Source organism: Heyndrickxia camelliae (assembly GCF_002844575.1).
Classification (GTDB): Bacteria; Bacillota; Bacilli; order Bacillales; family Bacillaceae_C; genus Margalitia; species Margalitia camelliae.
The window spans coordinates 115,344-169,839 of sequence record NZ_PIQO01000010.1; the positions used below are offsets into that span (position 1 = coordinate 115,344).

General features: G+C 38.1%; 51 protein-coding genes and 3 other annotated features (1 of these 54 running past the window's edge). Of the genes, 31 read left to right on the forward strand and 20 right to left on the reverse strand.

Annotation, left to right across the window (positions count from 1 at the left end; all coding sequences use genetic code 11):
- The 5 genes from leuB to CWO92_RS13990 all read left to right on the forward strand — a co-directional run.
- Positions 1-845, forward strand: the 3' portion of a protein-coding gene (leuB, locus tag CWO92_RS13970; protein WP_101354826.1) for a 3-isopropylmalate dehydrogenase. It extends 265 nt beyond the left edge of the window; 845 of the gene's 1,110 nt are visible here — the last part of the coding sequence; its start codon lies off the left edge, out of view; it ends in the stop codon at positions 843-845.
- A 61-nt stretch (positions 846-906) separates the two neighbouring features.
- Positions 907-2,316, forward strand: a complete 1,410-nt coding sequence (leuC, locus tag CWO92_RS13975) for a 3-isopropylmalate dehydratase large subunit (RefSeq protein WP_101354827.1) — start codon at positions 907-909, stop codon at positions 2,314-2,316.
- Between the two features lie 26 nt (positions 2,317-2,342).
- Positions 2,343-2,933 (forward strand): 3-isopropylmalate dehydratase small subunit, encoded by a 591-nt coding sequence (leuD, locus tag CWO92_RS13980; RefSeq protein ID WP_101354828.1) that lies wholly within the window; start codon positions 2,343-2,345, stop codon positions 2,931-2,933.
- Positions 2,934-2,984: 51 nt separating this feature from the next.
- A complete protein-coding gene (gene ilvA, locus CWO92_RS13985; protein ID WP_101354879.1) occupies positions 2,985-3,929 on the forward strand; it encodes a threonine ammonia-lyase in 945 nt (314 codons plus the stop codon).
- 160 nt (positions 3,930-4,089) lie between these two features.
- A complete protein-coding gene (locus tag CWO92_RS13990) occupies positions 4,090-5,217 on the forward strand; it encodes an HAD family hydrolase (RefSeq protein ID WP_101354829.1) in 1,128 nt (375 codons plus the stop codon).
- A gap of 40 nt (positions 5,218-5,257) precedes the next feature.
- Here CWO92_RS13990 and serA read toward each other — a convergent pair whose 3' ends face one another.
- Complete coding sequence (gene serA / locus CWO92_RS13995) at positions 5,258-6,877, reverse strand: phosphoglycerate dehydrogenase (RefSeq protein WP_101354830.1); 1,620 nt, start codon at positions 6,875-6,877, stop codon at positions 5,258-5,260.
- Complete coding sequence (locus CWO92_RS14000) at positions 6,870-8,027, reverse strand: pyridoxal-phosphate-dependent aminotransferase family protein (protein ID WP_101354831.1); 1,158 nt, start codon at positions 8,025-8,027, stop codon at positions 6,870-6,872. The genes serA and CWO92_RS14000 overlap by 8 nt, the downstream gene beginning before the upstream one ends.
- 62 nt (positions 8,028-8,089) lie before the next feature.
- Positions 8,090-8,302 (reverse strand) — a binding site (T-box leader).
- Between the two features lie 221 nt (positions 8,303-8,523).
- Between CWO92_RS14000 and CWO92_RS14005 the strand changes: the two genes are divergently transcribed.
- Both CWO92_RS14005 and CWO92_RS14010 read left to right on the forward strand, forming a co-directional pair.
- Complete coding sequence (locus CWO92_RS14005; protein WP_101354832.1) at positions 8,524-8,883, forward strand: PadR family transcriptional regulator; 360 nt, start codon at positions 8,524-8,526, stop codon at positions 8,881-8,883.
- On the forward strand, positions 8,864-9,385 hold the full coding sequence (locus CWO92_RS14010) for a DUF2812 domain-containing protein (RefSeq protein ID WP_101354833.1): 522 nt from the start codon (positions 8,864-8,866) through the stop codon (positions 9,383-9,385). Before CWO92_RS14005 ends, CWO92_RS14010 begins: the two co-directional genes overlap by 20 nt.
- A 30-nt stretch (positions 9,386-9,415) precedes the next feature.
- On the opposite strand, the gene CWO92_RS14015 is transcribed toward CWO92_RS14010, so the two are convergent.
- Positions 9,416-10,573 carry an MFS transporter gene (locus tag CWO92_RS14015; RefSeq protein WP_101354834.1) on the reverse strand — a complete coding sequence of 386 codons (1,158 nt, stop codon included), beginning with the start codon at positions 10,571-10,573 and terminating at the stop codon, positions 9,416-9,418.
- Positions 10,574-10,774: 201 nt separating this feature from the next.
- On the opposite strand from CWO92_RS14015, the gene CWO92_RS14020 reads away from it, so the two are divergent.
- The 3 genes from CWO92_RS14020 to CWO92_RS14030 are packed head-to-tail and all read left to right on the forward strand — an operon-like array spanning position 10,775 to position 14,294.
- Positions 10,775-12,106: a spore germination protein gene (locus tag CWO92_RS14020; protein ID WP_101354835.1), complete on the forward strand. Its 1,332-nt coding sequence runs from the start codon at positions 10,775-10,777 to the stop codon at positions 12,104-12,106.
- Between the two features lie 15 nt (positions 12,107-12,121).
- Positions 12,122-13,210, forward strand: coding sequence for a GerAB/ArcD/ProY family transporter (locus CWO92_RS14025; RefSeq protein ID WP_101354836.1), 1,089 nt, complete (start codon positions 12,122-12,124; stop codon positions 13,208-13,210).
- A complete protein-coding gene (locus CWO92_RS14030) occupies positions 13,203-14,294 on the forward strand; it encodes a Ger(x)C family spore germination protein (RefSeq protein ID WP_101354837.1) in 1,092 nt (363 codons plus the stop codon). The genes CWO92_RS14025 and CWO92_RS14030 overlap by 8 nt, the downstream gene beginning before the upstream one ends.
- An 18-nt stretch (positions 14,295-14,312) precedes the next feature.
- On the opposite strand, the gene CWO92_RS14035 is transcribed toward CWO92_RS14030, so the two are convergent.
- The 4 genes from CWO92_RS14035 to murB form a co-directional block, all read right to left on the reverse strand.
- Positions 14,313-14,975: a DNA alkylation repair protein gene (locus CWO92_RS14035; protein WP_101354838.1), complete on the reverse strand. Its 663-nt coding sequence runs from the start codon at positions 14,973-14,975 to the stop codon at positions 14,313-14,315.
- Positions 14,976-15,043: 68 nt separating this feature from the next.
- Positions 15,044-16,357 (reverse strand): PQQ-dependent sugar dehydrogenase, encoded by a 1,314-nt coding sequence (locus CWO92_RS14040; protein WP_101354839.1) that lies wholly within the window; start codon positions 16,355-16,357, stop codon positions 15,044-15,046.
- A gap of 1,708 nt (positions 16,358-18,065) precedes the next feature.
- Positions 18,066-19,661, reverse strand: a complete 1,596-nt coding sequence (locus tag CWO92_RS14045; RefSeq protein ID WP_101354840.1) for an acetolactate synthase large subunit — start codon at positions 19,659-19,661, stop codon at positions 18,066-18,068.
- A gap of 118 nt (positions 19,662-19,779) precedes the next feature.
- Positions 19,780-20,694, reverse strand: coding sequence for a UDP-N-acetylmuramate dehydrogenase (murB, locus tag CWO92_RS14050; protein ID WP_101354841.1), 915 nt, complete (start codon positions 20,692-20,694; stop codon positions 19,780-19,782).
- Between the two features lie 296 nt (positions 20,695-20,990).
- Positions 20,991-21,249, forward strand: a binding site (T-box leader).
- 39 nt (positions 21,250-21,288) lie between these two features.
- Positions 21,289-21,736 (forward strand) — a binding site (T-box leader).
- A 94-nt stretch (positions 21,737-21,830) separates the two neighbouring features.
- Here murB and trpE point away from each other — a divergent pair.
- The 7 genes from trpE to trpA are packed head-to-tail and all read left to right on the forward strand — an operon-like array spanning position 21,831 to position 28,185.
- Positions 21,831-23,207, forward strand: a complete 1,377-nt coding sequence (gene trpE, locus CWO92_RS14060; protein WP_101354880.1) for an anthranilate synthase component I — start codon at positions 21,831-21,833, stop codon at positions 23,205-23,207.
- The gene (locus CWO92_RS14065) at positions 23,188-23,784 is read left to right on the forward strand and encodes an anthranilate synthase component II (RefSeq protein WP_101354842.1); all 597 of its coding nucleotides are present in this window, start codon (positions 23,188-23,190) and stop codon (positions 23,782-23,784) included. Before trpE ends, CWO92_RS14065 begins: the two co-directional genes overlap by 20 nt.
- Positions 23,768-24,793: an anthranilate phosphoribosyltransferase gene (gene trpD, locus CWO92_RS14070; RefSeq protein WP_101354843.1), complete on the forward strand. Its 1,026-nt coding sequence runs from the start codon at positions 23,768-23,770 to the stop codon at positions 24,791-24,793. Before CWO92_RS14065 ends, trpD begins: the two co-directional genes overlap by 17 nt.
- Before the next feature lies 1 nt (position 24,794).
- On the forward strand, positions 24,795-25,571 hold the full coding sequence (gene trpC / locus CWO92_RS14075) for an indole-3-glycerol phosphate synthase TrpC (protein WP_101354844.1): 777 nt from the start codon (positions 24,795-24,797) through the stop codon (positions 25,569-25,571).
- 13 nt (positions 25,572-25,584) lie between these two features.
- Entirely contained in the window at positions 25,585-26,193 is a 609-nt protein-coding gene (locus tag CWO92_RS14080; protein ID WP_101354845.1) for a phosphoribosylanthranilate isomerase, read from the forward strand.
- Positions 26,193-27,392 carry a tryptophan synthase subunit beta gene (gene trpB / locus CWO92_RS14085; protein WP_101354846.1) on the forward strand — a complete coding sequence of 400 codons (1,200 nt, stop codon included), beginning with the start codon at positions 26,193-26,195 and terminating at the stop codon, positions 27,390-27,392. Before CWO92_RS14080 ends, trpB begins: the two co-directional genes overlap by 1 nt.
- 1 nt (position 27,393) lies before the next feature.
- Entirely contained in the window at positions 27,394-28,185 is a 792-nt protein-coding gene (gene trpA, locus CWO92_RS14090) for a tryptophan synthase subunit alpha (protein ID WP_101354847.1), read from the forward strand.
- A 44-nt stretch (positions 28,186-28,229) separates the two neighbouring features.
- Here trpA and CWO92_RS14095 read toward each other — a convergent pair whose 3' ends face one another.
- From CWO92_RS14095 to CWO92_RS14115, 5 genes are all read right to left on the reverse strand, one after another.
- The gene (locus CWO92_RS14095; protein WP_101354848.1) at positions 28,230-28,442 is read right to left on the reverse strand and encodes a hypothetical protein; all 213 of its coding nucleotides are present in this window, start codon (positions 28,440-28,442) and stop codon (positions 28,230-28,232) included.
- A complete protein-coding gene (locus CWO92_RS14100; protein ID WP_101354849.1) occupies positions 28,439-29,731 on the reverse strand; it encodes a helix-turn-helix transcriptional regulator in 1,293 nt (430 codons plus the stop codon). The genes CWO92_RS14095 and CWO92_RS14100 overlap by 4 nt, the downstream gene beginning before the upstream one ends.
- Positions 29,732-30,270: 539 nt before the next feature.
- Positions 30,271-30,612, reverse strand: a complete 342-nt coding sequence (locus CWO92_RS14105; protein WP_101354850.1) for a hypothetical protein — start codon at positions 30,610-30,612, stop codon at positions 30,271-30,273.
- A gap of 185 nt (positions 30,613-30,797) precedes the next feature.
- A complete protein-coding gene (locus CWO92_RS14110) occupies positions 30,798-30,995 on the reverse strand; it encodes a YfhD family protein (protein ID WP_101354851.1) in 198 nt (65 codons plus the stop codon).
- Between the two features lie 87 nt (positions 30,996-31,082).
- The gene (locus CWO92_RS14115) at positions 31,083-31,202 is read right to left on the reverse strand and encodes a YfhE family protein (RefSeq protein ID WP_101354852.1); all 120 of its coding nucleotides are present in this window, start codon (positions 31,200-31,202) and stop codon (positions 31,083-31,085) included.
- Between the two features lie 137 nt (positions 31,203-31,339).
- On the opposite strand from CWO92_RS14115, the gene recX reads away from it, so the two are divergent.
- Positions 31,340-32,134 (forward strand): recombination regulator RecX, encoded by a 795-nt coding sequence (gene recX / locus CWO92_RS14120; protein ID WP_101354853.1) that lies wholly within the window; start codon positions 31,340-31,342, stop codon positions 32,132-32,134.
- Positions 32,135-32,218: 84 nt separating this feature from the next.
- On the forward strand, positions 32,219-32,542 hold the full coding sequence (locus tag CWO92_RS14125) for a YfhH family protein (protein WP_101354854.1): 324 nt from the start codon (positions 32,219-32,221) through the stop codon (positions 32,540-32,542).
- A 130-nt stretch (positions 32,543-32,672) separates the two neighbouring features.
- On the opposite strand, the gene CWO92_RS14130 is transcribed toward CWO92_RS14125, so the two are convergent.
- Positions 32,673-32,837: a small, acid-soluble spore protein K gene (locus tag CWO92_RS14130; RefSeq protein ID WP_101354855.1), complete on the reverse strand. Its 165-nt coding sequence runs from the start codon at positions 32,835-32,837 to the stop codon at positions 32,673-32,675.
- Between the two features lie 116 nt (positions 32,838-32,953).
- Positions 32,954-33,937, reverse strand: a complete 984-nt coding sequence (locus tag CWO92_RS14135) for a metal-dependent hydrolase (protein ID WP_101354856.1) — start codon at positions 33,935-33,937, stop codon at positions 32,954-32,956.
- A 517-nt stretch (positions 33,938-34,454) separates the two neighbouring features.
- Here CWO92_RS14135 and mutY point away from each other — a divergent pair.
- Complete coding sequence (gene mutY / locus CWO92_RS14140; RefSeq protein WP_101354857.1) at positions 34,455-35,549, forward strand: A/G-specific adenine glycosylase; 1,095 nt, start codon at positions 34,455-34,457, stop codon at positions 35,547-35,549.
- A 28-nt stretch (positions 35,550-35,577) separates the two neighbouring features.
- On the opposite strand, the gene CWO92_RS14145 is transcribed toward mutY, so the two are convergent.
- Both CWO92_RS14145 and gltB read right to left on the reverse strand, forming a co-directional pair.
- Positions 35,578-37,002 (reverse strand): glutamate synthase subunit beta, encoded by a 1,425-nt coding sequence (locus CWO92_RS14145; protein ID WP_101354858.1) that lies wholly within the window; start codon positions 37,000-37,002, stop codon positions 35,578-35,580.
- 57 nt (positions 37,003-37,059) lie between these two features.
- Positions 37,060-41,610, reverse strand: coding sequence for a glutamate synthase large subunit (gene gltB, locus CWO92_RS14150; protein WP_101354859.1), 4,551 nt, complete (start codon positions 41,608-41,610; stop codon positions 37,060-37,062).
- A 131-nt stretch (positions 41,611-41,741) separates the two neighbouring features.
- Here gltB and gltC point away from each other — a divergent pair, with 131 nt between their 5' ends.
- On the forward strand, positions 41,742-42,647 hold the full coding sequence (gltC, locus tag CWO92_RS14155) for a glutamate biosynthesis transcriptional regulator GltC (protein ID WP_165786688.1): 906 nt from the start codon (positions 41,742-41,744) through the stop codon (positions 42,645-42,647).
- Between the two features lie 47 nt (positions 42,648-42,694).
- Here gltC and yfhS read toward each other — a convergent pair whose 3' ends face one another.
- Positions 42,695-42,865, reverse strand: a complete 171-nt coding sequence (gene yfhS / locus CWO92_RS25470; protein ID WP_165786689.1) for a mother cell protein YfhS — start codon at positions 42,863-42,865, stop codon at positions 42,695-42,697.
- A gap of 181 nt (positions 42,866-43,046) precedes the next feature.
- On the opposite strand from yfhS, the gene CWO92_RS14160 reads away from it, so the two are divergent.
- The 4 genes from CWO92_RS14160 to CWO92_RS14175 all read left to right on the forward strand — a co-directional run bounded on the left by CWO92_RS14160 (position 43,047) and on the right by CWO92_RS14175 (position 46,443).
- Entirely contained in the window at positions 43,047-43,247 is a 201-nt protein-coding gene (locus CWO92_RS14160; protein ID WP_101354861.1) for a gamma-type small acid-soluble spore protein, read from the forward strand.
- Positions 43,248-43,629: 382 nt separating this feature from the next.
- Positions 43,630-43,881 carry a YgaB family protein gene (locus tag CWO92_RS14165; RefSeq protein WP_101354862.1) on the forward strand — a complete coding sequence of 84 codons (252 nt, stop codon included), beginning with the start codon at positions 43,630-43,632 and terminating at the stop codon, positions 43,879-43,881.
- Positions 43,882-44,068: 187 nt separating this feature from the next.
- Positions 44,069-44,599 carry a nucleoside tri-diphosphate phosphatase gene (ntdP, locus tag CWO92_RS14170; RefSeq protein WP_101354863.1) on the forward strand — a complete coding sequence of 177 codons (531 nt, stop codon included), beginning with the start codon at positions 44,069-44,071 and terminating at the stop codon, positions 44,597-44,599.
- A 95-nt stretch (positions 44,600-44,694) separates the two neighbouring features.
- A complete protein-coding gene (locus CWO92_RS14175) occupies positions 44,695-46,443 on the forward strand; it encodes an ABC transporter ATP-binding protein (protein ID WP_101354864.1) in 1,749 nt (582 codons plus the stop codon).
- Positions 46,444-46,536: 93 nt separating this feature from the next.
- On the opposite strand, the gene CWO92_RS14180 is transcribed toward CWO92_RS14175, so the two are convergent.
- Together CWO92_RS14180 and CWO92_RS14185 are read right to left on the reverse strand one after the other, a co-directional pair.
- Positions 46,537-47,622, reverse strand: coding sequence for an FUSC family protein (locus CWO92_RS14180; protein ID WP_101354865.1), 1,086 nt, complete (start codon positions 47,620-47,622; stop codon positions 46,537-46,539).
- Between the two features lie 333 nt (positions 47,623-47,955).
- Positions 47,956-49,242 (reverse strand): glutamate-1-semialdehyde 2,1-aminomutase, encoded by a 1,287-nt coding sequence (locus CWO92_RS14185; RefSeq protein ID WP_101354866.1) that lies wholly within the window; start codon positions 49,240-49,242, stop codon positions 47,956-47,958.
- A 232-nt stretch (positions 49,243-49,474) separates the two neighbouring features.
- Between CWO92_RS14185 and CWO92_RS14190 the strand changes: the two genes are divergently transcribed.
- The 5 genes from CWO92_RS14190 (at position 49,475) to perR (ending at position 52,708) form a co-directional block, all read left to right on the forward strand.
- The gene (locus CWO92_RS14190; protein ID WP_101354867.1) at positions 49,475-49,891 is read left to right on the forward strand and encodes an ion channel; all 417 of its coding nucleotides are present in this window, start codon (positions 49,475-49,477) and stop codon (positions 49,889-49,891) included.
- A gap of 101 nt (positions 49,892-49,992) precedes the next feature.
- Complete coding sequence (gene bcp, locus CWO92_RS14195) at positions 49,993-50,466, forward strand: thioredoxin-dependent thiol peroxidase (protein ID WP_101354868.1); 474 nt, start codon at positions 49,993-49,995, stop codon at positions 50,464-50,466.
- 209 nt (positions 50,467-50,675) lie between these two features.
- Entirely contained in the window at positions 50,676-51,626 is a 951-nt protein-coding gene (locus tag CWO92_RS14200) for a D-2-hydroxyacid dehydrogenase (RefSeq protein ID WP_101354869.1), read from the forward strand.
- Position 51,627: 1 nt separating this feature from the next.
- Positions 51,628-52,176, forward strand: a complete 549-nt coding sequence (locus CWO92_RS14205; RefSeq protein ID WP_101354870.1) for a cob(I)yrinic acid a,c-diamide adenosyltransferase — start codon at positions 51,628-51,630, stop codon at positions 52,174-52,176.
- A gap of 85 nt (positions 52,177-52,261) precedes the next feature.
- A complete protein-coding gene (perR, locus tag CWO92_RS14210) occupies positions 52,262-52,708 on the forward strand; it encodes a peroxide-responsive transcriptional repressor PerR (protein ID WP_101354871.1) in 447 nt (148 codons plus the stop codon).
- Between the two features lie 79 nt (positions 52,709-52,787).
- Here the strand turns inward: perR and CWO92_RS14215 are convergent, their stop codons facing one another.
- Positions 52,788-53,147, reverse strand: coding sequence for a YgzB family protein (locus CWO92_RS14215; protein ID WP_101354872.1), 360 nt, complete (start codon positions 53,145-53,147; stop codon positions 52,788-52,790).
- A 277-nt stretch (positions 53,148-53,424) separates the two neighbouring features.
- On the opposite strand from CWO92_RS14215, the gene CWO92_RS14220 reads away from it, so the two are divergent.
- Positions 53,425-54,300, forward strand: coding sequence for a nucleotidyltransferase-like protein (locus CWO92_RS14220; protein ID WP_101354873.1), 876 nt, complete (start codon positions 53,425-53,427; stop codon positions 54,298-54,300).
- Positions 54,301-54,496 lie beyond the last annotated feature (196 nt).

Here is a 54,496-nt window from a genome sequence, read left to right on the forward strand (position 1 = left end):
AGAAAGGATTGCTCGGACTTAGAAAAGCACTTGGACTATTTGCCAATCTAAGACCGGTCACTACGTACCCAACACTTTTACATGCATCGCCTCTTAAAAAAGAGGTGGTGGAAAATGTTGATTTACTCATTGTTCGGGAACTGACAGGCGGCATTTACTTTGGTAGCCCAAGCGGAAGAAGGGGGAATCAGAAGGAAGTGGCCGTTGATACCCTTGAGTACAGTGTTTCAGAGATTGAAAGAATCGTAGATAAAGCTTTTCAATTTGCTAGAAATCGCCGCAAAAAATTAACATCGGTAGATAAAGCGAATGTTTTAGAATCAAGCAGAATGTGGCGGGAAATTGTTAATAAAATGGCAAAAAATTATCCGGATGTACAAGTAGAACATATGCTAGTCGATTCGGCGGCTATGCAGTTGATCGCAAGACCAAATCAATTTGATGTCATTGTTACAGAAAACATGTTTGGAGATATTTTAAGTGACGAAGCTTCGATGATTACCGGATCTTTAGGAATGCTGCCATCCGCAAGCTTACGGAGTGACCATGTAGGTCTTTATGAACCAGTGCATGGATCGGCGCCAGATATTGCTGGTCAGGATAAGGCAAATCCACTTGGAATGATATTATCTGCTGCCATGCTGCTGAGATATTCCTTCCAGCTTGAAAAAGAGGCATCTATTCTGGAAGAGGCAGTAGGAAAAGTATTAAAAGCGGGTTATTACACTGACGATTTAAGGGTTCAAGATGGTAAACGTGTAGGCACAAAGGAAATGATTGAAAAAGTGCTCGACGCAATTAATGAAAATCAAGCAATTTCCGGTATCTTAACCGCTTATATTTAAAAAGAGCCAAGATTAGCTTGACTTTTATAATCTCAATTTTAGGAAACGGAGGTATCAATGTATGCCGAAAACGATTATCGAAAAGATATGGGATCAGCATTTAATTCATCGAGAGGAGGGAAAGCCCGATTTATTATATATTGACCTCCATCTAGTGCATGAAGTTACATCACCACAAGCTTTTGAGGGCTTAAGAGTGAATAATCGCAAAGTAAGGAGGCCGGATCTCACATTTGCAACAGTAGATCATAATGTTTCTACCCAAAAAAGCAGGGTTTCCACTGACCCTGTTTCGGTAAAACAAATGACTACTTTAGAAAAAAACTGTGAGGAATTTGGGATTCCGCTTGCAGGAATTCATCATCCTGACCAAGGTATTGTCCATGTGATTGGTCCGGAGCTTGGTCTTACTCAGCCAGGGAAAACAATCGTGTGCGGAGATAGTCATACCTCTACACACGGAGCATTTGGGGCTATAGCGTTCGGTATCGGAACTAGCGAAGTCGAACATGTTTTAGCCACCCAAACGCTTTGGCAAAGGCGGCCAAAAACCCTGCAAATTAAGGTAAATGGTAGGCTTGGACTTGGGGTGACAGCGAAGGACCTTATTTTAGCCATCATCGCAAAATTCGGTGTGGATGTTGGTACTGGATATATTGCGGAATATACAGGTGAAGCCATTCGTGAGATGTCGATGGAGGAACGAATGACGGTTTGCAATATGTCTATTGAAGCTGGTGCAAGAGCAGGGCTCATTAGTCCCGATGAAAAAACCATTGCTTTTTTAAAAGGAAGAAAATACGCACCAAAAGAAGACTTTGAGGAAGCAGCGCAGAGGTGGTTATCCTTAGCAACAGATGAAGGGGCAAAATATGACCGTACAATTGAAATTGATGCGGAATCCATTGAGCCCCAAGTAACATGGGGAACCAATCCTTCCATGTGCCTTTCCATTAATGATCATCTGCCTGTCCCAGAACAACTAGATAATCCAGAGGAAAGCAAGGCTGCTGAAAAGGCATTGCAGTATATGGGGCTAGTAGGCGGGGCGCCAATTAATGAAATCCCGATTGATTATGTATTTATCGGATCTTGTACCAATTCGAGATTAAAAGATTTGCGGGATGCGGCACAAGTGATTAAAGGTCATCATGTACATGAAAACGTAACAGCGTTGGTGGTTCCAGGCTCCTTTCTAGTGAAGGCACAAGCTGAGGCGGAAGGTCTGGATAAAATCTTTATCGAAGCAGGTTTTGAGTGGAGAGAATCAGGCTGCAGTATGTGTCTAGCAATGAATGATGATATAGTTCCAGCTGGAAAACGCTGTGCCTCTACTTCCAACCGCAATTTTGAAGGACGTCAAGGATCAGGTGCTAGAACTCATTTGGTTAGCCCGGCAATGGCAGCTGCGGCAGCTATTTATGGGAAGTTTGTGGATGTAAGAAAGCTTTCAAAAACAGTGTTAGTTTAGAAAACAGGTGAAGGAGGTCGAATCATTTGGAACCCTTTAAAAAATTGGATGGTTTAGTATTTCCGTTGATTCGCAGCAATGTGGATACAGATCAAATAATACCGAAGCAATTTTTGAAAAGAATTGAAAGAAAAGGATTTGGAGAATGCCTCTTTTATCACTGGCGGTTTGATGATAATGGCAACAAAAAGCAGGACTTTCCATTAAATAATCCAAAATATGAAGGCGCCTCTATCCTAATTGCGGGTCCGAATTTTGGATGTGGTTCCTCCCGAGAGCATGCGCCTTGGGCATTGCAAGATTTCGGATTTAAAGTAATACTTGCGCCAAGCTTTGCAGACATATTTTTTAACAACTGTTTAAAAAATGGGATTCTAGCAGTGACTTTACCTGAGAAAGTAATTGCTAGCTTGCAAGACAAAGCAGAAAAAGAAGTGTTACATCTTAGTATTAACCTGGAGGAACAGCTTATTTATAATCATCAATTTTCCATTTCTTTTGAGATTGATGAATATCAAAAGCATATGCTTATTAATGGTTTGGATGAAATCGGACTAACATTAGTCCATGAAGAAAAAATCAAAAACTATGAAATGTCAGGACAGGAAGGTGAATGAATTGGGGATTACTTGCAGACGAACCAAATAATTGAGGCATTTGAACATTTAATGAGTGTTGTCCACCGCACACCTTTAAATGAATCTAAAACCTTCAATGAATTAACAGGATCAAAGCTTTATTTAAAAATGGAGAACTTACAGCGAACTGGTTCATTTAAAATCAGAGGTGCTATGAATAAGATACTTTCCTTGAATGATTTAGCTGCTTCTCGGGGAGTCATTGCTGCGTCAGCGGGAAACCATGCGCAAGGTGTCGCGTATTCAGCTGCTAAAAGAGGGATCAAGTCAAAAATCTTTATGCCAGAAGGAACCCCGACGGCAAAGGTGAAGGCTACTCAAGCTTATGGTGCAGAGGTTGTATTAACTGGAGAGTCATATCAGGAAGCATATGAAGCAGCTGTTCTTACACAGCAAAGAAGCGGAGCCACCTTTGTCCATGCTTTTGATGATGTGGAAGTAATGGCAGGCCAAGGAACGATTGCCCTGGAAATGGTTCAGCAATGCTCCGAATTGGATGCCATTGTGGTTCCGGTTGGAGGTGGCGGATTAATATCTGGCATAGCTACTTTAATTAAGAACTTGTATCCAGCAATTAAAATCATAGGCGTCCAAGCGGCCGGAGCTTTAGCAACCTATAACTGCTTTCATGGTGTGGGGAAAACCCGCCTTTTAAAAGTAGGGGGTATTGCGGATGGAATACTGGTTAAGGAACCAGGAGAATTAACGTTTCCGATTATTAACCGATATGTAGATGATATTGTTTCTGTTACGGATGAGGAAATTGCTCTTGCCATGATTATGATGTTGGAAAGAGAAAAAATGTTTGTAGAAGGCGCTGGTGCAGCTGCTCTAGCAGCCGTGATTTCAGGAAAGTTGAGAATGGCAGGAAAGCATATAGGCATTATCATTAGCGGTGGCAATGCTGATTTAGACAAAATGCCGCTTTTTAAAAGTCTGGCAAATTCGATTCAATCCACCAGTAAAGTAGGATAAGGGGATCCGTTCCTTAGGATGAAGGGATCCCTTTTCCCTTTGGTTGAGGGTCAGACCCCATTTCCCACTTTTTGTAGAGTTGGGAAATGGGACCTGACCCTCCGTCCCGTTCTATGGTAAACTAGTGGGATAAAGTGTGTTGCGATTGGAGGAGTTATGGTTGGTTCAAACGATATTATTCGATGTAGATGGGGTTTTATTGAGTGAGGAGCGTTATTTTGATGCATCTTCTTTAACGGTTTGGGAGCTTTTATATAGTGAAAATTACTTAGGTCTGGCTCCGGAAAAATATAAGACTACTTATTCTGATGATGAAATTACAAGTATAAGAAATGAGGTTTTTGAAGAGGATCATGTTTTGAAATTTTTAAAATCAAGAGGTTTAAATGCCAATTGGGACATGATTTATCTTACCTTCAGTTATCAGCTTATTCATCTGCTCACCCAAATCAAGGACAACGAACACGCACGTATAGAAAATTGGCTAAGAGAAGAAATAGATAGAAATACTCTTTTAGAAATAAAAGATGTTTTACGCCAATATCAGGTGGAAATTGATTTTAATCGTTTTTTAGTGGACTTCAAGGGCTTTCAACAAACAAAACAGGACTTATTGACTGTATTAGATATGCTGGCCAAAGAGAAACTAGAAGTAAATACAACTACTTTTGGACATAAGGGGAAGCTTTGGTCCGTCTGCGAGCATTGTTCCCAGGAATGGTATGTCGGGGATAAAAATATCTTAGCATCTACGGGGAGACCATCTGTTCAAACAGGTAAAGCAGGATTTTTAGCAGATGAAAAAGTACTCGCATCTCCGGAAGAAATTGCGGATTTGTTTCAATTCTTACGGGATTCGGGTATATCAATAGGAATTGGAACCGGGAGGCCGGAGCTGGAAACACTCGAACCATTTGCGGCTTTAGGTTGGCTGGAACAGTTTGACGTGCAGCATATTGTAACAGCGGATGATGTATTAAAGGCTGAGAATGTAACGGGCAACGGAATTTCGTTAGCAAAACCGAATCCATTTACCTATTTAATGGCGTTGAAGGGCAAAAATGCCGAACCTGATGAAGTTTTACAGATACACTTACCGATTGAAAATGGTCATGAAGTATTAATTGTCGGAGACTCGCTTGCCGATCTTTTAGCCGCACAAAAAATGGGTTGCCGATTCGCTGCTGTATTAACAGGGCTTTCAGGGAAAGATGCCCGGAGTGAATTTGAAGAACACAAGGCGGAATTTATCTTAGACTCAGTATTAGATATAAAGAATATACTATAATAAAAACAATCTGGTGCCAGGCACCAGATTGTTTTTTGTTTTATAATGATGTTTCTTGGAGTGAGTTGTACCCTGAAGTGAGTTCGAGAATTTGGGTCTCTTTGATGCCTTGAATGGATTGAAGTTGCAAATCTACTGGGTCGTCTATTTTTTTGTCTAAAGTAAGAATCATGATCGCTTCTCCCCCAACGGTGGATCTCCCCACTTGCATGGTACCGATATTTACGTTATGGTCGCCAAGAATCGATCCGACACGGCCGATCATTCCAGGTATATCATAGTGTTTGATGTAGAGAAGATGCTTTTCAGGTTTAAGATCAATTCTATAATCATTGATATTCACTATTCTGGCCCCTAGGCCAATTAATACCGTTGCGGCGACACTTACCTTTTCACCATTTTTGTATAAAGTTAGCTCCATATAATTAGAAAATCCTTTATTGGAAGCCTCTTTTTGAATTTGATACGGAACTCCTTGTTCTCTTAATAAATGAAATGCATTGATAAGATTGACAGAATCACTTAAATGATGAGATAAAACACCCTTAATTATAGAGCGTGTCAACAGGCTCGTATCCTCGTCTAACAGCTCTCCTGAATAAGATATTTGAATTTTCTCCGGTGCCGTTTTTAATAATTGAATAGCGATTCCTGCCATTTGCTCGCCGATTTGCAAGTAGGGCTGCATTCTTGCCTGTGATTCACCTGTAATTTGCGGCATATTTACAGCAGAACGGATCGTTTGATTTTCACATATATTGATAATTTCAGCACTTACCTCCAAAGCAACTTTTTCCTGAGCTTCTTCAGTTGAAGCTCCTAAATGAGGGGTTACAATCACATTAGGATGATGTAATAATGTAAAATTCGCTGGTGGTTCTTGTTCAAATACATCTAGCGCTGCTCCAGCAATTTTGCCCGATTGTAAGCCTGCCAACAGGGCATTCTCATCTATGATACCGCCGCGGGCACAATTAATGATGCGGGCTCCTTTTTTCATTTTTTGAATATAAGATTTATTTATCAGACCTTTTGTTTCTTTTATGAGAGGGGTATGGATGGTAATAAAATCAGCATGTTCGGCGATTTCGTCTAAACTTGCCTTTGTAATTCCGAGTTTATTTGCCCGATCCTCTTTAAGGTAAGGATCATATCCTAGAATATTCATTTGGAAACTTTTCGCCCTTTTTGCTACCTCTGTTCCGATTTTACCCATACCGATAATGCCGAGCGTCTTTCCATACAACTCAATTCCTTGATACTTTTTCCTTTCCCAATTTCCATGGATGGTTGATTGATGTGCATGTGGAATCTTTCTGGCCAAAGCTAGCAGCATCGCCAAGGTATGCTCTGTTGCGGCGACAGTATTTCCACCTGGAGCATTGATGACGATAATCCCTTTTTTCGTGGCAGCTTCCACGTCGATATTATCAACACCTACACCTGCCCTAGCAATAATTCTTAAACGAGGAGCATGGTCCATTAATTCTTTCGTGACATTTGTTTGGCTACGAACGACAAGTGCATCATAGCTACCGATGATAGAAAATAGCTTATCAAATGGCAGTTGATCGTAACGATCCACCTCATAATTAGGATGTTCGTATAGCGGCATCAGACCGCTTTCACTAATGCTATCTGTTACTAATACCTTATACATTTTTACCCCAAACCTCCTCCGCTTTAGCTATTGCCTTGCCATAAATATTCCTGTCCAACACGTTTGATTGAATCATTTCTATGCCTGTTAACACTTTTAACACATCATATGGTGTGCAATATCCCATATGACCGATTCGTAAAATTTTTCCTTTCAAATGCTTTTGTCCACCTGCAATGATGATTCCAAACTTTTCTTGTAAGCCTTGTTTGATAGTCCCAATCAATTCTTCCTTCGGTTGAATAGATGTCACAGTAGGGGAGGCAATGTCGTCTTCAACAAACAGCGGTATTTCTATTTCCTCAAGACCCCTTCGCAGCATTTCTTTCAATAACTGATGCCGTGCAATCACATTTTCCCATCCTTCTTCTTCTATCAAACTACAAACCTCACGTGCACCAGCAATTAAGGATACAGCTGGTGTAAATGGGGTGGATGTTTCCTCATAATAGGATGTTAAGTAACGATTTACATCGAAATAAAAACGTTTTGTTTTGCAGTTATTTATCACCTCTCTAGCATTCTCATTTAAAGCGATAAAAGCTAATCCAGGTGGGAGCATAAGAGCTTTTTGAGAACCGGAAACAAGTATATCAATCTTCCATTCTTCCATTGCTACTGGAACTGCACCAATACAACTGACCCCATCCACGATAAAGAGGGCATCAGTATGCTGTTTAGTTATTCTGCCTAATTCTTTAATCGGATTTAATACACCGGTCGAGGTTTCGCAATATGTAGCAAAAATGGCTTTAACTCGAACATCTAATGACTTTAAAAATTCCTCTAGTTGACCGGGTTCGCAGGCCTTGCCCCATTCAATATTTAAGCGGTGGACATTGGCGCCAAATGCTTGGCATATGTTGGCGAAACGGTCCCCGAAAGCACCGGTAACAACCACCACGACATGATCGCCATCTTCTACAACATTACAAGCAGCTGTCTCCAATGTGGAGGTACCTGTACCCGCTACTAATAAAACAGGATTCCTTGCTCCAAAGATAGGTTGCAGCCTGGTGGAAACATCCTCAAGTAAATGCGAAAATGCTTTACTACGATGAGCAATCATTGGCTCATTCATTGCGAGCTTTACTCTGTCGGGTATTGGCGTAGGTCCAGGTGTGAACAAAAATTGCTGATTAAAAAGCATCTAGAATCATCCTTTCAATGAAAAATAAAAACGCCCCATATAATAGGACATTGCTGCCTACTATAAGGGGCGTGGAAAACGCGGTACCACCCTTGTTTGTTACCAACTCTCTCAGTAACCTCATTAAATAACGGCATCATTACCGTTCTGGCCTACTGCTATTTCAGCCAGGCAGTTCCGAAGTGCTCGGCATTTTAAAGAAATAGCATCGGTTCACAGCGCCCACCGACTCTCTTTAGTCCATTTCTTTATACCATCTTCATCATTACCTTTTTCGCATATTTGACTGTTTAGAATATTCTATCCAAATACTTTAGTTTTGTAAAGAGGTAAAACACGAAAATAGTAATTGTTTTTGTTAAAAATAAAAACGATAATTTCTACCACATGAAACAGTCATGAGTGTATTGACAATATTGATGGCGTACTTTATTATATCGTTAACCGATATATCGTATTGCGTAGTATCAATCGCTGATACAATGGAGGCTTCATGATGTTAAATGAAAAGTTAATTAAGAAATACCTTCCTTTAACTCAAACTACCTACTATATTTTAATTTCCCTTACCTCACCGCTGCATGGCTATGGAATAATGCAGAAGGTGGAAGAGCTTAGTGCTGGAGAGGTGAGTCTAGGTCCTGGAACTCTATATGGAGCGCTAGGTAAGCTCGAAAAGGATGGATTAATCAAGAAAATATCTGAGGAAGAGAATGAGAGAAGAAAAAGTTATATTTTAACTGAAATAGGGATGGAGATTAGCAGACGTGAATTTGAACGTTTAAAGACACTGGTAACTCGAACGGAACATATTTTTGCGAGTGAGGGATACATGAATGAAGAAAAGGGTATTTAAACTATTTTGGGCGTGGCAGGATGATCAAGAAAATAAATGGTTAGAAAAGATGGCGGAGGAAGGGTGGAAACTATTAAAGTATAATTTACTAGTATACACTTTTGAAAAAATGGATCCTAAAAAATACATTTATAAAACAGATTTCAAATCCAATCAAAATCATGATTTGCAAGAATACTTGGCATTATTTGAGGATGCTGGCTGGGAACATGTAACACACTATGCAGGTTGGCATTATTTTAGGACAGAACCGGGAAAAGCGAAGACTCCAGATATCTATACGGATGTAAATTCTAAAGTTGAAATGTTTAGGAGATTACTTTGGTTTTTATTAATGCCCTTAATGGCGATAATCATTATAGCGTGTACGATTGTATTTAATGACAGCTACTCCCATATAAAATTGATGGTGGTCTTAAAAATAACATATGTACTATTAATCTGTTTACTAGGTTTTAGCGTTTTAAACATTTTATATAAAATGAAAAAGTTAAAAGAGTAAAGAAAAGGGAGGTCTTTTGTGACCTTCCTTTTAAATTGCATCTGCTGTTTTACGATGTCGTGCAAACATATAGGCTCCGATGAAAATACATGGCAGAGCGACAATTGCCATTCCTCCGAAGGCAAAACCAGGTGATTGGTTATAAAGGAAACCTCCTAAATAGGTGAAAATACCAACAATAAAGCCCATGCCAAGCGAGGTATATACCGCTTGTGCAGCTGGAATGTCCCGTTGTTTTAACTCTTCATTTACTAACCGGATAAAGGCATAGTGGGTTAATCCAAATGTAAGAGAATGAAAGAGCTGCATAACAATAAATACAATTGCATGCGGAAAGGCAAATATGACAAGCCAGCGTATCATGCATGCTAAACTTGCAATGATAAACATGGAAGGTGTAGATGTTTTCTGAAATAATCGATCTGCAACGGAAAAGAATAATATTTCCGCTAAAACAGCTATATTTAAAATAAATCCAATATAAAATTTGCTAACATGAAGATCTTGTAAATAGAGATATCCGTAATTATTATAGGAAGCATGAGTCCCCTGCAATAAAATAGCGATAAATAAGCCTAATACAAATCTTTTTGACTTTAGCAGCCCAAGATAAGAGGAACGGGTCTTGCCTCCTATTTTATTGCGAATAGACGGAGGAGATTTCATATTCGTTGTTGCTAGCATCCCCAGCATCCCCAAAGCCATAATATAAAAGATGGCGTGTTCACTGAAAATTGATGTGATAACTCCTACCACAATCAAGGCTACCGTATAGCCAATCGAACCCCAGCGACGGCTTTTACCATAATGGATTCCATCAGCTTTTACCATCATCGTTCCCGTACTTTCCATTAACGGCAGGATAAGCGGATATAGAATTGTAAAAATGACCATTACGGCAATAAGAATGTTCGGAGAAGAAAAAGGCAAAAATAAGAATAATAAAATTGCAGAAATAAATGGGAATACTCTTAATAAAAATGCGATGGATTGATGACGGCAAAATGTAGGGAACACAACCAAGGTTGAAATCGCGCGTGAAATAAAGCCCGCACCAATCACAGCACTTGCTGCTGGAATTGTCAGCCCCTTGCTATCGACAAGCCAGCCGGTCCAATATGGCATAAATACTCCCCAAGTAAAGAAAAAGGCAAAATAATTAAACGACAACCATGTTTGATTCTTCATCTGGTCCCACCCTTCAGCGTTATTCGTGTCGAGCGTATAGACACTAACATAATATCACAGATGTTTTTTTGAAAATACAAATAGTTTTATTTTCTTTTTATACTCTAAATTTCCCCCGTATATTTTCCTTTTCATGGATAAAAATAAAAAGATAGCAATTAGGTATGAAGAAAAGAGTCTTTAGCAAAGGTGATTGATTACATGGCAAAAACAACTTTTGAATTTCTTAAATTACAGCTGAGCGGTAGTGCCGATGCAAAGATTCATCCGTTAAAGAAAAGCAATGAGCAAATCTTCTTAATGTATATGAAAAGCCTATGTGACGGAGATAAAATTCAGCAACTAGTGGTGAAACCATTTTTTGAAATGCATTCTACAGAGGAATATTCCTATTATTTGCAGTCGCTGGCAGACTTTAAAGATTTTAAAGGTAATGATGCGGCATTACAAGATATTTTCCACGGTGCTGTTGCGGTCATCCTTCCAAATCAAGTAATCATGTTGGACTTAAAAACACAAACGAATAAAGAAGTACTGGATGCAAGTGTTGAAACAACCATTCATGGACCACAGAAAGCGTTAAGTGAGAATCTTGAGGTGAATATAAATTTAATTCGACAACGATACCATTCCAGCAGTTTAATGCTGGAATTAATGGGGGAAATCGGGTATAAAAGCAAAGTACAAATTGCCCTTATTTATGATGAATCATTAATAAAAAAAGAAGTCTTGGAGGAAATACGAAAAAAAATCAAGAATTTAGACAGGTCCGTCATTCAAACGGCTGGCCAGCTGATGCGAAATTTTACAAAAAGAAAAACCCTTTTTCCAACCTATCTTGTTACTGAACGTCCAGACCGTATTGCCTATAATCTAGCGCTTGGGAAGTTTGTAATTGTTCTACAAGGAACGCCATTTGTTTTAATTGGGCCGGCGGTTTTCTATGATTTTTTGAGTTCGATGGAAGATTTATACATGCCGTATTGGATTACCAAGTTTCTTGTAACCATTCGTTATATTGGTCTATTTATTAGCACACTGCTACCAGCTGTGTATGTAGGGGTGACTTCTTATAATCCAGAATTATTCCGAATACAGCTGGCACTAACCATTGCCGGAAGTCGTGCTACTGTTCCTTTTCCATCCTACTTAGAAGTACTATTTATGTTGTTAATGATGGAACTATTAGTGGAGGCAAGTATTAGACTGCCAAAGGCTATTGGACCTACTGCTACAACAGTAGGGGGTCTTATATTAGGAACAGCGGCGACAGAGGCCGGATTAGTTTCCAGCATTATGATTATCATTGTTTCTGCTGTAGCAATTTCGAACTTTGTGATCCCGATTAATGAGATGGGCTTTGCAATGAGGAATGTAAAATATGTGCTGCTCTTTTTTGCATCCATTAGCGGCCTGATTGGAGTAATCGTAGGCTTAATTGGTCTACTTTTCTACCTAGTCAATATAAACAGTCTAGGAGAGCCTTATTTAAAGGCATTCTACAGTGAAAGAACGCGGGGAAAGCAAGTTTAAAAAGGAAGTCATAGGATGAATCGATATTTTTATTATTTAATCATTGTCAATATGATTACGAATGTTTTAACCTTTATTCCAAGAATTATGATGAACGAGCGACTAACAGGAGGATTGCTTGCCATCCCAATTGGAAGCATCATCGGTACTGGTTTGATGTATATATTTATGAAACAATTTTCCCACTTTCCTAAAATGGGATTGCCGGAAATATTGGAGAAGTATCTCTCAAAATGGGTTAAAAACATTTATATCTTTTTTAATGGTTATATGTGGTTTCATGCAGGTCTATTTACTTTGCTTTCTTTTATCACAATCACAAAAGTTTTCATCAGCCCTGATATGCCAAATATCCTGATTTCAGGAATGTTTTTGTTATTAATATGTTTTTCTATATTAATGCCTACGAAAAAAGTATTGTATGCAACAGAGCTGTTAATTCTATTAAATTTGCCATTTATATTGCTTATTCTAATAAAAGCAATTTTTAATGATTATTTTAGCTGGGACACTGTTCGCATTTTTTTTACGCATTTTCGAGAAATTCCTTCGTGGTCCGCGATTTCCGCAGCTACTTTTATTTACTTCGGTTTCGCTAATTTAATTATATTTAATCGTGAAATGCAAAAGTTGAATTTGAAGTGGCTTTGGTTGATCATGCTGTTTGGAATTCAAGTACTTCTTGTTACGATGGTTGGCCCTATTGGATTTCACGGAGCGGTAAAAGGAGTGGAAGGCTATGTGTTTCCATGGATTTCTACAGCGGATTCGATGCGAATGGAGCTGGGATTTGTAGAAAGAGTTTTGTTTATATTTTTATTGCTGCATACAAATATTTCAATTGTTAGCATTACGATTCATTGGCATGTAAGTATGGAATTGTTTAAAAGTATTTTTCCAAAAGTCAGATTGAAGGGCAAGAATGTTTTAGGCTATATTATTGCAGCAGCGTTTGCTTTAATTACCTTTTTATTTGCTGGATTTACAACGGAAGATAATCTTTTTTCAATTATGAAGTCATGGATAAATGGTTTGATCCCTGCCGCTATTTTCATGAATTTTATCTTACTATTAGCTATTCGGAGGAAGAAAAAAAATGAATAGAAAATGGTGCTTAATCCCAATTATATTGGCGGTCGTTTTAATAAGCGGTTGTGGATTTAAGGATATTGATAAAAGATTTTTTGCGGTTTCCATTGGAGTGGATAAGGGGGAGAAGGAAAAATATAAAGTTTCTTTGGAACTTGCCGTACCTAGCGGTGATCCGAAACAACCAGGGGATAGTATTATCCTCTCAGAAGAGGCTGATTCCATCGCAGCAGCTATTGGCATTATAAAATCAAAGGCAGATAAAGAACTTGATCTTGGTCATATGAAAGTCATCATCCTTGGAAAGGACATAGCGAAGGAAAATCTATTTACCACGGTCGATTGGTTTACAAGAAGAAGAGATATCCAAGAAATTGCTTGGGTGAGCATATCGGATTCAATGGCAAGCGATATTTTGAATTTTCACCCCAAATCTGAATATATCCCAAGTAATAGTTTATTGTTTCTTTTTGGAAATGAAGGTACGGAAACACCTTATGTTATATCCGAATATCTTTTTAGCTTTTGGCGGGATTTAGTAGAGCCGGGAATTGATCCTGTTTTGCCAATTATCAAGTTAAACAAAAATGAGAATACATTGGAGGTTCAAAGAAGTGGGGTGATTCGTGATAAACGATTAGCCGTTGTCTTGGATAGGAACGATACAATGCTTCTCAATTTGTTCATTAAGCAAAAGGTGAAATCGGAAATTAATGTAAAAGCTAAGAACTACGATTTTACCATTGCTTCTAGTAATGCGAAGGTAAAATATAAAATAAATACAAAAGGTTCGACCCCTATTATCGATATTTTTGTCAACCTGAAAGGAAATTTGGAGGAAAAACATCGGGAACAGCAAAGAGTGAATTTAAATTCGTATGAAAAGATAACAAATAAAGAATATAAAAAGAAATTCGAAAAACTATTAACTAAGTTACAAAAGGCAAAAGCGGATCCGATTGGATTTGGGCAGCGTTATGAGGCAACTCATCTTGGGGATGAGAAAGTGAAAATAGAAGAGTGGAAAAGACTATATCCGCAAGCAAAATTCAAATTACATGTTACGACGAAAATTGATGGAACAGGCATTATCAAATAGTGAACTAATCTACCTCGTTTATATATATTTTCTTGCTTCTCTTAAACTTAACTTTGGCAATGAATGGGACTGGATAAAGGACCTAACGGATTCCGAATTTGTCTTGGAATATTCTCTTAGTGCCCAGCCTATCGCTTTTTGTACGAAAAATTCTTTGCTATCTGCATTCAATAAACAGTAATGATAAAGAAGATCTGCATCCGTATTTGATTTATATTTCAACTGAAAAAGAATAGCGGATCTTCTTAACCATCTATTTTCATCAGTTGCCCATTTATCAATATTTTTAGAAATAACAGCAGGAAATTTGCCTGCGATATCCCCAATGATGTGCGGAGCAATTATATCAGCAGTATCCCACCAAGAATTAGTAGTAATGAGCTTTTCAAAAAATGGTAGATCCTCGTCAGTGAACCCTTTTTTGAATTGTTGACAATAGGCAAGAGCAGCATAATGATATTCTCTCTCTTTTAAACTCCATAGGCCATTTACAAACTCATGCGAAAATGGTTTCTTAATGATTTCCGTTTCTTGAAAGAACTCCTTTAGTATTTGATTGCGTTCCGGAGTTTTGATGCCGAGGAACGGAAAATGATTTTTCATATAGTTTTCCATTGGAATGGCTTTTTCTGGGTCAGCATGTTTCTGGAACATATCTACTAAGAGTATTATTTCTTGCATGGTTTTAAACTCCTTAAAGTATATTTACCTTCATCTTACAGAAATATTTTTTGTAAGACAAAATATTTCTATGATTTTGTTACCTTCCAAATGACACCGGTATTGGGGTAATAGCGGCCGATTGGACTATTTAAGCCGAAATCTGCAATATACATTTCATTATTTTTGCCAAAAATAACATCAATCGGTCTTTCTAATCCGCCGCCTTGTGTAACGGATGCAGCAACCCTGGATTTATTAATTGCAAAAGGTGTTATATTTCCGTTTCGCGTATTAATGCGGGAAACACGGTGGCCGACATATGGTGCAGGTTTTCCTCCTGTCGTTACAGGTGCCTCACTCCCAAATTCAGCAATGTATGCCTCGTTTAAAGGTCCGAAGTCTGGATTCTTATTGAAATCAAATCCCATTATTGCAGAATGTGGTTCGAAAAGGGCAACAGGTTTCGGTGGCTTCATCGGATGCTGGGCTAAAAGAAAAGTTGGCTGTCTTTTGCCTGCCGGTTTAAAGCGGGGATCGGAAACAGGCACTCCCCCAGTATAATCCGGCCATCCATACCAAGCACCAAATTTAATTTCATGAAATTCATCTAGAGAGCCTTCAACTGGCCGGCTTCCGCGAACATCCATTCCATGATTTCCGCAGTACAGACGGTTCATTAAATCAAATTTTAAACGAAACGGGTTTCTTAACCCCCAGGCAAGCAGTTCTAAATTGGAACCGTCGGGATTTGCCCTTAATATACTGCCGCTTGCTTTGATTACCCCTTTTACATTTTCACGCGGAAAAGTAGGAACACCATAAGGCGAATAGGCACCTGTATGGGCAATATCAGTTGGCGAATTGGTTAGCAGGTTCTTGCTTTGAAAATTATGTCCGACTAAGCTTATATAAGCTCCGGGATAGTCATGAAAGAATGGATAATCTTTTATCCAACGATTATCTTCACCAATAACACCAGAATTCGTAGCAGTTCCCTGTCCAAAGTACATTTTTCCGTCCGGCCCAAATATGACACGGTTATTATGATGGTCACCGAAACTTGGCAAACCTGTGAGAATATCTTTTTTTGATCCATCAGACTGAATGATAGTAATCATGCTGCGATGTGCTACATAAATATTTCCTTTGAAATAAGTGATTCCAGTAAGCGGCGGACGAAATCCCTCGGCAATTACTTGCGGACCGGAATCGGTCAGCTTCAGAACTTTTCCACTGCCGGATACAATTCCAGCATCGCCAATCAGCATTTCCCACTGATCAGTAAATTCCATATTGATAGGAGTTGTTAATTCTTCTTGGAATACCTCTATTTTATATCCGGGCGGTACCTGAATATCATTTGGATTGGTTATTCGTTTAATGGATTCAGGACGTTCCATGATGATCACCCCCATTTTAATTCAAATTGTCTCTTATAACATTATTCAAAATAGGGATGACCAATACTATTAGATTTTGGTTGGATTAAAGGGGGGATAGAGGGGATCAAAAGGACACTGCGTGGCAAAATGTGAGTACTCTTGTCCTTTAGAAGGGATCAAAAAGACAAAGCAAGGCAAAATCAGAGCTGCCTTGTCCTTTAAAGGGGGTCAAAAGGACAATTAATGGAAAAGCACAAGCGCATTTGTCCTTTAAAAGGGATCAAAAGGACAAAGCGAGGCAAAATCGAAGCTTCCTTGTCCTTTAAAGGGGTTCAAAAGGACAAATGAAGGAAAAAAACGAGCAGTTTTGTCCTTTAAAAGGGCTCTAAAGGACAAAGCAAGGCAAAATCGGAGCTCCCTAGTCCTTTAAAGGGGATCAAAAGGACAAATGAAGGAAAAAAACGAGCAGTTTTGTCCTTTAAAAGGGCTCTAAAGGACAAAGCAAGGCAAAATCGAAGCTCCCTTGTCCTTTAAAGGGGTTCAACAGGACAATTAATGGAAAAGCACAAGCGCATTTGTCCTTTAAAAGGGATCAAAAGGACAAAGCGAGGCAAAATCGAAGCTCCCTTGTCCTTTAAAGGGGTTCAAAAGGACAAATGAAGGAAAAAAACGAGCAGTTTTGTCCTTTAAAAGGGCTCTAAAGGACAAAGCAAGGCAAAATCGGAGCTCCCTAGTCCTTTAAAGGGGATCAAAAGGACAAATGAAGGAAAAAAACGAGCAGTTTTGTCCTTTAAAAGGGCTCTAAAGGACAAAGCAAGGCAAAATCGAAGCTCCCTAGTCCTTTAAAGGGGATCAAAAGGACAAATGAAGGAAAAAAACGAGCAGTTTTGTCCTTTAAAAGGGCTCTAAAGGACAAAGCAAGGCAAAATCGAAGCTCCCTTGTCCTTTAAAGGGGTTCAACAGGACAATTAATGGAAAAGCACAAGCGCATTTGTCCTTTAAAAGGGATCAAAAGGACAAAGCGAGGCAAAATCGAAGCTCCCTTGTCCTTTAAAGGGGTTCAAAAGGACAAATGAAGGAAAAAGACGAGCACTTTTGACCTTTAAAAGGGATTAAAAGGACAATTGAAGGACAAAAACGAGCACTTTTGTCTTTTAAAAGAGATCAAAAGGACAATTGATGGAAAAGCACAGGCGCATTTGTCCTTTAGAAGGGATTAAAAGGACAAATAAAGGAAAAAAACGAGCACTTTTGTCCTTTAAAAGAGATTAAAAGGACAATTGATGGAAAAGCACAGGCGCATTTGTCCTTTAGAAGGGATTAAAAGGACAAATGAAGGAAAAAAACGAGCACTTTTGTCTTTTAAAAGAGATCAAAAGGACAATTGATGTAAAAGCACAGGCGCATTTGTCCTTTAGAAGGGATCAAAAGGACAAATCAAGGGGAAAAACGAGCAGCTTTGTCCTTTAAAAGGGCTCTAAAAGACAAAGCAAGGCAAAATCGAAACTCCCTTGTCCTTTAAAGGGGTCCAAAAGGACAATTGAAAGAAAAAGACGAGCAGTTTTGTCCTTTAAAAGGGATTAAAAGGACAATTGAAGGAAAAAACGAGCACTTTTGTCTTTTAAAAGAGATCAAGAGGACAATTGATAGAAAAGCACAGGTGCATTTGTTCTTTATGAAGTGATTAAAAGGACAAATCAAGTAGAAAAACGACTCCTTTGTCCTTTTAGTTGTTTACTGGTACATCTATTAATGTAATATTGCTAGAAGAATGTAAACAATTTATAAGCATTTCTGCAAATTGGTCCAGGGTTTTGGGGCGAACGCCGATAATTCCAAAGCTATTTGCGAAATCGACAAAATCTGGATTGTGAAAGCCGACCCCATAACTTTTTCCGAATCTTTTCCTCATTGTATCCTCTTCTATTTTTAAAACAGAATCGTTTAAAACAATAATAACGAACGAGAGCCCTAGCCGCTTAGCTGTTTCTAACTCTGCTGCATTTGTTAAAAATCCTCCGTCTCCCGTTAAGCAAATTACTGGTTCATTGGGACAAGCTAATTTTGCTCCAATTGCTCCGGGAAGGGAGATGCCGATCGCAGCTAAGCCATTGGAAATAACCAATCTATTAGGTTTCTTCGGTTGAAAGGTGCGTGCTACCGAAACTTTATGGGAACCAACGTCTGAAAGGACAATGGTTTCATCATCAGCGATCATTTCTATCACATGCAAAATATTTTCGATAGTTAGTGGAAGTGAAGCAATACTATCGTGATTCCAAGAAATATTATAAGCTTGCTCTATGCGATTTTTCAGATTGCCGGCGGGTACCCAAGCTTTAGATGGGAGATCAAAGGATTGAAAACATGCCAAAGTTTCCTTTAAATTTCCTACCAATTCAATTTGGACAGGATAAAATTCATCTATTTCTGCAGGATGAGAATCAATATGTAGTATGGTGGTCTTCTTTCTGTTCCACTCTTTTGGAAGTCGTTCATTATGATCCAAGCCAATGACGATAAGTAAATCTGCCTCGTGCAATCCTGGCATTACTTCATCCTTTTCCATAAAGCCGAATGTAAAATAATTTTGTTTATGCTCTTTATGCAAAATCCCCTTTGCTGTAAAACTATGGGTTACTGGGGCTTGCAAGGTTTCGGCAAATGTTAAAAATTCGTCTGCAGCTCCGCTTCTAATGACACCATTTCCGACAAGTATAAAAGGTCTGTTGGATTGCTGGATAATTTTTTGGGCGGCAAGAATCGTATCGTAGCTTGGTATGGAAACAGGCTCGGGTGTGACAGGAAGCACAATCGGCGGGATGCTTTGAATAGCAAGATTTTCCGGTAATTCAATTGCAACGGCACCCCGTTTTTCTAGTTTTGCGATCCGGAAAGCTTTGCGAATAATTTCAGGAATAGCAGAAGCTTCTTTGACCTGTATGGCCCATTTTGTTACCGGTTCCATTATTTGGATGACATCAAGGTATTGATGAGAATGCTTATGTTGTCTCTCTAAAGCTGCTTGCCCTGTGATAGTCACCATCGGAGAATGGTCCAGTGTGGCACTTGCAATACCTGTTAGTAAATTTGTCGCTCCGGGTCCGAGTGTGGCAAGGCATACACCTACTTTACCAGAGAGTCTTCCGTAAACATCTGCCATAAATGCAGCACCTTGTTCATGATGAACGGTTATATACTGAATTTGTTCAGAATGAGATAATGAATTTGCTAAATCTAATATTTCATTGCCTACAATTCCGAATATATACTCTACCCCTTCATTCTCTAAACAGTGTACAAATACATCGGTTGCTTTCATGTGTGTCCCCCTAAATAGTTTGAGTCCCACATAGTTTTTGATTTATGCGGAAAAATATTAGGGGATACATACAGAAAAGGCCCACAAAAATTAATTTGTGGACCTACCAATTATTTGTTTAGTCTTCCCCTATAATTTTAACTTCTCTTTCTAGTTCTACATTAAACTTTTCTTTTACTGTTTTTTGCACATGGTGAATTAAAGCAATATATTCTGAGGCAGTGGCATTGTTCTTATTTACAATGAAGCCTGCATGTTTGGTAGAAACTTCAGCCCCGCCAATGCTATGTCCTTGCAATCCGCTATCTTGGATCAGTTTTCCTGCAAAATAACCTGGAGGTCTTTTGAAGACACTTCCGCAAGATGGATATTCAAGTGGTTGCTTAGATTCTCTTCTAAAGGTTAAATCATCCATTACCGCTTTAATTTCATCGTAATTGCCCGGCTTAAGTGCAAACGTTGCCTCCATCACAATATCGCCATTGGCTGCAATATTACTCGTTCGATAAGCTAGATCTAAGTCTGCAGCTGATCTTTTCTGAATATCCCCGTTGCGATCCACTACAATAGCGTGGTCGAGTACATCTTTGATTTCTCCGCCATAGGCACCAGCATTCATGAATAAAGCTCCGCCGACGGTTCCAGGAATGCCGCAAGCAAATTCCAGACCAGTTAATTTTGCTTCTAATGCTTTACGGGATGCATCTATAATGGCCGCACCGCTTTCCGCAATTAAATAATCCCCATCTACTTTTATTCGCTTAAAACGATTTAAAAGAATGACGATACCGCGGATCCCTCCGTCCTTAACGATCAAATTAGAGCCATTCCCTAACAAGGTGAAAGGAATATTTTCTTTAATGGATAGCTTAATAATATTTTGTAATTCTTCATAGGTCGAAGGTGTAACAAGGAAATCTGCTTTTCCTCCAAGCCTAGTATAAGTATGATTTCTTAAGTATTCATCAACGAATATGTTTTCCTTTTCTACAATCGCAAGTAAATTATTATAAACTTGATGAGAATCCATCATCATAATCATTCCTTTTTACATAATTTTCAAATAGCCCATCTATTTAAATGCTAGAAATTTTTAACCCCTTAAACATGCATTATAACAGTTTTTCATGATAATTTTTAGTCCTTCGCAACAAATTTGGGTGCCAGGCACCACAGATGGACAAATAGGGAAAGTGTCCGCCTCCAGTGGACAGTGCCATTTCTTTGATAATAATTTATACTATGTTCGAAATTTTTCTTTTTTCCTCTTGACATTCTATTTCAAACGTAATAGTATAATTATCAATTAATTTAAATAAATTGAAAAATATTTAAGCGTTGAAGAAGAAGAGTAATCCTTATGGACACTGTAGAGAGCTGGTGGTTGGTGCAAACCAGTGTGAAAGTATGGATGAATGGGCTTCTGAGCTTCCAAACCGAAACTTACATTGAAAGCAGTAGGCTTTGGCGAAAGTCTCGTCGTTACAAGAGACGGATATTAAGATTCAAAATGTAATCTTGATATTGTCAAAGTGAGCTGTTTTATTCAGCTAATAAAGGTGGTACCACGGGTCCTCTCGTCCTTTTCGGATGAGGGGACTTTTGTATTTTAAAAAAATAAAATATAGCGAACTCAATGATTAAGAGGAGTATGCTTGACTAAAATCGTTGCAGAGAGCCGGTGATGGTGTGAATCCGGTACGAGGGGTTAAGCAGAATGGACTTATGAGAGGTTTCCTGAAAGACAGTAGGGAAACACGGAATTCCACCGTTAAAAGGATAGGGTATCGGAAATGTTTTATCAATGACCTACGCCTAGCTTCAGCGCCTATCGGCTAGTGGATTTCTATGTCTTCTCCCTGTGATTACGTCAACATCGGTTGAAATTTAAGTGCTAATTTCACTTGCTTGTGAACTATCTCGCCGTGTTTCTTTTATCTCAGTCGAAGACTACGAAATCCAAACGCCGCTGAGCAAGGCGTTTACGCATTTGCTCATTTCCCGTACCCGAAAAAGCGGAAGGAATATTTTCTCCTTCAATATGAGGTGGCACCGCGGTATGTATCGTCCTCTATAAACGAAAGACATCATGAGTCTTTCGTTTATAGAGGACTTTTTATTTATATAGAAAAATTTAGGAGGGAACCAGTTTTGAATCCAAAATATAAAATGACCACACTTAACGGAGATACCTTAACACCGATAGCCATTTACAATCGCTTAAAAGGAAAAAAGAAATTTTTGCTGGAAAGTTCCCTTAAACATGAAGGAAATGGCAGGTATTCTTTTATTGGGATGAACCCTTATCTGGAATATAAAGCTGTTGACGATCAAATAACGATATATTACAAAGAGCACGTCCAGCGAGAACAGGGTATCCCTCTCCAGCTATTAAAAAAATTTCTACCAGAGCTAAGAGCCCACTTGCCTTTTCCCTTCTATGGAGGAGGGGTTGGTTATATCGGATATGATGCGATTCGCCAACACGAAAAAATTGGGGATGTGGTAAACGATTCGCTGAATATACCAGATATTCATCTTATGTTTTATCAGGATGTCATCGTATTCGATCATCTTTCGCAAACCGTTTCCATTATTTTATTAAACCTAAATCAAACGCGGACGGAAGCGGAGCTTGAACAAACAACAGAAACATTACAGATAGCTTTGTTTACGGGAGACAAAGAGGACCAAAAAACAAATGCAGCTAAAATGGATTTTAAACCGACCAGATCGAAAGAAGATTTCATGAAAATGGTGGAAAGCGCAAAGAAACATATTCAACAAGGAGATATTTTTCAGGTCGTATTATCTCAGGCTTTAGAAGGGGAAGCGACAGATGAGCCATTTCAATTTTATAGAAAGCTTAGAAACGCAAATCCATCCCCCTATATGTTTTACATTGATTTCGAGGATTACATCCTTTTAGGAGCATCTCCTGAAAGCTTAATCAAAACGAAAGGGAAGGAATTAACAACCAATCCAATTGCAGGGACAAGGAAGCGCGGAGAAACTGTAACAGAGGACAAACAACTGGAGCAGGAACTCCTAGCAGATGAAAAAGAACTGGCCGAACATAAAATGCTAGTTGATTTAAGCCGCAATGATGTAGGACGTGTTTGTGAAGCGGGAACCATCACGATTTCTAAGTATATGGAAATTGAACGTTATCAACATGTTATGCATATCGTTTCCGAGGTAAAGGGTCAGCTAAAACAAACTCTATCTAGTGTGGATGCTTTAATATCCTGCCTGCCAGCAGGTACGGTATCGGGTGCACCGAAAATTCGTGCAATGCAAATCATCAATGAACTTGAAAAAAGAAAACGCGGTGTCTATGCAGGTGCCGTAGGCTACATCAATGTAAACGGAGATATTGATTTCGCATTAGCAATCCGCTCGTTAGTAATTAAAGATGGCAAGGCAATATTACAAACCGGTGCCGGAATTGTCTATGACTCCAACCCGGAAAAAGAATACGAAGAAACGATGAACAAGGCAAAGTCATTATTGGAGGTAAGTAGAAATGATCTTGTTAATCGATAACTATGATTCCTTTACGTATAACCTGTACCAATATTTTTTAGAATTAGGCGAAGACGTTCAAGTGGTACGAAATGATCAAATAACTGTTGCAGAAATCAAAGCGCTCAAACCGGAAGCAATTATATTATCCCCAGGGCCAGGAATACCAGAAAATGCCGGAATCTGCATCGAATTGATAAGAGCCTACTATCAAGATATTCCTATATTAGGGATCTGCCTAGGGCATCAAGCTATTGGTGCAGCCTTTGGAGCCGAAATTGTCCAGGCGATGAATATTAAACATGGGAAAACATCAATGATTTTACATTCTGGCCAGGGTCTATTTGCATACATGTCCCAGCCGCTTGAAGTCATGCGTTATCACTCACTTGTGATGAAAGAACAAAGCCTGCCTTCAGAGCTCGAGGTAGTGGCAAAATCCATGGATGATGAAGAAGTAATGGGAATCCAGCATATTCACTATCCGCTATATGGTCTGCAGTTTCATCCTGAATCGATTGGAACAAAATGCGGAAAAGCGATTATTAAAAATTTTTTAGATGTAGTGAGGGGGAATAGAAATGAAATCGTATCTTGAAAAAGTTATGGAGCATCAAAGTCTCTCGTATGAAGAAATGACAATGGCAGCCAACCAATTGTTCTCAACAGAAATATCGGATTCAGAAATGGGAGCTTTCTTGGCTGCATTAAAAATAAAGGGTGAAACTGCAGAGGAAATTGCCGGTTTAGTGGAAGTCATCCGCGAAAAATCACTGCAAATCGATCTGCCATTTCCATCAGTAATGGATAATTGCGGAACCGGCGGAGATGGATCTGGAAGCTTTAATATTAGTACCACATCGGCTTTTGTCATCGCCGGTGCCGGAATCAAAATTGCCAAACATGGGAATCGAAGTGTTTCCAGTAAAACCGGCAGTGCGGATGTTCTCGAACATTTAGGAGTAAGCTTACAATTTGATCCCCAACAAATTGCCGAGATACTCGCCAAAAATGGCATTGCCTTTCTTTTTGCTCCCAAGGTACATCCAAACATAAAACGAATCATGAAGGTACGCAAGGATTTAAAAATCCCAACAATCTTTAATTTAATTGGTCCGCTTACGAATCCAATTTCACTAGACACGCAACTTCTTGGAATTTATCGGAGAGATATGCTGGAAATGATGGCACAGGTTTTACACCAATTAGGCAGAAAACGCGCAGTAGTCTTAAATGGTGCGGGATACATGGATGAGGCATCCTTATCTGGTGAAAACCATCTTGTTTTATTAAATAACGGAAACATCACCAGCTTTACGTTAAGACCAAGTGATGTTGGATTGCCGCAATATGAAAATGAAGCGATACGCGGCGGAAATTCCAAGGAAAATGCGGATATTCTTCTTCAAGTCTTAAATGGAGGGAAAGGGGCATACCGCGATACCGTGGTATTGAATGCGGGCTTAGGTATTTTTGCAAATGGTTTAGCCGCCTCAATCGAGGAAGGCATTTCCATTGCTGAAAAAAGTATCGATTCCGGAGCAGCATTGGAAAAATTAAATAATTTAGTGGAATACAGCAAACATTTTGCAAAAGAGGTGATTTGAGGTGACGTTTTTATCCAACATTCTCATCGAAAAAGAAAAAGAAGTAAAAATACTTAAAGAACAGTATCAGCAGCAAAATTACAGAAACATTAAGCAAGAAAAATCCATGTACCAAACTTTTATGGAATCGTCAACTATGAATATTATCGCTGAAATTAAACGAGCTTCGCCTTCAAAAGGTGAGATAAATGTTGAGGTCAACCCTGTGGAACAGGCTGAACAATACGCAACATACGGTGCAAATGCAATTTCTGTGTTAACAGATACGCCCTTTTTTAAAGGCTCCATCGAGGATTTGAGGGTTGTTCGGAACACGGTTGATCTGCCAATCCTATGCAAGGACTTTATTATAGAAGAAATTCAAATTAATCGAGCAAAAGATTATGGTGCAAATGTAGTGCTTCTCATCGCGGCAGCATTGCCAAAGCAACGTCTAAAAGAGCTATTTGATTATGCATATTCCATAGATTTGGAGGTGCTGCTCGAGGTTCACAATGAAACAGAGCTGATGATTGCTTTAGAAATAGGGGCCAAAATCATCGGGATCAACAATCGCGATTTAAAAACGTTTACCGTTGATTTATCTGTGACACAAGAGTTAGCAAAATTAGTGAACAGAAACGATATTCTACTTATCGGCGAAAGCGGGATTCGAAATCGGGAGGATGTAGAAAAGATGATGGAAGCAGGGGTAAGAGGAGTATTAGTGGGAGAGACATTGATGCGCTCGGAGAATCTGAAAGAAACATTGAAAGATTTAAAAATAGAATTCAAATAAGGGGAATGTTTCAGTGGGTGTAAAAATTTGTGGTATTAAAACCATGGAAGCAGCAAAGGCAGCGGTGGAGGCAGGCGCTGATTTTATTGGATTTGTATTTGCTGACAGTAAAAGGAGAATATCACGGGAACAAGCGAAAATTATATCAAAAGCTCTTCCAACCAATATCAAAAAGGTTGGAGTCTTTGTGAATGAAGAAGCACCTACCATTCTCCAAATTGCAGATGATATCGGGCTCGATTATATTCAGCTTCACGGTAAGGAATCGCCGCGATTTGTGGACAGTTTGCCATATCCAATCATCAAAGCATTTTCTAGTCATAATCTTGCTCAAATAAACGAGTATGCCTGTGATTACTACTTAATTGATAGTCCAAAAGCAGGCAGTGGAGAAGTATTCGATTGGAAAGCACTCGAAATGCTTGATACCGATAAGGATAAGCTTATCCTAGCAGGCGGACTTAATGTCCAGAACGTAGAGGAAGCCATCCTAACGGTCAAACCAGCAATAGTGGATGTATCAAGTGGAGTGGAAACCAATCATGTAAAAGATCCGATAAAAATAAAAAAATTTGTAGAGCATGCTAGCGTAGTATTTTTACAAATAAAGGAGAGAGAATAATGAGTTCTACTACAACATATCCGAATGAAAAAGGCCGCTACGGAGAGTTTGGCGGGAGATTTGTACCAGAAACATTAATGACGTCAATCCTTGATTTAGAAAAGGCATATAATGAGGCAATGGCGGACCCAGATTTTACGAACGAATTAGCATACTATCTTACTCAATATGTCGGACGGGAAACCCCACTCTACTATGCTGAAAATTTATCAAAAAAATTAGGCGGTCCGAAAATCTTTTTGAAGAGGGAGGATCTAAATCATACAGGCGCCCACAAAATTAATAATGCTATCGGTCAAGCATTGTTAACGAAAAGAATGGGCAAAAAGAAAGTCGTTGCCGAAACAGGAGCAGGGCAGCACGGAGTGGCTACCGCAACAGCATGTGCCTTGCTTGGTTTGGAATGTATTGTGTTTATGGGAGCGGAGGATATTCGCAGACAAAAGCTAAATGTCTTTCGTATGGAATTACTAGGTGCGAAGGTAGAGAGTGTGAATCAAGGGAGCTGCACATTAAAGGATGCAGTGAATGAAGCGTTCCGGTACTGGGTCAGTAATGTACATGATACACATTATATTATTGGATCTGTTGTAGGTCCACATCCATTTCCGCAAATGGTCCGTGATTTTCAAAGTGTGATTGGATCGGAAACGAAAAGACAAGTCATGGAACAGACCGGCAAACTGCCCAATGCAGTAGTAGCATGTGTCGGCGGTGGAAGTAATTCGATGGGAATGTTCTATCCATTTGTAAAGGATTCCGAGGTTCAATTATTTGGTGTGGAAGCAGGCGGAGATGGGATTGCGACAGGAAAGCATGCAGCCGCATTAACAGACGGAGAAAAAGGAATTTTACATGGAACAATGACCTATTTGCTTCAAGATAAAGATGGACAGGTCAAAGAAGCTCATTCTATTTCTGCAGGCCTAGATTATCCGGGGGTCGGACCAGAACATAGCTATTTAAAAGAAATAGGTAGAGTGAAGTATACATCTATTACAGATAAGGAAGCATTAGTGGCATTCGAAACCTTATCCAAAACGGAAGGAATTATTCCGGCACTAGAAAGCTCACATGCTGTTGCATACAGTATTAAACTAGCAAAAGAAATGAAACCAGACGAGACATTAGTCATATGTTTGTCAGGTCGCGGCGATAAAGATGTCGAAACCATTAAGAGTTTTTTAGGGGGCGAGTAAGATGGGAAAAACAAAATTATCAGAGGCGTTTGCACAGGTAAAGAAAAGTGGAGATAAGGCATTTGTTCCATATATTATGGCTGGTGATGGCGGTTTGAGTACATTAGGGGAAAGGATTAAACTGTTAGAGCAATTCGGAGCTACAGCGATTGAACTGGGAATTCCGTTTTCCGATCCGGTCGCTGATGGTCCAACGATTCAAGAAGCAGGTATCCGTGCGTTGAAGGAAAATGTTTCATTATCTTCTATTTTATTAGAACTCCAAAAACTAAAAGAAACATATACAATTCCAATTGTTATCATGACCTATTTAAACCCTGTATTTGCATATGGAATAAAGAGTTTTGCCGCAGATTGTACGCAAGCAGGTGTGAGTGGAATCATTATTCCGGATTTGCCGATAGAAGAAGAAGAGCTTGTATCCGCGGAACTAGAAAAACATGAAATTGCACTGATTAGACTCGTATCCATTACAAGTACGGAAGAGCGAAAAGCAAAGTTAGCAAACAGGTCGGAAGGCTTTCTTTATGCCGTTACGGTCGCTGGAATTACAGGGGCAAGAGAGTCCTATCAAAAAGATATAGGTGAATATTTGGCATCACTAAAGGCTATTTCAAAAGTACCAGTGCTAGCGGGATTTGGCGTGGCTACCCCTGAGCATGTACATCAATTAGGACAGTATTGTGATGGAGTAGTAGTTGGAAGCAGAATTATCGATTTATTTCAAGAGAAAAATATAGAAAAGATTCAAGAGCTAATTCAGTCAGCGAAATCTACTCAGGTTTTAGGGTAATAAATTAAGCATGCCGGCTTGTCCGACATGCTTCGTTTTTTCTATCAAGCATTATCCTTAATAATTGAGTTCGTTTTAACAGGAGGGAAGATTGGCGGAAAACTTTCGCCTTCTGCAATTTTGTAAACAGAGTTTACCTTTTTACCTCCAGTTGCTTCTCCTGCATTCGAAAAACCTTTTACGCTTGCAACAGCAAGACCACTTACAGCCAAAGAAAATGCGAGGGTACCACCAACTAATGCTTTTTTCAAATTCATTTCGGATTCCTCCTTAAAAAATTAATAATTTTTTCATATGCTGAATTTGCAATAGCAAAAGATGTAGCAGCAGATTTGTACTCATTTCTTTTTTGATAATAGTCTCCGAGAGTTTTTGCTAGAAGTACAACTCTTTGATATCTTTTAATAGATTCAAAATATGGAATGGCCTCATTCAAAATAAATGATTCGAAGCCAGATGGATAATCATTTACCGTATATTGATAGAATTTCAATTCAATCATTTGTTCTTTATATATTTCGCTATATTGTTCTTTGGAATGCAGTAATTCCAATCCTTCATGTAGCCACTTTTCTACTTGTTCTTTAAACCCAATTTTGTGATATTCTTTTATAATGTTTATGATAGTATTTATTTTATCTTCAGTCATGGAAAAATCACTTTGACCAAAGCTTTTTAGATAGTGACCAATAGCTTCCTCGGACTTACCTTGCTCCGCCATTAAATACCCCAAGTTATTTTCTACTTTTATTTTGATATCTTTAAAATCCAACGAATAAGCAAGTTGCCTAGCAAAATTATAATGTTTCTCTGCCTCTTTGTAGTCCTGCATTCTGCGGTATATTACTCCAAGCATTAAATGGCAATCAGTGCATCGCCTCATATGGTAGGATTGCTGAAAGAGTGATAAAGCTTCTTCCATATGAAAAATTGATAGAGTATTTTTTGTTAGGCGGCCGAGTGTAAGACCATACATGTAGAATAGGTCAGCCTTCTCAAGGTTGTAAAGCTCTTTCACCGAAATTAAATAATTCTTAGCATCTTTAAAAAAACGTTCTGCCTCTAGATATTGCCCTTTTATATAGTAATAATTACCACGAAACTTTTGGTAGGAGTATTTTAAAATGTCGGGCATATCATTTTGCAAAGGAATGAAAAAGTTTATGATATCTTGCGCTTCTTCCAGCTCATTATGCAGCAGATGATATCGAATTAGGTAAATATGATAGGTCATCACTGCAAAGATATCATTACTTTCAGATATTTTCTCTGTTATCTTCTTATAACAAGCATCCGAGTTTTCTGTGTCGTTCATTAATAGACAGCGGTTCCATTCCTGAAAAAGCAATTCCAGTTCATTATTTTGATATGTCATGAATGGGATCTCTAGTTTGTCGCAAAGTTGGCTTAATAATTCTATGGGTGGAGTATGTTCGTTGTTTTCTATAGATGAAAGGTACGGTACAGTAGTGATATCTTTGGCTAAATCCTCCAAGGACAGCTTCTTTTGTAGACGATAATAACGGATTCGAGTTCCAATGCTCATAAGTTTTTAACTCCTAGCTTTACTATATTTACATTATAATCCTAATATGCAGAAAAATGGAATAATTCTTTTGTCCTAATTTAATGAAATTTGAAAATTTTTGGTGTAATTCACCACATTTTGCTTCTGTTTTTATTTTGAACTTGAGACATTTTATATTGTTTTGTTCTATTATGAAAGATTATGTTTTTTTCTTCAAGAAATTTTTAGGGATTTTATGCCATTTTTTTAATTAGTTATTCGGAAAGTTATCATATCTTGCGCTTTGTTGTTTCACTTGCCTTTTTTGCTTCTCCCATTAAAAAAATACCACGTGTGATAAAGTGCTACTTAATGGATGTGGTTTTATGAGCAATAGTCTACCTATACGCTTTAATTTTCCTGTCTTTGAACGGCTTCCATTTGTAAGGAGTCATATAGCTAAAGACTTTTACCACTTATACTTAACTAACTTGTTCAAAAAGTAATAGAGCTTCCTATCAATCTGAGGTGAAGGTAACTTTGATGTAAAAACAATTTATAGAGAATCTGGGGTGGGTTTATAGCTGCGAAAGATCTTGTAGGATTGGTTTTCTAAATTCTTTTTTCTTTGCTTTGAATAGAAAAATAGTATTTTGTTTTTTTCTTTCGTATATAGTATTAGATGGTTCTTGATTGGAGAATGTGCTTTCTGCGATATCATTATGATCTATCTCATTGGCTTCATTAAGTATGTTTTTGGACGGAGTATTTCTAAGATATGCAACAAAATTAGAAGGTTCCTGGACATAAGGCATACATGCCATGAATATCTTCTGGTGGTGATACTGCATTTGCATATTAGGTTCAACTTCATTAAATGTTATTTTTAAGTTTATAAAGATAGTAAAATTATTAATCATCTCCCTTCTAATTATCAATTTTATCCTATTTTGCAATTTTTATCATCTATGTAAAAAGAAATCATCACATAATGATTTTTGCTGAAATTTTACTTTTTCTCATATAATCAATGCATTATCCATCAATCCATGAAAAAGGGCAGAGGCTCCCACTAAGCCGTTTATAGGAACCACTGCCCGTTAAATTATTTTTTACGTTTGTTTCTCATTTGTACACGCTGATTAGCTGCGTTAGCGCGAGCTTGTGCTTCTAAATCAGCTTGATCCGCTAATTCTCGAGAGAATTCTACATCTTTTCCATCTGATTTCATATTTTTAGGAACCTGTGGAAGTGTCTGTTTGTTTTTATCACGTGTTTTGTGGCTGTTATGCATGCGACCCATGAAGTTAATCCCCTTTCGCATAATGGGAGTACGGAAATATCCGTTCATAGATAGAATGTGCATATCAACCCGTAATAAAACAGGAAGTTATTTACGGTTATCTAAAAATCCTCCTGCACGATCTGCTTTACGAAATTCACGGGAATAGGTAACTGCCTGCATACTGGAAAGATTGCTTTTTGTTTTAACCTTTTTATCTTTTGGCATTTTTCTCATCCTTTCGGGTATAGTTTCTTTACTATTATTTCCTTAATTTAGGTAAAAATACTGTGAGGGATAATCTAAAATGCTAAAATAGAGTTAAATATTTTTCATTCATTGAATTAAAGAAAGTTGAGATAAAGATGCCAATCATAACAAAAATAACCGTTCAAAAAAACGTATCCGACCGCTATAATATTTATCTTGATGGAACCTATGCTTTTAGTGTAGATGAGGATGTACTGACAAGGTTTCAGTTAAGGAAAGGGAAGGAATTATCTTCATTAGACTTAACGGAAATTCAATACCAGGATGAGATTAGAAAGGGTGTTAACAGTGCCATTCAATACCTTTCTTACCGGATGAGATCGGAAAAGGAAGTGAAGGAGCACTTGAAGAAAAAGGATTTTAATGAAGAAATCATTAAAGAAGTCCTTCATACGTTGTACAAATTGAACTATTTAAATGACTTGGAATTTGCAATAGCCTATGTACGGACGCAAATGAATACGACCAAGAAGGGTCCAGAGGTCATTAAATTAGAATTGAAAAATAAAGGGATAAGTAATGAAATGATTGAAACATCGCTTTTGGAGTTTAAAGAGGACCATGTCTTAAGTTCCGCAATTGCTCTTGTGGAAAAGACAGTGAAACAAAATAAAAAAGTACCGGAAAGATTGTTGCGGCAAAAAGTGGAGCAAGCCTTAATTAGGAAAGGGTACACAATAGAGATTATCCGAGAAGCAATGGAACAGATTACAATAGAAAAGGATGAGAAAGACGAACTCGCGATTTTAGAAAATCACTGGTCCAAAGTCCATAGAAAATATCAGCACTTACAAGGATATGAGTATCAGCAAAAAGTCAAACAAGCTTTATACCGTAAAGGTTTTCCAATAGAGCAGATAGAAAGATTTCTAAACGAAAAGGAAATATAATGTTAAAATGAGTGTATGTTTTAAATTTTAGGTAAAAGAACTCACAAATTCGTTTAACAAAATTAAGGTGGTAAAGTTGATATAATGGAAACAGAAAAAAGATATAGTTCGATGTCAGAGTTTGAATTAAAACAAGAAATTGCTCAATTAACGGAAAAAGCTAGAAAAGCGGAGCAGCTTGGAATTGTGAATGAATATGCTGTATTGGAACGGAAAATAACGATGGCAAAAGCATATTTATTAAATCCAAAGGATTTTCAAGCTGGAGAAGTATATCAAATTGAAGGTGATCCAGGTGCTTATTTTAAAGTAGATTATTTAAAAGGTGTTTTTGCCTGGGGATATCGAATGAGCGGAGGAAAAGAGCAAGAAGCACTGCCTATTTCCCTTTTAAAAGCATTAAAATAAAGAGCCTTATGGCTCTTTATTTTAATTGCGCTAACAGTACCTAACTAGTAGGTCCGGATTTTTTTTAATCCGAAAGTTAGCTGCAGCGTTGCTTATTTTAAGATTGTTCTAAAATAATGAAGTTAACAAATTAAATGGAATCGGATTTGCGATCTCCAGAAGCATGCATTCGCTCTTGCGGATGAGTATTAATGGTTCCGTCTGCTCGTCTAGAGGCAAATTCGGCCTTTGCTCTTGGTTCACCTTCGAATTTATTATCATGACCATATGGAAAACCTTTTGCTTTATTGCGCATCAAAGTTCCTCCTATATGTGTGAGTCCATTTTGCGTGAAAGAAGTTCTTCACGTATTCATATTATGTCTGACTTTGCCTGAACATATAAGAAAGAAACGGATGAAATAGCTGGAAGCTAATGTGGAGCAATATCCAATTTTTTTCTTAATTTTTCATTATTATATATCCATCCTGTATAGGAACCGGTAATCGATAAATCGGAGTCTAATTGCACTATAGCCACAAAAGGATAATGTCCTTTACTGCGATATCGTAAATCAATAAAGCGTACTTCAAAGGATTGATCGTTTCTCTCCTTAACCTCCCATCGGAAAATCGGGGAGAAGGATAAGAAAGCGGACAGATTTTTATCTTTTTTCGCAGCTTCAATTTCCGGCGTTTGTGGGACAGGGATCTTTTTATACGTATCCAAAATGGTAATTTGACGTTTTTCTGCTTTCCCCACATAGAAGCTGTCTTCGGTCTCTACGACTACTCTCCATTTGTAAAAACGCATAGTCGAAGCAATAATAATCTTCTTTGCATCAGGGATTTTCTCTTTTACCGCTTTTCTAACCGATCTTTGTTCATAGAATCGAAATAAATAATAAAAGAAGATAATAATATACATGGTTAAAAAGGTATATCCGGGGTGCAACCCAAATCCCCATAATATAAGTCCGACAACATGTATACAGAAAATAAATGGGTCAAATGTGTTAATCATTCCAAACGCCACCCACTTCATAGACAATGGCCGTACTGCTTGGGTTCCATAAGCATTAAAAATATCCACAAAAACATGGAGAAATACGGCAACAAATGACCAAATCCATAGGTGGAGCATGTTAGCTCCAGGGAAAAAAAGATGAACCATTAAAGTAACGAGCAGCGGCCATAAGATAACCGCAGGTATAGAATGGGTTACCCCTCGATGATTTCGTATATAAACGGCATTATTTTTAAATTTTAAAGCAGTATCAATATCAGGTATTTGTGAGCCAATGATAGTTGCCAATAGGACACCATGGGAATTAACAGCGTCTCCGGCAACGACGGGGTCTAAGGTGGCTAATCCTCCTAGGGCGAACCCCATAACTAGGTGTGTTCCTGTATCCAATCCTATTTCCTCCTTAAGAAGGCGTAAAAGAGAACTTTCCAGTAGGCTCTTTTCTTAAAATGCAGCGTACAATTCTGTATTTATAAATTGTAAATCCATTTGAAAATTTTAGAAATGCACCCATATAGTGCGAAAGAACATTAAAAACAATGACTTTTCGCTTTTATTAAAACATGATATGGTAGTAACAGTGTAAAAGCAATAGATAAACTGTTAAATCACTATAATTGATAAAAATGACCAGTTTATTTAAAAGAATAAATTTTTCACTTACAAACATTATTTGGCATATTTAATCTTGTCCAGCTACAGCGTCTATCGGCTTACGGATATCTCCGGCCCTCCCCACGTTAAGTCAATATCAGTTAAAACTACACTTCCATTTTAGTTGAAATTTGAAGTGCTAATTTACTTGTTCGGGGACTACCTCGCTGTGTTTCCTTTGTTGAGGACTGCGGAATCCGTACGCAAATAGCCTGTCCTTATTATATTCCCTTTTAGAAAGTGGTTTAACCTAATGAACGAAAATTTAAAAATAATTGAAAATATGAACATAAAAGCATTTCAAAATGATTTAATAAGTTGGTTTGAGAGAGAACAAAGGGATCTTCCTTGGAGAAAGGATCAGGATCCGTATAAAGTCTGGGTATCGGAAATTATGCTGCAGCAAACAAAGGTAGATACCGTTATTCCGTATTTCTTAAATTTTATCGAGCAATTTCCCTCGATAGATGAGCTTGCGACAGCAGATGAAGAAAAGGTATTAAAAGCATGGGAAGGTTTAGGCTATTATTCCCGTGTCCGAAATCTCCACTCAGCTGTAAAGGAGGTAAAAGAAAAATACGAGAGTAAAGTTCCTGATACTCCAAAAGGTATATCAAGCCTTAAAGGGGTAGGACCATATACAGCCGGAGCGATATTAAGCATTGCTTATGGTAAGCCAGAGCCTGCAGTTGACGGCAATGTCATGCGTGTACTGTCGAGGATACTCTCTATTTGGGAAGATATTGCAAAACCTTCTACTAGAAAAGTATTTGAAGAAGCTGTGCGTTTGTTGATTTCAAAAGAAAATCCTTCTTATTTTAATCAGGCCCTGATGGAACTGGGTGCATTAATTTGTACTCCAACTTCCCCTTCCTGCTTGCTTTGTCCTGTTCGGGAGCATTGTCATGCCTTTGAAGAAGGAACCCAGACGGAGCTGCCAGTGAAAACCAGGAAGAAAAGTGTAAAACATGTCGATCTTGTTGCGGGGCTTATAGTAAATAAAGAAGGAAAAATCCTTATACATAAAAGACCAAATAAGGGCCTTTTAGCAGATTTATGGGAGTTTCCAAATATAGAGAAAAGCCAACTTTTCCATCCAAGACGAGTATTAGAAGATTTCCTTTTAGATGAATACAAAATAGAAACGGAAATACGGACAAGCTCTTTTGCGAAAATTGATCATGTATTTTCTCACTTAACATGGGAAATTGAAGTATTTGCAGGTGAAATGGTAGGAAAAGTACAAGAAACCTCGACCTTAAAATTAGTAACAGCAGAAGAACTAGGAGAGTATGCTTTTCCTGTATCCCACCAGAAAATATGGAAAGAGTATCAACAAATGATATAAAAGTAGCAGGCTGTGAAATGCCTGCTATTTATTGTAGCTTACTAAGATAATCATTTATCTCCTTAGCGGCTTTTTTTCCTTCTTGCATTGCCCAAACGATTAGACTTTGTCCACGTCTTGCATCGCCTGCAGCATAGATGCCGTCATGATTTGTTTTAAAATCAACATCATTTGCGGAGATTTTGTTTTGTTTTTTCTCAATGGCAGGAAATAGGGAGGATTCAACTCCTTCAAAACCGATAGCAATTAGCACTAAATCCGCATCCCAATAACGGCTTTCAGATTGATCATCTCGCAAAGAAGTGGTTTCTAAGCTCTTCACATTTCCATCTTCATCGCCAATAAATGCTTTTGTTTGGATGAAGTATTGTCTAGGGTCCATACCAAACTTGCTTTGTGCTTCTTCATAAGCATAATCTAACGTAAATATCTGTGGATTCTCCGGCCATGGATTCGCTTCGGAACGAGTCATTGGGAGCTTGCCATGCTTTCCGAACTGTATTACACTTTTACAACCTTGACGAATCGCCGTAGCCACACAGTCTGCACCAGTATCACCACCGCCAATTACAATTACTTTTTTTCCTTTAGCAGATATGCTGGGACTATATTGCTTATTTAGATAATGCTTCGTACTTTCCTTTAGATATTCCATTGCAGGATAAATGCCTTTTAATTGTCTCCCGTCTATAGGAAGTTCACGTGGCTTATCGGCACCGGTACAAATTAGAACAGCATCATATTCCTTTTTTAAATCTTTTAAGGATATATCCACTCCGATGTTCATATTTCCTTTAAATACGATACCTTCCTTGCTCAGCAACTCAATTCTTCGTTCTACATATTTTTTATCAATCTTCATGTTAGGTATCCCGTACATAAGCAGACCGCCAAAACGATCATCTTTTTCATAAACAGTAACACGGTGACCATGCTGATTTAAATCATCAGCTGCAGTTAGCCCGGCAGGACCTGAGCCTATTATCGCTACTCTTTTGGAGGTTTTTTTCACTGGGTGTTTCACTTTTACCCAGCCTTCTTGAAAAGCGCGATCAATGATGGCTTTTTCAATATTTTTGATGGCAACAGGCTGTCCCGGCAAACCGGCAGTACAGGATCCTTCGCATGGAGCAGGGCATGCTCTCGAAGTAAACTCAGGGAAATTATTGGTTTTAGCCAAGCGCTGATAAGCTTCGAACCATTTTCCTTGGTAGGCGAGCTCATTCCATTCCGGTATTAAATTATATAAAGGACAACCACTAGTATTGGATTGAATGATGGACCCGATTTGACAAAAAGGTGTTCCGCAATCCATACAGCGGGAAGCTTGTAATTTAATGGCTTCTTCTGTTAGGGGTTTTTGATACTCTTGCCAATGGTTAATTCTCTCTAATGGATGCTGTTCAGCAGGGTTTTCTCTTTGGATATCGATAAATCCTGTCAAGTGTCCCATAACATTCACTCCCACGCAATTTTTGACAAGAAATCGGCACATGCCGATTTCCCTTGGCTATATAGATTGACTATCTTGTAAAGCAGATGAAAGTGCTTCTATTTCGTACAGGTTTTCCAGAATCTTTCCTTCTTTTTTCATAGTAAAAGCGGAAAGTCTTGCTTCCTCGTACGATAATCCTCGATTTTGCAAATCATCAATCGTCTCGGTCATCGTTTTATATTCTCGAGGAATAATTTTAATAAATTGTTTTTTGAGTTGTTTCCAATGTTTTAGTATCGTTTTAGCCTTTGGACTGCCAGTATAGTAGCAATGTTTTGTAATCATTTGATGCAGTTCGATCCATTCATTTTCGAATGTGACCTGTTCAATAGCGACTAGTTCTTGGTTGATATGAGGAAGGACATCTTCGTTGGCAGTAAACCCATTAAAGATATAAGCAATTCCTCCGGACATTCCTGCAGCAAAGTTTTTGCCGATTGGTCCTAGGATTGCTATTCTGCCGCCAGTCATATATTCACAGCCATGGTCTCCAACACCTTCGACAACAGCTTTTACACCACTGTTTCGAACAGCAAATCGCTGACCGGCAACACCGCGAATATATGCTTCACCAGAAGTTGCACCGAACAGAGCAGTATTTCCAATAATAGCATCTGCTTGTGGGATGCTCCAATTGTTAAATGGCTTTACTATCAGCTTGCCTCCGGACAGACCCTTTCCTACATAATCATTTGCATCGCCTTCTAAGGTGATGGACAAACCTTTCGGGATAAAAGCACCAAGGCTTTGTCCGGCAGAGCCTTTTAAGTGTAGTTGAATATGGTCTTCAGGTAGGCCATCCGCACCGTATTGTTTTGAAATAAGATTTCCTAAACTAGTGCCGACAGAACGATCTCTATTGTGAATATCAAAGTGCAAAGAGGCTTTTTCTCTATTCACAATCGCAGTTTTCAGTATTGGAATTAAGACACGTTGATCAAAGCGTTTTTCTAACTCATGATCCTGTACTGGATGATGTGAAATATTATTAGACAGTTTGCATAAGAGATCGCTCAAATCAAGATGCTTTGCTTTCCAATGGGAAGTCACTTCATCTTTTACTTTTAATAAATTTGTGTGACCCACGATTTCATCCAGACTCCGAAATCCGCATTCCGCTAATATTTCTCGGACCTCTTCGGCAATAAAATACATATAGTTCACGATATGATCAGGGCTTCCGGCAAATTTTTCACGCAGTAAAGGATTTTGCGTAGCAATTCCAACCGGACATGTATCCAGATGACATGCTCTCATCATGATGCATCCAAGAACAACTAGTGGAGCAGTTGCAAATCCATATTCTTGTGCACCAAAGCATGCTGCGACTATGACATCCTTTCCAGTCATTAACTTTCCATCCACCTCTAGGGTCACCTTATCTCTCAACCCATTTAGTACAAGGGTTTGATGTGCTTCTGATAATCCGATTTCCCAAGGAATGCCGGTATGCTTGATGCTCGTTCTTGGAGATGCACCGGTTCCGCCATCATGCCCGCTTATCAGGATAGTGTCTGCTAAACCTTTCGCAACACCAGCTGCAATCGTTCCTACACCTGCTTTTGCCACAAGCTTTACGCTAATTTTTGCATTTGGATTGGCGCTTTTTAAATCGTATATTAATTGGGCAAGGTCTTCGATAGAATATATATCATGATGGGGAGGAGGGGAAATTAATCCGACACCTGGTGTCGATCCTCTTACCTCTGCAATCCATGGATAAACCTTTTGACCAGGCAGCTGCCCGCCTTCACCAGGCTTTGCTCCTTGAGCCATCTTTATTTGAATTTCATCTGCATTGGTTAAGTAATGGCTTGTTACTCCGAATCTACCGGAAGCAACTTGTTTAATGGCGCTTCTACGGGAGTCACCATTTGCATCTCTTTGGAATCGTTCTGTTTCCTCGCCGCCTTCTCCGCTATTGCTTTTGCCGCCGATACGGTTCATCGCGATGGCTAATGCCTCATGCGCTTCTTTGCTAAGCGAACCATAGGACATCGCACCGGTTTTAAACTTTCGTAAAATGTTTTCTACTGGCTCTACTTCAGCAAGTGGGATAGGGGAGCGATCACTTTCGATTTTTAAAAGACTTCGTATCGTTGTAAATGGTCCGTTTTCATTCATGCTGACGAATTTTTTGTAAACATCTTTATTATTTGTTCTAGCTGCTCTTTGCAGTGTATGGATGCTTAATGGGTTAAATTGATGAAATTCCCCATCTTTACGCCACTGTAATTCGCTTCCTGAGTCTAAGGTTTGGTCGTATTGCTCTATTTCAGCAACTGCTTTTTGATGGCGCATTAATGTTTCGCGGGCGATTTCGGATATCCCTATTCCGCCAATTTGCGATACGGTTCCAGTAAAATATTGGTCTAGAACTTGCTGTGAAATGCCCAACGCTTCGAAAGCCTGTGCGCCGCGATAACTTTGGATGGCAGAAATACCAACCTTGGACATGATTTTTATTACACCTTGTAATAAGGCGTGTATATAATGTGCCATCGCTTGTTCCATGTCTAAGGTAATATGTTGCTCTGCACATAATTGGTAGATGGTTTCATAAGCAAGATATGGATGTATAGCATCAGCGCCATAACCTAGCAACATAGCCATATGATGAGAGTCGCGTGCCTCACCGGTATCTACAATAATACTTGCCTTTGAACGGTTGCCATTTTTAATTAAATGATGATGGACACTTGATGTTGCAAGCAAGGATGGGATCGCCACCTGTCGATCATCTATTTTTTGATCGGATAAAATAATTAACTCATTTCCAGCTTGAATAGCTTGATCAACCTGTGAAAAAATTCTCTCTAAAGCTGAAGCTAATCCATTTTCTCCACTTCCTGCAGGAAAAAGGATATCTATCTTTACTGCGTTCCAACTGGAATTTGTTAAAGTCCTAAACTGTGAAAAAGTTAAGAACGGGTGGTGCAACATCAGTTTTTGTTTCTCTTTGTTGTATTTTTGAAGTGGATGCGTTTTCTCTCCTAACCAAGAAATGGTGGAAATGACACATTCCTCTCTGATTGCATCAATGGGTGGATTGGTTACTTGAGAAAATCCTTGCTTGAAATAATGGAAAAGCAGCTGCGGCCTTTCTGAAAGAACCGCAAGCGGTGTATCGATACCCATTGCACCGGTTGATTCTTTACCTTCCAAGGCCATTGGCTTCAACATCTTCATTAATTCTTCATACGTATAGCCAAATGCTTTTTGCTGGAAAAGCAGCTCTTTGTTTGAATATGTTGGTGTAAAAGCAGAACTGTCATCATGCAGAACATGGACCGTCTCTTCTAAGTATTTATGATAGGGTTCTTCCAGACTAATCGTATTTTTTATTTCATCATTTGGAATAATTCTTCCTTGTGCTGTATCCACTAATAATAACTCGCCAGGTTTTAAGTGCTTTCTTTCTAAAATCATGTCATTTTCTACATCTACCACACCGACCTCAGAAGCGAAAATAACCTTATCGTTTCTCGTAATATAATAACGGCCAGGTCGTAAGCCATTTCTGTCGAGGATAGCTCCTACCTGTACTCCATCTGTGAAACCTAGAGCCATCGGACCATCCCAAGGTTCCATACATTGACTATGATATTCGTAGAACGCTTTTAAATAGAAAGGCATTTCATCATTTTGCTCCCAAGGCTCCGGTACCATCATCATTATTGCTTTTGGCAGCGAGACCCCTTTAAGCAGCAAGTATTCTAAGACATTATCAAAGATGGCAGAATCACTGCCCGTTGGATTAATAACTTCAAATCCAGATGAATTGCTAGCATTAAACCAGTTCATATTTCCTTTAATCGTATTTATTTCACCGTTATGGGCGATAACACGATTAGGATGAGCTCTGTCCCAGCTTGGAAATGTGTTGGTGCTGTATCTTGAATGGATTAGTGCAAGGGATGATGTAAATCGTTCATCACTTAAATCTTTGAAATACAGGGATAATTCATCCGCAAGCAACATCCCTTTATAAACAATCGTTCGATTTGATAAGCTAGGAATATACATTTCCGATTTATATTTTTGTTCCAACGCTTTTCTTAAGGAATATAATTGTGAGGAAAATTCATCTATTTTTTGCTCGACCTGTTGGATGAAAATTTGCTTTATTATTGGCTCCGCTTTTTTTGCTTGTTCACTTATGATTTCGGAGGCAACTGGGACATCTCTGACTCCGAAAACAGATAGGTTGTGTTTGACTGATTCTGTATAAAAGTCATTAAGTATTTTTTCACTAATTACATTGTCTTGTGGGAGAAAAAGCATCCCAACTGCATATTCCCCTTGCGATGGAAGCGCAAATGGACATACGGAAGAAAAAAATTCATGGGGAATTTGCAACATGATTCCTGTCCCATCACTAGTGGATTTATCTGCACTTTTCCCGGCGCGGTGATCTAAGCGTTTCAACATTTCTAATGAAGTCGAAACTATTTCATGTGATGGGCGACCATTTATATCTGCATAAAAACCGATACCACAGGCATCATGTTCAAATTCTCTGCGATATAGACCATTAGTTTCTATAGGAGAACGAAACGTTTTCATAAGCTAACATTCCTTCCATTTGAAGAATACCGAAGTGTTTGATAATTAAAAATTTTACTTTAAAACGATTCATCTATACAATATATAGTTAAGAACGAAATTATCTCAAAATGAGAATGGTTGTGATAAACGTGGAATTAAGACAGTTAATTTACTTTAACGAGGTCGCAAAAAATGAACATGTTACTAAAGCGGCGGATGAATTGCATGTTGCTCAATCAGCCATCAGCAGACAAATCAGTTTATTGGAAGCAGAACTGGGAGTAACATTGTTTTTAAGAGAAGGAAGAAATGTCCGCTTAACCTCTATAGGAAAAGTTTTTTTGGAGCACGTAGAAAAAATTTTAATGGAAGTGGAAAAGACAAAAGAAAAAATCGATGAATATTTAAATCCTGAGAAAGGGGTCATTCGCTTAGGATTTTCCACAGGATTATCCGTTCATACCTTTACTATGGTATTCACCCAGTTCCGAGAGTTGCATCCAAAATTACATTTTCAATTGTTACAAGGAACAACTCCCTATTTAATCGAATTAATGGAAAAGGGCGAGATTGATATTGCTTTTGTAGCACCTGTGCCAACGGACCATTCCAGTGTTGGTGGAGACATATTTTTTACGGAAAAAATGTTATTACTGCTACCCGAGAATCATGAACTGGCAAAACAAAAAACAATAAGACTTAATCAACTTGAACAAGAAAGGTTTGTCACTTTTCGGAGTGGACTGCCAATCCGCGAGATGATTTTTAAAGCCTGTCAAAAGGCTGGGTTTGTTCCGGAAATCGCATTTGAAGGCGAAGATATGGATACGATAAAAGGTCTTGTGGCTGCTGGCATAGGGATTGCCATTTTGCCGGAATTAGCCTTATCATATAATGTTCCGAAAGATGTGGTTGCGGTAGAGATTGCTGGTCCTGAGTTTTTCAGAGCAGTTGGGGTGATAACACCGAAGAAAAGAGAACTTGCTCCATCCGAACAGACTTTATATCAATTTTTAAAATCCTTTTATGATCGGTTATATCGATTTCAAATGTGAAAGAAACACGGCCGCTTAGTGGTCCGTGTTTCTTTTTGATTATTTTGTTATCCTCGATGGGTAATTTCTTCGATTATTTCTCGATGAATAGTTTGTCCTTCCGAGTTTAAATAGGGCGCTATTTGCTGCAGGGAATGATGAAAGTAGGAAAGTTCTTCATCTGTCCATTCTGTTTTGGACATCATAGACAACTGTGTCATATCACGAATATCTTCCATTTAATACACTCCTTCTATGTTCGAATATCCATAGTGTTCATTGACGGAATGTTTGTTATTCATTGAAGGTGAAAAGTATGGGGTAAATCAGACATATGGAAACGTTCCAATAAATTTTTTTTCAAATATTACATAACAACCTTCCCGATTGGTTACATTAAAGACCGTGGAGGTGATAATGATGGCAAAGCAATTCAACAAAACTCAAGCAGGAACTAACGCTCAAGAAGTAAGACAACAAAACGCACAATCTGCACAAGGATCTCAAGGTTCTTTCGGAACTGAGTTCGGTAGCGAAACAGATGTGCAATCTGTAAGAAAAGCTAACCAACAATCTGAATCTCGCAAAGCTCAAAATTCAGGCAACGCTGGTCAACAATAATACAAAAAAGGGGCATCCTAATCGTGGATGTCCCTTATTCTTTGTTTATTAGTGAATAGTGAGAGTAACAGTTCTGCCAATATATTCGGGGATTGCAGCAACAGCGCGTATTTTTATGTAAGAGTAGGTCAATAGTGGAATGTGTATCCTTCAAATATAGGTGCAACTAGCTTTGTGTTTTTGGAAAAAACGCAGCAAGTCCGCGTATTTGTTTTCGACAAAAGCACATGGAAAGCGACAGAACTAGTCAAAGGGATTCTTTTCTTTAAGCAGAATTACATAATAGTAAGACTCATTTCTTAATCTTATATGCATTTGTGTTGGAATGCCTTGTAAATGAAAAAACAGCAATGACTAAGTATTGAAAAAGGATGGTGCCCATATGAGTGACTTCAATCAAATCATTTCTGAACAGATGAAAACAATGGAGCAATTACTATATTTACAATCGGAAATTGAGAGATGCCAGGAGCTGGAGACACAGCTTGTGGAATTACAAGAAGAGGCGGAGCTTGAAAGTTTAAAAAATGAAATAGCCGATATGAAAAATGAACTGCGAAAAATTCAAAAAGTATTTGAATCACAGACAGATGAAGTGATCCGCACATATCAGGAATCCAAAATTTTTGCATGAGGGTGACAGAGATATTGGTCACTCTCTTTTTGTTTTAAATTTTCCAAAAAACCGTTATAATAATAAGAAAAATATTTTTCGTAACGGTATATACATATTTTTATTGGCAATTAATGGATAAACAGTAAATTTAGACAGAAAGGATGTATGGACTATTCATAAGACTACGACGAAGGAAGGGAGAATAATGAGGATTCCCACGGAAGGAGAAACCATTCAAATTCATAGCTATAAGCATAATGGTTTCATTCACAGAATATGGGATGAAACAACGGTTCTAAAGGGAACAAAATCTCTCGTTATCGGTGGGAATGACCGAACCATTGTGACAGAATCTGACGGAAGAACTTGGGTTACTCGTGAACCTGCTATTTGTTACTTTCATACTGATCATTGGTTTAATATTATTGGAATGATTCGGGAAGATGGTATTTATTATTATTGTAATCTTGGTTCACCATTTGTGTACGATAGTGAGGCACTAAAATATATTGATTATGATTTGGATATTAAAGTTTTTCCAGATATGACATATACTCTATTAGATGAGGATGAATATGAATATCATCGGAAACAAATGGGGTATCCAGATGTCATTGATCATATTTTAAAGCGAAATGTGGACAACCTTGTTCGCTGGATCAGACAACGAAAAGGCCCGTTTTCTCCAGATTTTATTGATATTTGGTATGAGAGATATTTGACATACCGCTCTTAATAAGAAGAAAATAACCCTGAAGAGGAGCACTATTCTAGTAGTGCTTTTTATTTTTGGGGTAAAATATAATGGTCAAAAATTTTTGGAGGGTTAAAGTGGGAAGTATTAAAAGGTATTTAAAATTTGTAAAACCATATAAGTTTCAAATCGTTGGTACTTTTATCATCGGCATTATAAAATTTGTTATTCCATTACTTATTCCTTTATTTATTAAATATGTCATTGATGATGTCATTGGCAGCCATTCGCTTAGTGTGCATGAGAAAACATCGAAGCTCACTTTTTGGTTATCTATTATGTTTGCGATATTCATTTTTGCACGTCCGCCTGTAGAATATTTCCGCCAATATTTTGCGCAATGGACCGCAAGCAAAATTTTGTATGATATTCGTGATCGTTTATTCACACATTTGCAAAAGCTGAGCTTTAAATATTACGCCAATACACGAGGCGGAGAAGTTATCTCGAGAGTGATTAATGATGTTGAACAAACGAAAGACTTTGTTATTACTGGTCTGATGAATGTTTGGTTAGATACCTCTACCATCATCATTGCAATTTGTATCATGTTTAATATGGATGTAAAACTGACGCTCGTTTCCTTAATTGTTTTCCCGTTCTATATTGTATCGGTAAAATATTTCTTCGGTAATCTTCGAAAACTGACACGCAATCGTTCCCAGGCGTTAGCAGAGGTTCAAGGTTATTTGCATGAGAGAGTACAAGGGATGGCGGTCATTAAAAGCTTTGCTATCGAAGATCATGAGCAAAAGCAATTCAGCAAACGCAATTCTAACTTTCTGGAAAAAGCCTTGTCTCATACACGATGGACGGCAAAATCTTTTGCTGTTGTAAATACGATTACGGATGTTGCACCATTGATCATCATCGGCTATGCCGGTTATCAGGTTATCCACGGGAATTTAACAGTAGGTACGATGGCAGCATTTATTGCTTATATTGATAATTTGTACAGTCCATTACGTCGATTAGTGAATTCCGGAACCACCTTAACACAAGCATTTGCATCAATGGATAGGGTTTTTGAACTAATCGATCAAAAATATGATATCGATGATCGACCAGATGCAATCGAATGCAAAAATGTAGTGGGAAATATTAAGTTTGATCATGTTAGTTTTGCCTATGATCAAAAGGAAGCCCCTGTTTTAAAAGATATTGATTTGGATATTAATGTAGGCGAAACCGTCGCATTAGTAGGGATGAGCGGAGGTGGAAAATCGTCTCTAGTCAGTTTAATTCCTCGGTTCTATGATGTTACAGAGGGAGCTATTTTACTGGATGGTACTGATATCCGTAACTTCAAGGTAAGAAGCCTTCGAGATAAAATCGGAATGGTGCTTCAGGATAGCATTCTTTTCAGCGAATCCATCAAAGCGAATATCCTATTAGGGAAACCTGGTGCAACAGAAGAAGAAGTATATGAAGCGGCTAAGGCTGCAAATGCACATGATTTTATTTTGAATTTACCAAATGGATATGATACACAAGTTGGAGAACGCGGCGTGAAGCTGTCTGGTGGTCAAAAGCAACGAATTGCAATTGCGAGAGTGTTTTTGAAAAACCCGCCAATATTAGTATTGGATGAAGCGACATCTGCATTAGATTTAGAAAGTGAGCATCTCATCCAAGAAGCGCTTGATAAGCTGGCGAAAGATCGAACGACCTTCATTGTTGCACATCGTTTATCAACCATCACACATGCAGATCGCATTATACTGATTGAACATGGAAAAATTGTGGAAATGGGTACTCATGAAGAGCTAATGGCAAAACATGGCCATTACTTTGATTTGTTTCAGGTTCAACAATTGGACGCATAGAATAGAATTAGACCGATTCTCATTTGTGCAAAACAATGGAATCACGCAAATTGAAATTATCCTAAACTAAAAGCCGGCAAATCGTTTGCCGGCTTAATCTTCGTTTATTTCCTCCACCGTCACTTCGTTTTTATCTTTGTGAAAGGATTGGAAACTGTCTAGTATTTTTTCGAAATGCTGCAATTGTTCTTGATATTCCACAATAGCGGATAAAAGACGCATAAAATGGAATTTTTGTACTTGGGATGGGAAGTGTTCTGCTTCAATTTCTTCCAGGAAAAGCTCCATTAATTCATTCCTTTGTTCCTCCAAAAGCTGAACGGATTCGATTTCTGAGTCTTTCCGGATTTTTCCTAGAAATTTCAATATTAACTTTTCATGATCGTTCATAATAGCATCAAGTAATTCTTGCAGATGCTCATTTACTGATTCAGGAAGTTGTCGCAAATCCTGTTCATAACGATGAAGAATTTTTAAAATATCGAAGCTACTTTGCAAAAGAGTGACCATTTGCCGATAAACAACTGCTTTTCGTTGTTTATCAATCGTAGATCTTCTGAAATAGCTGCGCTCTTCTTTATACATCGACAAAAATTCATTGACCCTTAGCAGTCTTTCTTTTAGTACGTTAATATCTTTCTTTAAAAGTTGATGTTCCGCTGCATGGCGACTCGTTAATCGTATCCATCTTAGAACATCTTCCGTCACATTTGTAATGCTGTTATATAATTTTGTTTCGTATTTTGGCGGTAGGAAAATTAAATTTACGATAAACGACGATAAAATTCCAAGTAATAGAGTGGAAAAACGAATTCCGGCGAATTGTAAGAAATGCTCGCCTGGTGTTTCCATTAAGGCTATCATTGTAACGAGACCTAGGCTAACATTATTTTCAAGCTTAAGTCTTAACATAATGATGATGGTAATAATCGCGCCAAGTCCAACAATAAGCACATTATTATTGAACACCATTACTAATACAACCCCAACTATTGCTCCAATTAGGTTTCCTTGAAGCTGTTCAATAATCGATAAATAAGATCGATAAATAGTTGGTTTTATCGCGAAAATAGCCGCGATCCCAGCAAATACTGCATTAGGCATATGCAGTATTCTTGCCAAAAATAAAGCCAGTACAATCGCTATTCCCGTTTTAAATATGCGGGCTCCAAGCTTCATAACTCCGTATATCCCCTTTAATGATCATTAAGTATTTTATTATTTCGTTTTTAGAAAAAGAAAGTAGTGTGACTTTTTGTTGTACTTTCCATAATTAGATACTCTTGTTTTTCATATGCAACATCTACGTAATATACATTGGAAAAGTGAGAATATCAAGAGAAAATTTTCATCATTTCATTAATATCATACCCAAGTACTATAAATTTTGTAAAAAGATAATCTTTGTCCATGTTTGGAGGATAAAGAATGATATGTGGAGAAAGGGAGAAGTATTCCTGGAACATAAAAAAACCTAAAAGCATGTGGATGCTTTTAGGTTTTTCCTTATTATTATAGCTGTGAAAATGCGTAATCCACTGCCGTAATTGTTTCTTTTATATCTTCTTCTGTATGTGCAGTGGTAATAAACCATGCTTCATATTTGGAAGGAGCAAGATTAATTCCTTGGTGAAGCATTAACTTGAAGAACTTTGCGAACATTTCTCCATCAGTTGCTTCTGCTTGTTTATAATTCTCTACCTTTTCGTTTGTGAAATAAACGGTTAAAGCACCTTTAAGGCGGTTTATAGTTATCGGTGTGTTATACTTCCTAGCAGCTGCTAAGATTCCTTCTTCTAGCATTGCCCCAAGGGAATCTAGTTTTTCATATACACCTTCTTCTTTTAAAACCTCTAGGCATGCAATACCAGCTAACATGGATGCAGGGTTTCCTGCCATCGTACCAGCTTGGTATGCTGGCCCCATCGGAGCGACTTTTTCCATAATTTCTTTACGGCCGCCATAAGCACCAATTGGTAAACCACCGCCAATAATTTTACCCATAGCGGTTAAATCTGGTGTAACCCCAAGTAAGTTTTGAGCACCGCCATACATAAAGCGAAAGGCTGTAATAACTTCATCGTAAATAACCAGCGCGCCAGCATCATGGGCTAGCTCGTTTATTTGTTCTAAGAATCCTGGATTCGGTTCGACAATTCCAAAGTTGCCGACAATCGGCTCGACAAGTACAGCTGCTATTTCATTTCCCCATGTATTTAAAGCCTCTTTGAATGGTTCAATATCATTGAAAGGAACGGTAATAACTTCCTTGGCAATATTTTTTGTTACTCCTGCTGAATCGGGCATACCAAGTTGAGAAGGTCCTGAACCTGCTGCGACGAGAACAAGATCAGAATGACCATGATAACAGCCCTCAAATTTAATGATTTTGTCGCGTCCCGTATAGGCTCTTGCTACACGAATGGTTGTCATAACTGCTTCCGTACCGGAATTTACAAAACGTACCTTATCTAATGCAGGCATTGCTTCTTTCAGCATTTTGGCAAATTTTACTTCAAAAGGGGTAGGTGTTCCGTATAAAACGCCGTTTTCAGCTGCATTTTTGATTGCCTCTGTAATATGTGGATGCGCATGTCCGGTAATGATCGGACCATATGCTGCTAGATAATCAATATATTTGTTATCATCCACATCCCAGAAGTATGCACCTTGCGCCTTCTTCATTGCTACCGGTGAACCGCCGCCGACTGCTTTGTAAGATCTTGAAGGGCTGTTCACACCTCCAACGATGTGCTCCAATGCTTCGCTATGTAAATGTTCGGACTTTGTAAAATTCATATATATACCTCCAATAGTTAAATCCATTCTCCATTTTAGTCCTTTAAGAAAACAGTGTCCAATAAAGTTTTATTCATAAATATATTCAACCTAACCATAAAATAGACTGACAAGCAGTTTTCTGCATAGTGTCTGATGGGTATATGTTCCATCCAGAATAAAGCTCGTTCACCTATTCACCTGTACATCAGACTAATGAGTGATAAAGCAACAAACAAAAGGAGCCTCTATTATGTATAATCTCCTCATTGTACTAGTCATTTTGTGTATTTGTATGAGTCTGCGAACTTTGTTTTTTTCTCATAAATTAAAAGGAAAGCAAATCTCCTTTGATAATTTCCTGTTTCTGGCTTTTGCCTATTGTGTACTAATGATTGGATTTGGCCTCATATATTTATTGCTTGAAATCAAAGGGCTTAATATCATAATTGACCATGGAGCGCAGTTGTCTGGATCCTATTTTCATAAATTATATACAACGCTATATTTAAGCGCGGTCACACTGTTTTCGGTTGGATTTGGGGATGTAGTCCCAATTGGGATTGGGCGAGTAATCGTCATTATCGAGGCATTAATTGGCTATACCATTCCAGCGGCATTTGTAGTGAAGAGTGTGCTGGATTATGATCAGGCAACTATTAAAAAGTAGAAAGTTTGCGTTAGACACGGCATTTCGATAAGCTAAAGGGAAAGATGAATATTCCATTTCGTAATAATGAGGAATTGATTTAAACAAGGAGTTGAACAATCATGGCAATTGAAGTAGGAGCAAAAGCACCTGATTTTGCATTGCATGCAAGTAATGGCGAGATTGTAAAACTGTCTGATTTCGCCGGCAAAAAACATATAGTATTGTATTTTTACCCAAAGGATATGACACCAGGTTGCACTACAGAGGCTTGTGACTTCCGTGACGCATATCAAGAATTTTCGGATTTAGATGCCGTTATTCTAGGCGTTAGTCCAGATGAGCTAAAATCACACGAAAAATTTATTGATAAATATAGCTTACCTTTTATTTTATTAGCTGACGTGGATCATAAGGTTGCAGAAGAATACGGAGTATGGAAGTTGAAGAAGAATTTTGGAAAAGAGTATATGGGAATAGAAAGAAGTACCTTCATAATTGATAAACAAGGAAACCTCGCGAAAGAATGGCGGAAGGTTAAAGTGGATGGTCATGTTCAAGAAGCGTTTGCCTTTATAAAGGAAAATCTTTCTTAAGTTAATGCCTATTTTAAGAATATAGCGGCATTTGTCCACTCCAAATATGGCATCGCACATACAGTATAGTAGGGCATACCTCCTCAGATAGTCTTTTTTAGGGTCGAATCATTCGGCCCCTTTTTTATGCGATAAAAAGAATGGTCCAATTTTCACACAATTATATAAGTGGTACAATTAAAGCAAAAATGGATGAAATGGAGAACAATATGAAAACGCTTTTTACTTTTATACCGCCAGAAGAATTGAAACAAGACTTGATAAAAAGTTTTCCTGATGAAGATTTTTCTTTTTGTCCGGAAATAGAGCAAGCGGAAAAGGAAATTCAAAATGCTGAGGTGATCGTCACATATGGAGAAGATTTAACGGAAAAACATATTGAAATTGCCAATAAGCTAAAATGGATAATGGTAACATCGGCTGGTCTAGAAAAAATGCCGTTCAACGCAATTAAAAACAAGGGGATTCTGGTTACTAATGCGCGTGGTATTCATAAAATTCCAATGGCAGAGTTTACTTTTGGTCTCATGCTCCAACATGCCAAACAGTTTCCTGTTTTCAAAAAGCAACAACAGGAACATTTATGGAACCAAGCTCTTCCAATTTTTGAACTATCCGGACAAACCATGTTGATTGTTGGCGCTGGTGCTATCGGCGGTGAAATAGCTAGGTTAGGCAAAGTATTTGGAATGCAAACCATTGGTGTGAATAAGGGTGGGGAAGATAGACAGTATTTTGATGAAATGCTAACTTTGGAATCGTTTATTACTGGCTTATCAGCTGCTGATTATGTCATCAATATTTTGCCTAGCACATCGGAAACAAAGCATATTTACCACAAGCACCATTTTGAAAAAATGAAAAACACAGCTGTTTTTATTAATATCGGAAGAGGAAATGCTGTTAAAACAGAAGTGCTAATGGAAGTGCTGCAAGAAAAGATGATTGCCCATGCGATATTAGATGTACTGGAAGAAGAACCGTTACCAGCAGAACATCCACTATGGGATTTAGAGAACGTAACGATTACTCCGCATGTTTCCAGTCATTCAAAACTTTATCTTCCAAGAGCATTTGAAATATTAAAGCATAACCTTCGTACATATACTAAGAAACAAGAAGATTATTTGAACGTGATCAATATTGAAAAGGGGTATTAATATGAAAATCTATACAAAAACCGGTGATAAGGGGACTACTTCATTAGTCTATGGAACAAGAATCGCAAAGAATGATATTCGTGTGGAAGCTTATGGAACTTGTGATGAAGCCAATTCAGCGATTGGTCAGGCGTTAAGCTTTTTAAAGCAGGAGGATTTTTCGGAAAAGAAGGAAGTCGAGGATGTGTTTCATAAAGTGCAAACAGCACTTTTCCATGTTGGAGCAGAATTATCGACTCCCTCCAATAAAGAAGTGAAGTGGAAAATAAAACAAGAAGATATTGAAGAATTAGAGCATACTATAGATAAATGGGACTCTGAACTGCCGCCGTTAAATAATTTTATTCTGCCTGGCGGACATCCAACCGGTGCAGGATTGCATTTCGCTAGAACGGTTGTCCGTAGAGCAGAGAGATGTGCGGTCTCACTGGAAGATGTGAACCCGGTTGTCCTTTCATACTTAAATCGTCTGTCTGATTTCTTATTCGTTGCAGCGCGTTATGTAAATATGCGTCTAAATGAAAATGAAAAAACCCTTCACCAATCGTGAAAACATTGACAGAAACGCCTATATCTTAGTACACTATTTATAGATATTATAAAGTAATAATAAATTCTTTTTAGGAAAGAGGTGCATGACGGTGTCTGAACATCAAATGAAAGAGGCCATTGAAACGTTAAAAGAAACGGGTGTTAGAATCACTCCTCAACGTCATGCGATATTAGAGTATTTAATTCAATCAATGTCACATCCTACTGCGGATGAAATTTATAAGGCGCTTGAGGGAAAATTCCCCAATATGAGTGTAGCTACCGTATATAATAACTTGCGAGTATTTCGCGAGGTTGGACTAGTGAAGGAACTAACATATGGAGATTCATCAAGCCGATTTGATTTTGTCACATCAAATCATTATCACATTATCTGCGAAGATTGTGGCAAGATTGTAGACTTCCACTATCCTGGACTGGATGAAGTAGAGCAACTTGCTTCACATGTTACAGGATTTAAAGTGAGTCACCATCGCATGGAAATTTACGGAACATGTCCGGATTGCATGAAGAAACAAAATGTGCATTAAAAAAGAATGGTTCGAGTCGAGACTCGAAGCCATTCTTTTTTGTTTTTAGAAAAAGTTAAGTTTGTTAAAGTATTATTGTCTAAAGTTTAGTCGTTTGGGATTTTCGATTGTAATTCTCATCAAATTCTTTTCCTTCTAGGTTTGGATCAAGGGTTAATGGCTCATTACAATGCATACACATATCGACACGTCCTAATATCTTGGTCGGTTTTTTGCAATTTGGACAAACAACCTGCACCGCTCTTGTAGACAACATCCCAATCCAAAAATAGACGACAGTACTAGCGATGATTGCCAATAAGCCAAAAATCATAAATATAGACATTACAAGGAAATGAGTTCTAAAGAAGATCCCAAAATACATGATGATAAATCCAACAAATATCAAACTTAACGCAAAAGTGCGAATCTTATTGATTTTACTAGAGTATTTTGCCATGCATGTCCCTCCTAAATGTTACTATATCATAAATAATGGTAGATGTAGACTAACAAATTGGACATAATTAGTACTTTATAATTTGCAGGAAATTTATTATCATTGTCGAAGTATAAAACAAACATGAAAATGTTTTGTAATGGAAATTAAGAATAAAAACCTCACAAAATGATTACAAGACGAATGGTATTGAAACAAATGGAAATTAAAACTTGTTCCATACATTATATAGTGAATACGAAAAGCTTCTAAAAAAGAATTTTTGGAGGAATTAAAAATGGAGGACATCCTTCGACCGATTTATCAGGAAAGAGCTAGTCAAACGAATACACTGGGTGTATTAATTATTGAAAAAGTACAGAACACAAGTGCAGTTACGGATACCTTTGATGCCGTTCTATTAATTGTAGTAAAAGATAGTGAGACACCAGTTTATATTAAGCACTATACATATGAGGATAAAAAAGCCTCACTTCATATTGTGAGCGAAGATCAATTGCGAGAATGGCTGCTGCTGGGAACAAATCGGAAAATAGTAGAGTGGATTGTGCATGGGAAAATCCTTTTTGATCGAAATGAATACATGAGTAATTTGCGAAATGAACTGCAAGATTTTCCTTTTTACAATCGAAAAGTGAAGATAGGCTTGGAGTTTGCCAAGCTTGTGCGCAGGTACATGGAAGGAAAGTCATTCTTTGATAATAAACAGTATTTAGATGCTTATAATCATGTAGCTCATTCCCTACATCATTTGGCACGCCTTGCAGTGATAGAAAAAGGCTTTCATCCTGAAATCACCGTTTGGAATCAAGTAAAACAAATGGAACCAGAGATATTTAAGCTTTACGAAGAATTAGTTACAAGTGATGAGCCTTTAGAAAAGAGATTAGAACTTCTATTTATAGCGAGTGAGTTTTTAATCCATTCCAGAACCCGTTTCGGTGCATCTCATTTGCTTGAAATTATGAAGACAAAAGATGAATGGACGATTCAAGATCTTATTTCTCATCCTGAATTAGAACATTATGATGTGGATTTAAGTATGCTGTTAGAGTTTTTATTAGATAAACACTTCATTGATGAAGTAAGAATTCAAACGAAAGGATACGATATTTACCACCGTCATTACTGTGTTTCAAAAAAATTATCGTAAAATATTAATTTATGTATTGACGGTTAACTTAATTCTTGGTATATTTATAAACGTCGCTGCGAGATGTTAAGAAAAAAGCAGCGGCGAAGAAAATAAAAAAAGTATTGACAAGAAAGAAATGCTTTGATAAGATAATAAAGTCGCTGTCACAGAGCGCCGTTAGAAATTGGTCTTTGAAAACTGAACAGAACGAAAC

What these genes read in the sequence shown, in the direction of transcription:
- CWO92_RS14220 (WP_101354873.1), top strand. Translation starts at nt 53,425, where the DNA reads ATGGAGGACATCCTTCGACCGATTTATCAGGAAAGAGCTAGTCAAACG.
- CWO92_RS14025 (WP_101354836.1), top strand. Translation starts at nt 12,122, where the DNA reads ATGAATCGATATTTTTATTATTTAATCATTGTCAATATGATTACGAAT.
- CWO92_RS14010 (WP_101354833.1), top strand. Translation starts at nt 8,864, where the DNA reads ATGAAGAAAAGGGTATTTAAACTATTTTGGGCGTGGCAGGATGATCAA.
- CWO92_RS14035 (WP_101354838.1), bottom strand. Translation starts at nt 14,975, where the DNA reads ATGCAAGAAATAATACTCTTAGTAGATATGTTCCAGAAACATGCTGAC.
- trpD (WP_101354843.1), top strand. Translation starts at nt 23,768, where the DNA reads ATGAAATCGTATCTTGAAAAAGTTATGGAGCATCAAAGTCTCTCGTAT.
- CWO92_RS14065 (WP_101354842.1), top strand. Translation starts at nt 23,188, where the DNA reads ATGATCTTGTTAATCGATAACTATGATTCCTTTACGTATAACCTGTAC.
- CWO92_RS14000 (WP_101354831.1), bottom strand. Translation starts at nt 8,027, where the DNA reads ATGCTTTTTAATCAGCAATTTTTGTTCACACCTGGACCTACGCCAATA.
- CWO92_RS14105 (WP_101354850.1), bottom strand. Translation starts at nt 30,612, where the DNA reads ATGATTAATAATTTTACTATCTTTATAAACTTAAAAATAACATTTAAT.
- CWO92_RS14215 (WP_101354872.1), bottom strand. Translation starts at nt 53,147, where the DNA reads ATGGCAAAATACTCTAGTAAAATCAATAAGATTCGCACTTTTGCGTTA.
- serA (WP_101354830.1), bottom strand. Translation starts at nt 6,877, where the DNA reads ATGTATAAGGTATTAGTAACAGATAGCATTAGTGAAAGCGGTCTGATG.
- murB (WP_101354841.1), bottom strand. Translation starts at nt 20,694, where the DNA reads ATGATGGATTCTCATCAAGTTTATAATAATTTACTTGCGATTGTAGAA.
- CWO92_RS14200 (WP_101354869.1), top strand. Translation starts at nt 50,676, where the DNA reads ATGAAAACGCTTTTTACTTTTATACCGCCAGAAGAATTGAAACAAGAC.
- CWO92_RS14165 (WP_101354862.1), top strand. Translation starts at nt 43,630, where the DNA reads ATGAGTGACTTCAATCAAATCATTTCTGAACAGATGAAAACAATGGAG.
- CWO92_RS14190 (WP_101354867.1), top strand. Translation starts at nt 49,475, where the DNA reads ATGTATAATCTCCTCATTGTACTAGTCATTTTGTGTATTTGTATGAGT.
- recX (WP_101354853.1), top strand. Translation starts at nt 31,340, where the DNA reads ATGCCAATCATAACAAAAATAACCGTTCAAAAAAACGTATCCGACCGC.
- mutY (WP_101354857.1), top strand. Translation starts at nt 34,455, where the DNA reads ATGAACGAAAATTTAAAAATAATTGAAAATATGAACATAAAAGCATTT.
- CWO92_RS14030 (WP_101354837.1), top strand. Translation starts at nt 13,203, where the DNA reads ATGAATAGAAAATGGTGCTTAATCCCAATTATATTGGCGGTCGTTTTA.
- leuC (WP_101354827.1), top strand. Translation starts at nt 907, where the DNA reads ATGCCGAAAACGATTATCGAAAAGATATGGGATCAGCATTTAATTCAT.
- CWO92_RS14040 (WP_101354839.1), bottom strand. Translation starts at nt 16,357, where the DNA reads ATGGAACGTCCTGAATCCATTAAACGAATAACCAATCCAAATGATATT.
- CWO92_RS14180 (WP_101354865.1), bottom strand. Translation starts at nt 47,622, where the DNA reads ATGAAGCTTGGAGCCCGCATATTTAAAACGGGAATAGCGATTGTACTG.
- CWO92_RS14160 (WP_101354861.1), top strand. Translation starts at nt 43,047, where the DNA reads ATGGCAAAGCAATTCAACAAAACTCAAGCAGGAACTAACGCTCAAGAA.
- gltB (WP_101354859.1), bottom strand. Translation starts at nt 41,610, where the DNA reads ATGAAAACGTTTCGTTCTCCTATAGAAACTAATGGTCTATATCGCAGA.
- CWO92_RS14115 (WP_101354852.1), bottom strand. Translation starts at nt 31,202, where the DNA reads ATGCCAAAAGATAAAAAGGTTAAAACAAAAAGCAATCTTTCCAGTATG.
- CWO92_RS14095 (WP_101354848.1), bottom strand. Translation starts at nt 28,442, where the DNA reads ATGAATTTGAAAAAAGCATTAGTTGGTGGTACCCTCGCATTTTCTTTG.
- CWO92_RS14015 (WP_101354834.1), bottom strand. Translation starts at nt 10,573, where the DNA reads ATGAAGAATCAAACATGGTTGTCGTTTAATTATTTTGCCTTTTTCTTT.
- CWO92_RS14185 (WP_101354866.1), bottom strand. Translation starts at nt 49,242, where the DNA reads ATGAATTTTACAAAGTCCGAACATTTACATAGCGAAGCATTGGAGCAC.
- CWO92_RS14205 (WP_101354870.1), top strand. Translation starts at nt 51,628, where the DNA reads ATGAAAATCTATACAAAAACCGGTGATAAGGGGACTACTTCATTAGTC.
- yfhS (WP_165786689.1), bottom strand. Translation starts at nt 42,865, where the DNA reads ATGGAAGATATTCGTGATATGACACAGTTGTCTATGATGTCCAAAACA.
- CWO92_RS14020 (WP_101354835.1), top strand. Translation starts at nt 10,775, where the DNA reads ATGGCAAAAACAACTTTTGAATTTCTTAAATTACAGCTGAGCGGTAGT.
- ilvA (WP_101354879.1), top strand. Translation starts at nt 2,985, where the DNA reads ATGAGTGTTGTCCACCGCACACCTTTAAATGAATCTAAAACCTTCAAT.
- CWO92_RS14045 (WP_101354840.1), bottom strand. Translation starts at nt 19,661, where the DNA reads ATGAAAGCAACCGATGTATTTGTACACTGTTTAGAGAATGAAGGGGTA.
- CWO92_RS14125 (WP_101354854.1), top strand. Translation starts at nt 32,219, where the DNA reads ATGGAAACAGAAAAAAGATATAGTTCGATGTCAGAGTTTGAATTAAAA.
- ntdP (WP_101354863.1), top strand. Translation starts at nt 44,069, where the DNA reads ATGAGGATTCCCACGGAAGGAGAAACCATTCAAATTCATAGCTATAAG.
- CWO92_RS14145 (WP_101354858.1), bottom strand. Translation starts at nt 37,002, where the DNA reads ATGGGACACTTGACAGGATTTATCGATATCCAAAGAGAAAACCCTGCT.
- bcp (WP_101354868.1), top strand. Translation starts at nt 49,993, where the DNA reads ATGGCAATTGAAGTAGGAGCAAAAGCACCTGATTTTGCATTGCATGCA.
- CWO92_RS14005 (WP_101354832.1), top strand. Translation starts at nt 8,524, where the DNA reads ATGTTAAATGAAAAGTTAATTAAGAAATACCTTCCTTTAACTCAAACT.
- perR (WP_101354871.1), top strand. Translation starts at nt 52,262, where the DNA reads ATGACGGTGTCTGAACATCAAATGAAAGAGGCCATTGAAACGTTAAAA.
- CWO92_RS14110 (WP_101354851.1), bottom strand. Translation starts at nt 30,995, where the DNA reads ATGGGTCGCATGCATAACAGCCACAAAACACGTGATAAAAACAAACAG.
- CWO92_RS14100 (WP_101354849.1), bottom strand. Translation starts at nt 29,731, where the DNA reads ATGAGCATTGGAACTCGAATCCGTTATTATCGTCTACAAAAGAAGCTG.
- CWO92_RS14130 (WP_101354855.1), bottom strand. Translation starts at nt 32,837, where the DNA reads ATGCGCAATAAAGCAAAAGGTTTTCCATATGGTCATGATAATAAATTC.
- trpA (WP_101354847.1), top strand. Translation starts at nt 27,394, where the DNA reads ATGGGAAAAACAAAATTATCAGAGGCGTTTGCACAGGTAAAGAAAAGT.
- trpB (WP_101354846.1), top strand. Translation starts at nt 26,193, where the DNA reads ATGAGTTCTACTACAACATATCCGAATGAAAAAGGCCGCTACGGAGAG.
- trpE (WP_101354880.1), top strand. Translation starts at nt 21,831, where the DNA reads ATGACCACACTTAACGGAGATACCTTAACACCGATAGCCATTTACAAT.